The sequence below is a fragment of the Nocardiopsis sp. NPDC007018 genome (assembly GCF_040635075.1).
Taxonomy (GTDB): Bacteria; Actinomycetota; Actinomycetes; order Streptosporangiales; family Streptosporangiaceae; genus Nocardiopsis.
The window spans coordinates 1-57,671 of record NZ_JBEYHA010000025.1; the positions used below are offsets into that span (position 1 = coordinate 1).

Below are 57,671 nucleotides of genomic sequence, written 5' to 3' on the forward strand. Positions count from 1 at the left end.
GGTTCCGGGGGGGGGGGGGGGGGGGGGGGGGGGGGGGGGGGGGGGGGGTGGGGGGCCGGGGGGTGGGGTGGGGGGGGGGGGGGCCGCCCCCCCCCCCCCCCCACCCCAGTGACCGGGGAGAACGGTTCCGGGCCCTGCCTGGCCCGGAACCGCGCCCTTGACCAGTACCCCCGGTCAGGGCTTCGTGTCGACCGTGGTCAGCCCGCGGCGGGGGCCTCCAGGTCGAAGAGGTCGGCCAGCAGTTCGTAGGAGCGGAACCGGGCCTTCTTGTCGTGGATCATCGAGGAGACCATCAGCTCGTCCACACCGGTGTCGGCGACGAAGAGGTCGATCTTGGCGCGCACGGTCTCCGGGGAGCCCACGAAGGAGTAGCGGAGCATCGCGTCGGTCTGCTCCTTCTCTCCGGGCCGCCACATCGTGTCCATGGCGGAGCTCTCGACCGGTGGCTGGAGCAGGCCGCGCGCGTTGCGCATGATGCCCAGGAAGGCCTGCTGCTGGGAGGTGAACAGCCTCTTCGCCTCGGCGTCGGTGTCGGCGACCACCACGTTGATCCCGGCCATCGCGTACGGCCTGTCGGCCTGTTCGGAGGGCGCGAAGTCCGTCCGGTAGGCAGCGAGCGCGTCGTGGAGCGCGCTCGGGGCGAAGTGCGAGGCGAAGGCGTAGGGGAGACCCAGGTGGGCCGCGAGCTGGGCACCGAAGAGGCTGGAACCGAGAATCCACAGGGGTACCCGCAGGCCTTCGCCGGGGACGGCGCGGACCGGCTGGCCGGGGCTGGCGGGCTCGAAGAGCGACCGCAGCTCCTGGACGTCCTGCGGGAAGGTCGAGGAGGCCGAGGAGTCGCGGCGCATCGCCCGCATGGTCCGGGGGTCGGTGCCCGGCGCGCGGCCGAGACCGAGGTCGACGCGTCCGGGGTACAGGGACTCCAGGGTGCCGAACTGTTCCGCGATGACCAGCGGGGAGTGGTTCGGGAGCATGACGCCGCCGGACCCCACCCGGATGGTGGAGGTGCCCTCGGCGATGAAACCGAGCGCGACCGAGGTGGCCGCGCTGGCGATGGCCCTCATGTTGTGGTGCTCGGAGAGCCAGAAGCGGGTGTAACCCCAGCGCTCCAGGTTCTGGGCGAGTTCGCGCGCGTCGCGCAGGGCCTCGCCGGGGTGGGAACCCTCGACGATGCTGGCGTGGTCCAGGACGGACAGGGCGGGCCGGTTCGCCGGTCCTGTGGCCTCCGTGCCCCCGGTTGTTTGCGACATCTCAGTTACCCCCACTGGCCTGGTTCATTCGATGATCGACGAACATCGAACACTGACGGTACACTCGCCGCTGAACGCACGCCAAATCCTGGTCGTCGGCCGACCCGGCCTTCGGGCCGGTGTCGGAGGGCTGGTGGTCCCCCCGGGTGAACGCGTGGAACGGCCGTACGGCGGAGGAAGTGGAGGTGGGGTCTTGGTTCCCAGGGGGACGTCCCGCGGGCGCGAGCATCCGCCCCTGTCGGAGGTGGATCTGATCACGGTCCTGTCGGCGCTCGCCGAACCCACTCGGATGCGGATCGTGCGCATGCTCGCGGAGTTCGACGGCGAACGCGCCTGGAAGGACATCGAGCTGCCGATCGCGCAGTCGACCCTGAGCCATCATCTGAAGATCCTGCGCAACGCCGGGGTGGTCCAGAACCGTACCGAGGGCACGCGTTGCTTTGTCTCGTTGCGGGACCAGGACCTCGACGGGCGTTTCCCTGGCCTGCTCGAGACCGTACTGGGTTGCAGCGACCCCCAGTGAGGGGGGTCCGGGGCGCGGCGGGGGGCCGCTCCGGTGCCGTGCGCGCGGTAGGGGCCGGGGGGTGCGCCCCGGCGCGGCCCGGTGGCGCGGACACGTCATGTCTTCACTCACGCAGACGCAACGAAGCCCGGTCACGCTGAGTTCCCGACCCTGCGGGATTCTTGCTGTGGTGTGGGGCGGGCGCGTTGCGACCCGGGGCGGGGGCTATCGGCGGCCGTATGCGCGATGAGGGTGGAGGCTCGACAACCGCTTCCGTCCGTGCGATGGGGACGACGGCGACCCCGGCCGGGTCGGCTCCGTGTGAGCCGACGCGGACCGGGGCCGACGTCGAGGTTGGCCTCCGCTCCCGTTCCCCCCGTGGTGGAAGCGGAGTGGGCCCCCCTTTTCTTCTCTTCGTGACCGGGTTCCGCGCCCTCTGTTCCCCTTTGCCCTCCGACGGCGGTGTTGTCCGGAGGGCAGCAGAGGTACGGCGGTCCCCTTGATGGCGAATGGAACATTCACGTGCTCGGCGAACGTGAATTCCCCCGAATCCAACGCCACCCCGGCGGGTGGGAGCGTCCTGGGTGGAAGTTCCCCCTAGATTCAGAACTTCCACGTGCCGTTCCCCGTCGAACCCGCGTCTCTCTCGTGTGACGAACGTGAGAAAGCGAGATCCCGCAGGTGCACCCTATCGCCTCGCCGCACCATGACGTCCCCGTTCGAAAACCACGCACCGCGGTGAACGTGAACCGACGGACGAGTCCCGAAAACGGACGAATGCGCGAAAGGCAGAGCGCACCACACGGACGCCCGGGCAGGCGCTGACTCCGGCTTCGAAGCTCGCGCCGCCTGGCGGCCGACGTTCCGAGTATGCCCCAGCCGGGTGGTGCTCCGCAGCCGTTCCGAGGCAATTCCCCAATCTGATTCCCGGGGTGCCTGGAGTGGTGCACTCGGGGTGGTCATTGGCGGCCTCCGGATTGGTGGGCGCGACGCGCTGACGCCGTCTTTTGTAGGTGGTTTGGTGTCTTAAGTCATCGCTTGGCGGAAACCGGACACCCTTGGGGCGGCTGATCCGGTGGCGCGGGGGCCCGTACAGGGCCCTCGCGAGGCCCTCGTGGGGCGGGAGGCCGCGGGGCGCCACACCGGTGCGGCGGTGGCGGGTGTGGTCGCCACGGGCGTCTCCGGGGGCTCGTGGGGCCCTCCACGCGCTCACGGGGCGGACTTCTGCGACCAGGCGCGTGGCATCGGGCGGTGTTCCCTGTGGTGGGCCGACTGTCCGGTTTCCCCGCTCGCGGTGCGCGGGCGGTGAGCGCGGCGGCGCGGGCGCGGTACCCGTCAGGAGCGCGCGGTCGCGTCGCCCGCCGGGAGTCGCGTTCGGAGCGGTTCCGGCGCCCTGTGTCGCGGTGAGCGCGGCGGGGTGGCGAAATGGTGAAGGCGCGTATTACCCGGGGGGTTTTCGGGGTGAATACGAATGGTCGTTACCGGAGAACGCCGTGTTGTTCCCCGGATGAAACGCGGGGCCGTGCCAGCTCGGCGGTGGCCCGAGCCGCTCGTGGGTCCTGGGTCGTGGGCCGGAACCCGACCGGTCACGCGGGAGTCGGCGGGCCGCGTCACGGGATCTATGCGAGTCCCGCATGGAGTGGTCCGTTCCGGGCGCGGACGGCGGTTCGTGCCGGGAACGGTCGGTCCGACCTCGGACCACCCCTCCCGGGCCATCCGCCTCCGCTCTGCGCCGCCGTTCCCCGGGGCGGGGGCACCCGTTCAGCCCCGGCCCCGGGTCAGAAGGAGGAATCCGCCGCCCTGCCCGACGACCAGGCCGAGGTTGGCGAGCGCGTAGGCCCACCACAGCCAGGCCAGCCCGCCGGACGAGGCGACCGGGAAGGCGGCCAGCGCCAGCAGTCCGAAGCACACGGCGAAGGCGTACAGGGTGGGGGTGGTGCGTTTGAGCGCGAGGAGCCCCATCCCGGGCACGGCCTGCACACCGTCGGCCAGGACCACCACGAAGAGGACCGGGATCAGCGCCGCCACCAGTGACGCGACCGCGGGGTCGGGGGTGAAGACGCCGACGATCGGCCCCGACACCGCCCAGACCAGCAGCATGCTCGACGCGACGACCGGCAGGGCGAGGGCCAGGCCCGCGCCCATCGCCCGGCGGACCTCGCCGAAACCGTGCCGCGGGGTGCCCTCGGAGACCTCGGCCCCGGGGGCGGCGCGCGCCATGAAGGGAACCGCGGCCTGCCCCGTGGCGGTCGCCGGGAGGAAGACGAAGGTCGCCAACGTGATCATCACCTGGTGGGCGGCGGCCTCGACGGGACCGATCCGGGCCGCGGCCATCGCGAGCAGGCCCAGGACGCCGAACTTGATGAGCATGGTCGAGCCCATGGGCAGCCCGACCCGGGCGATGTGCCAGATCCCGGGCCAGTTCGGCGCGATGGGGCCCGTGGGGCGCGGGGTCGGTCCGGTTCCGCGTCGCAGCAGCACGTGGGCCGTGGCCGCCGTGGTGAGGGCGGTGAGGAACATCGCGATCCCGGCGCCGGTGATGTCCAGGCCGGCGACGAGGACCAGGGTGGGGGTCAGGGCCACGGACGACACGGTGCCGAGCAGTCCCACGGTCATCGCCTGCTTCGACCGTCCCAGGCCGATGAGCAGGACGGTGGCGCAGGACTGGAAGGCGTTGGCTAGGAGGGCGAGCGCCATCAGGAGGGGGAACGGCCCGAAGGCGGCCGTCGTCTCGGCGGGGACACCCACCAGCCGGGCGACCAGTGGTACCGCCGCGACCACGGTGCCGCCGAGCAGCCCCATGCACAGAGCGAGCCAGAGGGAGTCGCGCAGGGTGGGTGCGAGGGCTTCGGGGCGGTCCCTGTGCTGGGCGACGAAGGGCATCGATCCGCGCAGTGCTCCCTGGACCACCATCGCGGCCGGGTTGTACAGGGAGACGGTCACAGCGTAGGCGGCCAGGACGGCGGTTCCGGTGTGCCCCAGGACCCCGGCGGTCACCATGGTCCCGATGACGGTGGCGACCATGGAGAGGTAGAGGGGGAGTGCCTTGCCCGCGACCATTCCGACCAGTCGGGGGAAGGGCGGCGGCGCGTCCCCCTCCGGCGCGTCCCGCGCGGGAGCCCTCGTCGGCGGAGTGGTCGCAGGAGCGGCGCCGCCGGGCGCGGGGGAGGTACCGGCGTCGGGCTCGGCGGCCTGGGGAGGGGTGTCGTCAGCCATGGTCTTCTCGTGTCGTGAAGCGGGCTTCGAAAAACGCTATCAGCGGTGGGGCCGGTGGTTCGCGTCGTGCTCGGCCCGGTGCCCGCTCCGTGGCGGGGTCGAGCTTCGTCCCCGCCTCCCCGGTGGTACGCGGAGGCGCCGTGGGCGCGGGCTGCCGCGCTGGTGGGATCGGGCGCGAGCGTGTTCCCGGAACGGCTCCCCGCCGGTGGTCGCCAGCCGGTCCCACGGCGCCCCAGTGGCCGGATGTGGCCCGAGTGGTCGGCGCCCCGACCTCCCGGAGGGCGGCCCGGGCTGGGGGCGAGCGGCGGGCCGCCCTCGGGGCCCCGGGAACGGGCGCTCCGGTCACCCGCCGGTCGGGTCCGGTTTCACGGAGCAGTGCACCGATTTCCTCTCCTTCCCATAACGTCCTCACCCACCGTGTCCGTGGGCGGAGTCCGCGGTGAGACGGTTCGGCAACGGTGGCGACGAACGGGACGCATCCCGTGAACCCCGGTGATCAGGGGTGACCCCGGTTCGGGGCCGCGCGGGAGGGTGCGCTCCCCGGAGTTCGCGCGCCGGTCCGGAAGGGAAGCGGCGCGTGCGCGAAAGAGGAGGAGTGCCGTATCGGATGCCTCACGAATTAGGTAGGTTCGCAGGGAAAAGGGATCGAATGTGCTATCCCGGCACAGCCCACCACAACCGTTCCTGATGTGTGGAAAGCTGCCCCCCCAATGGACTTCTCCCTCCCCGCTCTGCCGCCGAACGTCGCCCCCCTGACCGACGGCGACCCGCTCCAGGTGGGCCGCTATCGCCTGATCGGGCGGTTGGGCGCCGACGGTGTGAGCACCCTCTTCGCCGCCGTCTCGCCAGAGGACGAACCGGTGTCGCTTCGCCTCGCCGGTGCCGAATGGGCCCCCGCGGACGACTCCGGGGGCCGGGTGGCGACGGGTCGGGCCCAGGGAGTGTGCGCGGCGGAAGCCCGGGACGCCGGGACGCACGAGGGCCGACCGTGGGCCGCGATCGACCACCTGCCGGGACCAGACCTGGCCGAGCACGTGCGGACGCACGGTCGATTCGCCGGAGACCCGCTTCTCGTGCTGGCCGCCGGACTGGCCGAGGCGCTCGCCGCGACCCACGTCACGGGTTCCGTGCACGGAGACGTCCGGCCCGACAACCTGGTGGTGACGGAGGGCGGTCCTCGGCTCCTGGACTTCGGCGTGACCCGTCGCGTCGACGACGCCGCGTCGGTGCAGAGCGGGACCAGCCTGGGCTGGCTGGCCCCCGAGCGCTACGAGGGCTCGCCCGCCACTCACCGCTCCGATGTGCACGGTTGGGCCTGTCTCGTGGTGTTCGCCGCCACCGGTGAACCGCCCTTCGGCGCCTCTCCGGCCGGTCACACCCCGGGGCGGGTCCCTGGGCAGATCCTGTGGGAGATGGCGCGTCGCGCCCGTGAGTCGCGGGTCGACCTGAGAGCGCTCCCGGAGGACCTGCGCCCGCTCCTCCTGCGCGCCTTCTCCCCGGACCAGGAACGCAGACCCACCGCCGAGGACGCTTACCTGGAGTGCCTGCTGCTGTTGGGCATCGACGAACGGTCGACCGCCGACACCTGGCCCGGGCAGCTGCGCGGGCTCGTCGCCCGGCACTGGCCCCGGCCGGACGTGAGCTGGTACGACCGGGACCACTGGGCCCGGTTCGCCCGGGCTGAGGAGCGGGGCGGGCGGGGCACTCCCGGTGTCCCCGGCTCCGCCGACGCCTCCAGTGGCCCCGGAGCCCTCGCCGCCGCGCCCGCTCCGGGCGCGTCCGACGCCCCGGCCGGAACCTCCGCCGACGCGCACTCCGGAGGGACCGGTCCGGCCCCCGGTCCCGGCGCGGACCCCGACCCGCCGGATGAGGACGCCTGGGGGCCCGAGGCCGCGGCCGAGGCGTACGGTCACACCCCGCGACCGGCGACGGGGTTCGGGGGCGGGCCCGCCCCCGGAACGCGTAGCGCGGGGACGGCGGGAAGGGGCGGGGCAGACTACCTGTTCGGACCGGCGACGGGCGGCGGGCGCGGTCCCTCCGAGGCCGAGTCAGCCGGGAGCCTCGACACGGACGAGGACACCGACTCCCGGAGCGGGGTCGGTCTGTGGCTCGCCGTGGGCGCGGTCGGGATGGTCGCGGTACTGGGCGGCGGCTACCTCCTGTTCGACACCCTCGCCGCGTCACCCGCCGACACCGTGGTGGCCGAGGAGACCACCGAGGAACCGGCCGGTCCCGAGCACGAGGAGATCCTGGAGGACGTCGTCACCTCGCTGGCCTGCGACGACGAGGAACGGTTGAGTGCGCAGCAGGACCACGCCCCGTGGCGGCCCTTCGGTTCGGGAGCCGTGTCCCCCGACACCTACGCGGCTCTGCTCGTGCCCGGCCCCGAGGGCGAGCCGAACTCCGATCCCGAGGTGTGGCCGTTCGTCTCCCCGCTCGACCACGACACGGTCGACTTCGGTCTGGTCACCTCCCTCGTGGAGGCGTTTCCGGTGATGAGCGTGTGCTTGACCGGCGTACGCGACACGGGCGAGGGCGTCGAGTTCACGGCCGAGCTCGCCTACTTCCCCGACGTCGGCAGCCACCGGGTGTACGAAGAGGACTTCCTGACCCTGACCCCGCTCGACCCCGACCGGAACGGGGGCGTCGACAAGGAGGTCGTCAGGGGAGGAAGCGGCAGTGAGCTCGGCGTTCCCATGACCGTCCTCGCCGAACTGAGCCCGCAGAACCCGACCGCCGAGGTCTCCGTCCTCGTCCCGGGGGCGCCGGAGCGCGCCGGAATCGCCTACCGGCCCTCCGCGTACTCGGGCGCCCTGCTCCATGACCCCAGCGGCCACTGCTACGACGTGGACGGTACCGAGGAGTGGCGGGACACCGACCGGCTCGGTTCGGGCCACTTCGCCCTTCCGGGAACCCTTCCCGGTGAGAACGACATGACGCTCTGCCCGGCGGACGGTCCTCGGGGGCGGGGCGGCGACTGAGCCCGGGCGTCCGACCCCCGGAGCGCCGCGACGGCCCCGGTGTCAGTGCGATCTCCGGTCGCCGGACGGCAGGTGGACGCGCGCGTAGGTCAGCCTCCGCAGCAGCACCTCGGCCGGTCCGCGCAGCCCCAGCCGCCGGGAGGCCTCGGCGAGGACCACGGTCAGACCCCAGGTGAGGACCGCGACCCCGGCGGCCACCGTCGCGCTCGCTCCGGCACCCCATCCCAGACCGTAGGGGGCGAACACCGCGGTGAACACGACCGCCTGCGTCAGGTAGCAGCTCAGCGAACGCTCTCCCACGGCGGCGACGGCCGTGGCGACCGGGCCGGGGGAGGCGTCGGCGCGCCCCGCACGGGCCCGTGCCCGCTCGGTCAGCCCGGACGCGACCAGGGTGATCAGGGCCGCCCATCCGGGCCCGCCCGCCCAGCCAGCGAGGTCGTGCACGATCCACAGTGACGTCAGGGCGACCCGTCCTGGCTCGGGCAGGAGACCCGAGGTCACCAGTGCGTCCGGCAGGCCCGCGGCCGCGGCGACCGCCAGGCCGACGACGGCGGTGCGCACCAGCAGGTCGCGGTGCTCCTCAGGGCGTTCCAGGATGCCCCGGCGACCGGCCCACATCCCGACGAGCAACGGCGGCAGCACCACGAACAACAGGGTCACCGGGGTGTACAGGGTCCACTCGGCGAAGCGTTCGGCGCAGGCCGCGAGGAAGTCGGACTCCACGAGAGAGGGAACCGCCGGCGCCGTGGCGGCGTTCTCGGGTGCGGACCCGAGCGCCCCTCCCAGACCGAGGAGCGTGTTCAGAGCGGCGGAGGCGACCGCGACCGCCCCCGCCGACCACAGCAGGACGGCGTCCCGTGCGCGCAGGAACCCCACGAACAGCAGGAGGCCGAGCCCGTAGGCCCCGACGATGTCCACCGGCAGGAGCAGTACCCCGTGCGCCAGGCCGATCGCCAGCATCCACCAGCCGCGGCGGCGCAGCACCACGCGGGCGTGCACCCACCCGCCGCCGGAGTCGATCACCCTCCGCATGATCCACACCGTGCCGTAGCCGAAGAGCAGGGAGAACAACGGGATCGCCCGCCCGTTCACCAGGGTGCTCTGGACGAGCACCAGCACCTGGTCGGCGACGGAACGAACGGTCTCGGAGTGGGTGAGGAAGAACTGGGCGTTGACCAGCGCGATGAACAGCAGCATGAAGCCGCGCGCGAGGTCCGGTGCGAGGGAGCGTCCGGGGGAGGGGGGCGGTGGGGTTCCGTTGGAGGGCGGGCGGGGGGAGCTGCTCATGGTGACTCTCTCGTCGACGCGGCTGCGGGGCAGGTCCGGGTTCGGGACCCGACGACGAAGCTACGGAGACCTCGGCCCCCGGCCGATGGGGCCCGCACGAGACTTCGGGTGGGTTTGTCCCCACCGGAACGGGCGCCTAAGGTGGTGGTGCGTCGCGTGTTCCCGGCCAAAGAGCAGTGGGCCGGCCGGAAGCATGGAGGCGCCATGATCTTTCGGGGAGCCCATCGTGAGCACACACACCACGTTCCGCGTCTGAGCGGGCCGAGCCGTTCGCGGCTCCGGTGCGACACGTCCTTCGGGACCGTGAGCCTCCGGCCCCGGTGACTCCGGGCCCCGCGGGTCCGCCCCGCCGTCGCACCCGGGCCGCGCCTCGGCCGCCCCACCGCCCTTCGGTGCCCACCGCACCCTTCCGGGCGGACTCCTCCGACCCCTCCCGACCCGACGGCTGCCCGGTGACCTGCCCCGCTCCCGAACCGTACGGGCCTTTCGGAGTTCGAGCGCGCCATCGCGCCCTCGGCGGCGTCCGCCTCCACACCAGTGAGAGGACCGTCCCTTGACGGACAAGCACGACCAGAACACCCACGACAGCACCGACCACGACTCCGCGTCGACCCCCGCCGACCAACCGCCGGTCGGCCCGCACCAGCGTCCGGCACCCAGGGTGAGCCCCTGGAACGAGGCGGTGGTGACCGAGTTCCGGGCCAACGGAGGCCGCGTGGGCGGCCGGTTCGCCGGCGGCGACCTGCTGCTGCTCACCACCAAGGGAGAGCGCTCGGGGCACGAGTACACCAACCCGCTCGGTTTCGTCCGGATCGACGACCGGGTGTTCGTGGTGGGCTCCGCCGGGGGCGCCCCGGAGCACCCCGCCTGGTACCGTCACCTGCTCGCCCACCCGATGGTGACCGTGGAGCTTCCGGGAGAGGACCCCCGCGAGTCCGTCGCCGTCCCGCTGGAGGGCGGGGAACGCGACCATGTCTTCCAGGAGATCGTCCGCCGCCTGCCGGGGTACGGCGAGTACCAGGAACAGACGGAGCGGCTGCTTCCGGTGGTCGAGTTGCAGCACCCGCCCGCGTTCGGCCCCGACGAGGCGGACAACCTCGCGGACAAGCTCGTCCAGGTCCACACCTGGTTGCGCGGCCAGCTCGCCAACGTGCGGGTGGAGGCCGAGCGCTACCTCGCCGGGCGGGACGCCTCGGCGACCGACTCCGGCGTGGGGCTCAACCTCCAGATCCGCCAGCACTGCCTGGCCTTCTGCGAGTCCCTGCACTTCCACCACACCGGCGAGGACACCATGTTCCCCGGGCTCGCCGAGGGGTTCCCGCACCTGCGGGAACCGATCGAGCGCCTGGTGGAGGAGCACCGCGTGGTCGATCGCGTCCGGGGTGAACTGGAGGCCCTGCTCGCCGACGTCGCCACCGCCGACCGCGCGCGCTTCATGGCCGAACTCGACCGGCTGACCGAAGAACTCCAGGCCCACCTGGACTTCGAGGAGGACACCCTGATCCCCACCCTGTCCTCGATCCCCTTCCCGCCCAGGTGACCCGTCTCCCGCCCCGGTGACTCGGGGGGCCCGGGGGCCGACCTGCTCCCGGGCCCGGCTCCGCGGGGGTTCGCCACGATCCGGTCACGGAGCGAACCCCCGTGAGGGCCCGCACATCCCACCTTCCGTCACACATCGGTCACACGAGAGGACGGATCTTGGTAGGGGTTGACGTCACCGTCGGCGGCCACAGGCTCCTCCGTCTGCTGGGGCACGGCGGATTCGGCTCGGTCTACCTGGGCCGACACCCCGAGGGCGGACTCGGCGCGGTCAAGATCATGCACCCCCGGCACGCGGGTGACCCCGGCGTACGGGAGCGGTTCGCACGGGAGGTGGAGCTGGCCCGCACAGTGGCCTCTTTCTGCACCGCACGGGTGATCGACGCGGACCCGAACGCCACCACCCCCTGGGTCGTCACCGAGTACGTGGAGGGACGCACCCTCCACGAGACCGTGCGCCTGGAGGGACCGTGCTCCGGCGCGGACCTGCACCGCCTGGCCGTCGCCACCACCACCGCCCTGGCGGCCATCCACGGTGCGGGGATCGTCCACCGCGACTTCACCCCCGCCAACATCATGCTGGCTCCGGACGGGCCGAGGGTGATCGACTTCGGTGTGGCGCGGGCGCTGGAGGGGGCGGGCACGCTGTCGAGCGCGCTCATCGGTACCCCGAGGTACATGGCACCCGAACAGATCGAGGGTCGGCCGTCGACCTCGGCGATCGACCTCTTCGCCTGGGGATCGGTGACCGTCTTCGCGGCCACGGGCCGGGCTCCCTTCGACGGCCCGAACCCGGCGGCGATCCTGCACCGGCTGGTCTCCGCGGAACCCGACCTCAGCGGACTCCCCGACGCCCTGGGACCCCTGGTGGCCCGGTGCCTGGACAAGGACCCGCGACACCGTCCCACCGCTGCCGAACTCCTCGCCCTCCTCATCGGCGCCCCCATGGAAGCGGACCGCGCGACCGTTCCCTCGCCCCGCGCCCCCGCGCGGCCCCCGCGGTCCGGGGAACCGCCGTCCGGACCGCCGCCGTCAGGGGCCGGGAGACCACTCGCCCACGCCCGCCCGGGGGAGGCGTTCGCGTTCGCCAACGGGCTCCACCTGCACCCGGGCGACCTGGCCGAGGCCATGCGCCCGAACTGGGACCGTGCCGTCGCGCTCCTGGCCTCCCCGACCCGGCGGCGCTCGCTCACCGACTGGCTGCCGCCGGGATCACCGGCACGCCGTTGGATCGAGGACGACCACGGCGCGAGCCACGACCTGGAGGTCGCCCGGCTGGTCGCGCTGCTGCGTCCGGACCTGCCGCCCGTCTATCGGGGGGTCCGGATGACCCTCTCCGACCTCGCCCGCGCCGCTGACGACCCCGAGGCACCGCACGACCCCACGGTGAGCGCGGCGATCGAGAGCGGGGCCCTACCGGTCCTGGCGCGACACCACTGCGCACAGCCCGGCCACCCGTGTGAGGTCGGCCGCCCCTGTTCCGTGTACGAGGAGGTCGCCCGCCTCGTCCCGACCACCGTGCGCCTGGCCGGGGACTACGAACGATGGTCCTCGCCCCTGCGCGGCCGCTTCACCGGGCCCCTGATGCGCGTCGACGTCCGGCCGCTGACCCTCACCGCCCACCTGGTCGTCGAGCTGTCCAGCGGCCGCACCGAGGAGGAGTCGCTGGAGCGGGCCCTGGTCCAAGTCCCCCAAGGGCCGTGGCGCACGGCCCTTGCCCAGGGCGCTCTCCGGACCCCTCCCGGAGACCGGCGGGCGGCGGCCGTCGCCGTCCGAGCGGTGGCCGGTGTCGCGCGGAGCGCCGGAAACGCGCAGCTGCGGCTGCGCGGCCTGCGGAACATGGAGGAGAGCCGCAGCGCGCTGGCCGGGGAGGCCGCCTTCACCGGTGTGGTCGCCTTCGTCGGGGCCGCGCTGTTCACCGTGGCCTGTCTGCTGACAGCCAACGCCATGGACGACGCGGGAGCCGTGGGAATCGCCGTGTCGCTGTCCGCCGCCGCCTTCGTCTGGGCCGCGCACTACGGTTCCCGCAAGCGCCGCGACCTGAGGGACGCCCCCTCCCAGAGCGAGGTCGACGCGGTCGAGCGGCTGCTCGTGGTGCCCGACCGCGACGACGCCCTCCGTGCCCTGGAGCTCGCCCTCGGCCAACTGCCGGGCGTCGGCGGCCGTCGCCGCTGAACCGAGCGGCCCCCGGGCGTCCTTCCCTAGCCCCCGAGCAGCAGGGCGAGGTCGATGTCGGTGCCCAGGAACATCGAGCCGACGATGAGGATCAACAGGCCCGGGAGCAGGGTCGCGGCGGTCACCATCGTCACCCTCGGGTTGAGGCGCTGGGCCTTGCGCCGCATGTACTGGGCGTCGGCCAGGCGCATGTCCCGGCTGATGTCCACCAGGGTGTCGCTCAACGGCGCGCCCAGTTCCTCGGCCTGCTGGATGGCGGTCACGAACTTGCTCAGCGACTCGTTGCGGTTGCGGCGGCGCAGGGACTCGAAGGCCTCCCGGCGGGAGGTGCCCAGCTCCATCTGGCGCAGCGCGATGGTGAACTCGTCCGCCAGCACCCCCGGCATCGACACCGCGACCCGCGCCACGGCGGCGCGGAACGACATCCCGGCGCTCACCGTGACGGCCAGGACGTCCAGGAAGTCCGGCAACTGCGTCTGGACCTCGTCGGCGCGCTCCTGCGTCTGCACGTACAGGTTCAGGTCGGTCAGCCCGGTGAAGGCCAGCGCCAGCAGCGCGAGCATCGGACTGGAGTCCGCCGCCAGCACCAGGACCGCCAGAGAGCCGTAGATGGCCACCTCGCCGACCTTGCGCCGCACGTACCGTTCCGTGGTCAGCCCGTCCGGACGCCCCGCCGCCTCGATGCGGGCGGAGACCGACGCCCGCTGACGCTCACTCATCGACGCCAGCAGCCTCCTGGAGAAGGGGCGACCGATCCGTTCGGTGATCCGGTGCAGGAAGAAGGTCTCGTCGCTCTTGACGATGACCGGGGCGTCGAGCGGGTCCTCCACCTGGACCCGCGTGTGCGACCGGGTCAGGTACAGGCCGTAGAAGGCGAGCAGGACGACCAGGGACGAGGCGAGCGCGGCCGCCAGCGGGGCCAGGAGCGGGAGGTTCACGGGGGTGTCCTTAGGTGCGGGGGCTGTCGGAGGAGACCGCGGAGGTGCCGCCGACAGCTACATCTTGAACCGTGTGATGCGGGCGACCAGCGCGAAACCGGTCGTGAACAGGGCGGCCACCACCAGAAGCACCGCGATGCCGGGACCGGTGCTCGTCATCGTGCGCATGATCCCGGGCTCGATGCCGTTGATCATGAACAGGGCACCCACCGACATGAACCCGAGCGCCCACACCGTGGAGGTCGTCTCGCTGAGGATGGTGTTCACCTCGCGTCGGGTCTCCTTGCGGCTCTCCAGCGTGGTGGAGATGTTGCGCAGGGCCGTCACCAGGGAACCTCCGGACCGGGACGCCACCACCAGCGTGGACAGCAGCACCCCCAGCTCCCGTGACGGCATCCTCTGGCGCAGGTCGGCGATGGCCTCCTCGAAGCTCGCGCCCAGCTTCATCGACTCCGCCATTCGGCCGAGCTCCTCCCCGGCCGGACCGTCCAGCTCGTCCGCCGCGATGGCCACCGCCGTCGGCAGGGCCAGCCCCGCCGAGGTCGCGTTGCCGAGTACCCGTGCCAGGTCCGGCAGCTGGTTGGTGAACTCCTCCCGGCGCTTGGCCTCGGCCCTGCGCAGGTAGGAGAAGAACAGGAACACCACGCCGGCCGCCGCCAACAGCCCGAAGAACGGCGCGAGCACCTGCCACACCACCACGACCGCCAACAGGGCCCCGCCCACCAGCGCCAGGACGAACGTCGCCGGACGCACGTCCGTGCCCGACCGCGCCATCCGACGGGCCAGCCGGGAGCCCCACTGCGTGCGCCGCAGCCGGGCGTCCCACCGGGCCAGCGGCGTGGACGCCTCGTACTCCGCCTGTTCCAGGGCGCTTCGCGCGGCGATCAGCCGCCGCTGCTCGGCGCTGGCCACGAACTCCCACAGCGCCCACAACATCACGGCCAGGACCAGGGCGAGACCGCCGAGGATCACCATGACCTGCCAGTTCACCCTGACTCCCTTCGAACCGGAGCCGTCCCTCGACCCGCGAGCACGCGACCTGGACACCGCGTCGGCGACGCGGTGCGGCCCCTCACCGGTCTCCCCGGGAGCGGTCGTCGGACACGACACCGAACACGGAGGGGATGCTCTCTCCCACGTGGTAGATCCGGCTCGCCACGTGGCGGGGAAGCGGATGGTGCCGGAACCGCCCCTCCACGGAGCGGTCGGGGTTCACCGGCAGCGCCGCGAACTCCATGAGGCGGTCGAGCCGGAACTCCTCGCGCCGCCGCGACGACACCACGGAGATCTCGTTGACCCGCCGCGACCCGTCCGGCCAGCGGCCCAGGTGGACGACGGCGTCGACGGCGTTGTTGATCTGGTCCCGGATCGCCTCGTAGGGCACGTTTCCCTCGCCCAGGGTCGCCAGGGTCTGCAACCGGTGGACGGCGTCGTCGGCGGAGTTGGCGTGCACCGTCACCAGGGAGCCGTCGTGCCCGGTGTTCATCGCCTGGAGCATGTCGATGGTCTCCGTGCCGCGGACCTCGCCGACGATGATGCGGTCCGGGCGCATCCGCAGCGCGTTGCGCACGAGGTCGCGGATGGCGATCTCGCCCCGGCCCTCGATGTTGGCGGGCCGGGACTCCAGCCGCACCACGTGTTCCTGCATCAACTGGAGTTCCGCGGAGTCCTCGATCGTGACGATGCGCTCATGGCTGGGCACGAAGGCCGACAACGCGTTCAGGAAGGTCGTCTTGCCGGTGCCGGTACCGCCGGACACCACGATGTTGAAGCGGGCCCGCACCATCGCCGACAGCAGCACCCCGGTCGGCTGGTCCAGACTGCCCATCCGCACCAGTTCCTCGATGGGGTAGGGCTTGGGGAACCGGCGGATGGTCAGGACCGGACCGGACAGCGACAGAGGGGGGATGATCACGTTGACCCGCTCACCGCTGGGCAGCCGCGCGTCCACCATCGGCGAGGCCTCGTCCACACGCCGGTTGACCAGCGACACGATCCGGTCGATGGTCTGGTACAGCTGTTCCTCGCCGTTGAACGTGGCGTCGATGCGCTCCATGCGGCCGCCACGTTCCACGAACACGTTGTCGGGCCCGTTCACCATGATCTCGGTGATGCTCTCGTCTGCCAGCAGCGGCTCCAGCACCCCCAGACCGAGGGCCTCGTCCACCACCCGTCGGATCAGCACCGACCGCTCGCGGTCCGACAGCACCGGACCCTCGCGGGACAGGAGGTGTCCGACCACCCTCTCCAGACGGACGCGGCGCTGGGCGAGCGTCAGCTGGGTCAGGTCCTCCAGGTTGATCTCCTCCAGGAGGCGCCGCCGCCAGTGCGTGACACTGCCGCGGTCCGCGCGTTCGTCGACGCCGCGGTCCTCCTCCAGACGGTCCTTCAGGCCCATGTCCCTCGTCTCCTCCTTGCGTGTGCCGCCGTGGCGCCACGAAACCCGTGACTCACACGTTCGGCATGTCCACCCGTCGGGTCAGCGTGAGGTTCAGGTCCACCGACGAGAACACGATCGGCAGCGGGTGCGAGACCTCCACGAAGTACCCGTCACTGTCGTTGGCCCCGCTGGTGACGGTGGCGCCGTCCAACCAACCGGGTAGGGCGGCGCGGGCGGCGGCCTCGGCCCCGGACAACTGCTGGGTTCCGGCGACCCGCGCCCCGGCCCTGGCGGCGGACTCGATGCGTTCGATCGCCGTGAACGCCAGGAAGACCTCCATCGCCACCACCGCCGTGAACAGCAGCACCGGCAGGATCGCCGCGAACTCCAGGAGGGGGCCGCCCCGGTCCGACCGCGGGTGGTCGCCGAACAGAAGGCGGCGCGGGCCCGACGCGTGACCGGAAGCTGGTGTGCGGTTCAGAGCTCTTCCTCCGGCTCCGTCTCGACGGTGTGCCTGGGACGGACCTCGGTGACCACCTTCGCCTCACCGGTGAGGGTCCACGGAACCGTCACCCCGGGCATGAACACCGGCATCTCCAGGCTCACCCGCGCGAACCGCGTGCCGTCGCGGTCGACGACCTCCGTGGACATCACGTCCGCGCCGTTCCACGGTGCCCGGACGCGTTTGCGGGCCTCCTCGTCGACTCGGTCCGGGTCGTCGGGGGTGACGGAGGCCTGGCGCGCCGCCTCGGAGGCCCCGTGGGACGCGTACATGGAGGTGACGCCGATCAGCAGCACCTGCCACACCAGGGCCAGGGCCAGCATCATGAACGGGACCGTCGCCGCGAACTCGACGAGAACGGCGCCCCGGTCCCCCCGGTGGCTCCGGCACGACCCGTGGGCCCCGTGGGCGTCAGCCACCGGTACCGCCGCCCCCCGGGAGTCGGGGACCCGGCCCCCAGGAAGGCGGGCTGGTCGGCCAGGTCGGGTGTCCGGCCGACTCCGCCCCCAGGGAGTTGAGGAACCCGGACACGTCGCGGGTGGTGGGGCCGGTCTGCGTCGGGGGCCGGGAGGCCAGCCCCGCCAACCCCTGTGGAAGCCCGCCCGAGGGTGTGGTGTGGCGGCCCGGGCCGATACCGCTCGTGGTCGCGGCGGGCGGCACGAGCAGGTCGAGCTCTGAGGCCAACCGGGCGAAGGCCCTGCGCAGCCCCTCGTCCGTCACCTTCGTGGGATCGCCGCTGTTCTCCCCGGGCTCCAACGCCCGGTAGGCGGCCGGAACCGGGGTGCGCAGCACCTTCGTGCCCAACAGCTGCTGGAGGAAGTCCGGCTGGATCTCGTTCTTGCGGCTGTGCCGGGTGACCAGCGAGTACACGTCCTCGTGGGAGCGGATCTGGAGGCGCTCCCACATGGCCATCAACCGCTGGGCGCCGCGCAGTGCGGGCACGTCCGGGGTCACCGTCACCACGGACCTGTCGGCCACCTCCACCGCCATGGCGGTGGCCTCGTTCATCGTGGAACCGCAGTCCACGATCACCAGTTCGTACCGGGAGCGCAGGGCGCTCAGGATACGGCGGGTGGCCCTGGCAGTGACGTCCTCACCGCGCTCACCGTGCTGCGGGGCCAGGAGCACGTGCGGGCCGCGCGGGTCGACGTACAGGGTCTCGGCGAGCATGCCCGGGCTGATGTCGTCGGCCGCGTCCACCAGGTCCGCGATCGACCTGCGGTGCTGGAGGTTGAGGAAGGCGGGCAGGTCCCCGGCCTGGAGGTCCAGGTCCACCAGGCACACCAGCCGGTCCCGCCGGGCCGCCGCGAGCGACAGGTGCACCGCGCAGGTGGTGGTGCCCACCCCGCCCTTGGCGCCGCTGAGCGTGACGATCCTGCCGCGCACCCCGGAGACGGGAAGGTCCAGCGACGCCGACTCGAGGTGTCGCCGCAACGTCCGCGACCACTCGGCCGCCCGGGCCACCCGGGTCTCCAACTCGGTCGCCCCCGAGTCGGCCGGGAGCACGCCCCGGGCACCCGCCTCCATGGCGGCGGTGAAGGTGTCGGGGTCCATCGACGGAGAGACCAGCAGGATGGCCAGTTGCGGGTGGCGGTGCGACAGGTCCCGGATCGTGTCGAAGACCGGGGAGGGGCCCAACTCCTGGTGCACCAGGACGACGTCGAGGTCGGGGTACTCGCCCGCCCCGTTGATCAGGTCCGTGCTGGTGAGGCGGCACGAGACGAGGTCGGCGGCGGCCAGCTCCTCGAAGCGCGCCGCGATCACCATCTCCGTCTCGGAGGTGGGCATCCCCGCCAGGACTCGGAAGTTCACCGCTCACTCACCCTTCCCGCGGCGTGCGCCGCTCGTCGTTCTGCGGACTCTGGCCGGTTCCGCCGAGTCCGTCGCCGAAGACCGCGTCGAAGTCACCGCTGCACACCTGGGTGTCCCCGGGGTCGCCGCCTCCCGCCGCGCTGACCAGGGCCATCCGCAGCTTCGTCGCGAACTCCTCGGCGTAGGCGAGCTGGAGCGCGGTCTCCGGGGAGAGACGGAAGGTGACCGGGACGACGCCCGCCACGCCACCGGACTCCGACTCCTGGCTGCGCAGTTCGCCGATGTCCAGGACCTCCACCGCGGTGACGATCCGGGTCGCGCAGGCCTCTCCGTGGTCACGCGGCTGGAAGGTGCCGTAGATGTCCACCACGGACCCCCGACCCACCTTGCCCGCGAGCCCGTTCTCGGCGTTCACCATGATGGCGATCTCGCGTTCTCCGGCGGCCAGGGTCGGCTGGGGCTTGACCATGCCGAGCTGGAGTATCGACCCCTTGGCCAGGTGGCTGGCGGCGACCAGCTCCTGCCCCTCGGGGACCTCGATCTCCTCCAGGTCCGAGATGAAGACCTCGGGATCGAAGTACGACGCGGGCACCTCGACGGCGGTGTAGGAGTCCCGGCCGAGGGGTTGGTTGGCGTCCACGTCCTCGACCAGCTCCAGGACGGTGGCGAGTCTGCCCCCCTGGTCCTGCTGCCCGTTGACGTAGGTGAAGACGGAGGCGAACACGGCGACGGCGCCGATAGCGGCCACGACCATGAGCAGGACGCCGCGTCGCTGACGGGGGTTCATAGGGGGTGGTATCCGTTTCCGTGTCGTCGTGGGTCGTCCGTCCGGGCGGCGGAGCGTCGGGCCCTAGCGGGAGTAGGTTCTGGGGGATTCCGGGCGCGGTAGACCGTCGGGGTCCGCCGGAACCTCGGGCGGGCGCACCGGTTCGGGTGCCCGGTGGTCCGCAGGAGCGGCGAAGGGCTGTCGTCGCCCCCGTGCGGGACCGGTGTGTCGCCCGGTCGCGGGCGCGGCGGTCGAGGCGTCCGGCCCGGGTGCGGCCGACCGGCCGTCGTTCCGGGGCGGCGCGTCCCGAGCGGAGGCGGACCAGGGAGAGGGCGTCCAGGGGGTGGCGGCCCCGGTGCCCGGAGGGGCGGCCCCGGGGAGTCGGGCGCCGAAGGCCGTTTCTGGGGAGGGGAGGGGGCCCGGCGTCAGGCCCTGCCCGTTCGGGGCGACGGCGGCCGGGGCGGTGCGCTCACCCACGGACCGTGGACCGGTCGCGTTCCGCGCGGTGGGCGCCGAGGCGGGATGGTCGGCCCGGACGGGAGGGCCGCTGGCGTCGCCGCCGCAGAAGGGGCAGGGGGTGGCGGCGACGGACTCGCCGCACCAGGTGCACTCCGACGCGCTCAGTGCTCCGGCGGCGTAGGCGAGGGCCTGGGGGTGCGCGCTCAGCGCCACGAACTCCACGTACTTGGTGGTGCCCCAGTAGGCGCTGCCCAGGGGTTGGACGGGCAGGCTGCGGGTGGCCACGGGCTGGATCGCCTGGGGCAGGTTCTCGTCGAACACCCGGGTGATGCTCGGGTCCGGGGTGGAGCAGAGCAGCTGCACCGGCTGCACCGGACGGAAGGGAAGTTCGGTGATCATGTCGGAGGCGCGCAACCGACTCACCTGGGCGGAGGGCGCGCAGTAGGCCAGGAAGGAGACCGTGGGCGCGTACGACCCCATGTGCTGCCCCAGGCTGGTGGGGAGCGTGGACAACCCGGACACGGTTCTCAGCCAGGCCCCCGCCAGGAGGTGTTTGGGCAGTTCCGCGCTGAGCGCGGCCACCATGCCCGGCGGCACGTAGGGGGCGAGGAAGGCGAGCTGGTCGGCGATCAGGGAGAGGGCCAGCGGGGACAGGTCGACGCTGATCCCCGCGATGTGGTCGGTGCGCAGGGAACCACGGGCGAAGTCGACCGCCTTGCGGGCGTCGGTGGCCCGCCAGGCGGGGTAGAGCGCCACGATCTTGCGGCCCGCGCGCGCCTCCTCCCTGGCGAAGGCGACGAAGGCCGCGCTGCGGGCGCCCACGTCGTCGCCGGTCATGGCGAACCGCCGCGCTCCGGTCTCGCCCACGTGGCCCGTGCTGGGGATGTCCGCCAACAGGGCTACGGTCGTCGCCGACCGCGGTAGGGCATTGGACACTGGGAAGGCTCCATCGGTTCTGCGCACTCGGGCGGTGTCGGTTGCTTCGGGGGCGCCCCGCGTCTCAGGTGCCACTCGGACGCATCGTAACGAATGGGTGCGGCCCAGCGGGAGGCCTGGTATTCACCACCTTGGGGCACGGGTGGAGCCATGTGGTGGGTTTTCGCCAATGAGGCCAAGGTGACCGGGTTGGCGGAGCGTGACACGTGTGCGCTCCGAGGCGGTGGGGTCCGGGTGAGGATTCCGAGCGGCCCCCGTTCCGTGGTACCGCGCCGGGCACGCGGGGGTGTGTGTTCTCCCGCGCCTCGCGAGCGGTGCGTTCTTTGGTCGTCGGCTCGTCACGGTGCCTTCTCGCTCGAGGGAACGGCCCGAGAGGGGACGCGTTGGTCGGTGGGTGCGGTGGGTGCGGTGGGTGCGGTGGGTGCGGTGGGTGCGGTGGGTGCGGTGGGTGCGGTGGGTGTCGGAGCGTCCGGAGCGGCAGGGGCGCGGGTCCGCCCGTGTGGGAGGGGTGGACGGTGCGGTGTGGTGCCGTCACCTCAAGCATGCCCTTCCGGTTCGGGCCCCGCCAGGGCCTGCGGTCCCTCTGTGGACAACTCCGGGACCGGCAGGGAGCCCGTCCGCGGTCGTCCACCGGACCACCGGTTCGGCGACCGGGGGCGCGCCACCGGCCCGCTTCGCCGGATGCGTGCGGGGTCGGCGGTGTCGTGTCGGTCTCGTTCGGGGTTGCCACGCGGGTCAGGGGGAACGAACAGGGATGACTTCGCGTCATATCTTGAGAAGTCATTTGCCCCCTGAGGAGACGAACACGATGCGCAAGGCAAACCGGGCCGCTGCCGGTGCGGCCGCATGGCAGGTCATCCAGAACACGGACAGCAAGGTCTCGCTGTGGGACCGCGTGCGTGCGATCCCACGCATGCTCGGGGCGAAGCTGCGTGGCCGCTACCCGGGGCTCGGCGGCGGCAAGCTGTTCATGATGGTGGTCCTGGTGGGCTACATCCTGTCCCCGATCGACTTCGTGCCCGAGCTGATCTTCTCGGTGTTCGGTCTGGTGGACGACGTCGCCGTCGCCGTCTGGCTGACCACCATGGCCCTGGGCGAGAGCGAGCGCTTCGTGGTCTGGGAACGGGACGTACGGGCTCAGCAGGCCTTCGACCAGGCCAACCAGGCCGGTCCGGGGCGGTACTCCGGTCACCCCAACCAGGGGCAGCACCCGGGCCAGGGGCAGCACCCCGGGGCGGGAGAGTACCAGGGGCAGCACCCCGGCCAGGGGCAGTACCAGGCGCCGGGTCAGGGGCCGGGCCCCGAACCGGCCGCCCACCGGCGTCCCCGAGGCTGACGGCGGATGTGCGTTCCTCTCTAAGATGAAGGGGATCAACATCCACATGTCAGTCCTCGAAGGGACAACATGGACACATCCCCCACCGCGTCCGAACCTCCCCGTGACCCCGGGGAGGCGCGGGGACCATCACCGTTCGAGGACCACGAGGTGGACCTGGACCTGAGGGGCGCCGGTCACCCTCCTCTCCCGGTCCACCACCGGCCGGGCCGTGCCAGGACCCCGCTGATCGTCGGTGCGGCCGTGCTCGCGACCGGTCTGGTGGCCGGTGCCCTCTACTGGGTGTTGCCGGACCCGGCCGCGGGGCCCGGTGCCGAACCCGTGGCCGAGCAGGCCCCCGCCGTTCCCTACGCGGGCGACCTCCTGCTCGGCGAACCCTCCTGGCGCTACGACAACTCCCGTCTGGCCCAGGAGATCAGCGCGGCGTGGACCGACGGCATCGACGAGGTCACCTTCACCGAGCAGGTGGCGCATGACATCTTCGACCCCGGGGTGGAGTTCCTGGCCCTGGAACGGGAGGTCAGGGCGCCCAGAGACGGGAATCCCTACCGCAACGACGCCGTCCTCACGGAGAACCGCTGGTACGTCGAGCTCCAGGACGGCACCCTCGACGTGCTGGAAGGCGACCCCGTGGCCGAGCCCGAGGACGTCATGGTCCTGGGCAACGTCCGGCCCCGGGCGCTCCAGTACCTGGTCAGGGCCGACTCGGACCTGCGCTCCGTGAGCGACCTGGAGGGGACGCGAGCCATCTTCTCCTGGGATGACGAGGAGACCATGGCGGTGAGCGACCTGGTCATGCTCGCGGCGGGTACCGACCCGTTCGCCATGGAGATCGTCTCGGAGGGCGAGGTCGACGCCTTCACCCCGCAGCAGGCCCTCATCGACGGTGACGTCGACGTCTACGTGATCTGGGACGAGGTCCCCAACGCCGAGGTCGACCACCTCGAACGGCAGGGAACGGAGGTCCGGGTCCTCGCGTACCCGGAGGAGGTGGTGGAGAAGGTCGCCGTCGTCTACCCGGAGCACACCGACCTCACCGTCGAGGCGGGCACCCTGCCCCGGCAGGACGAGGAGCTCAACCTCATGGCGACCTGGGAGACCCTGTACGTCCACGCCGACCTCGACGAAGACCTGGCGTACGCGATGGCGCGCACCGTGTACGAGGAGCTCGGTGAACGCACGCGCGGCGCGCCGACCGCCACCGTCGAGCAGGCGTTGCGTGGTGTGGACCCGGAACGGGTCCATCCGGGTGCGGCCCGCTACTTCGCCGAACACGGGGTGCTCTGACCCCGGCCGGGGATCGGGGACGACACGTACCCGCGTGTGAGCGAGCTCAGGGCATCCCCGGCAGCGAGTGTGCCCGGCCCGCCCCGCGCGGGCCGGGCCTCACCCGCGCAGCGCGGCCTGGGCGGCGACCAGCCTCGCCTCCTCCGAGGCCGTTCCCGGCTGTGTCCCCTCTCCCGTGCCCGTTCCAGGTTCCGATCCCGTTCCCGCCCCCGCTGCCGGTTCCCCTCCGATCCCGGCCTCTGGCCGATCCGACCCCGCGCCCCGCGCGCCCGCCGTCGTGTCCGCCCACGCGAGGAGCCGCCCGAGACGGAAGCCGGACACGGCGGAGGTGACGCGGGCACGGCCCAGGAACAGTTCGCCTCCGCTCCCGTCCACGGTCACGAGCGTGCCCTCCGGAACGTCGCGGTCGCCCACCCGGAGCCCGTTCGGGCCCACGGCCAGACCGTTCACTCCCACCACCGCCGGTGTTCCCAGGGATCGGGCGACGACGGCGGCGTGACTGGCCGGGCCGCCCCGGGCGGTGACGATCCCGGCCGATGCGGCCAGCCCCCGCATGTCCATCGGCGAGGTCTCCGGGCGGAACAGCACCACCGGTCCCCGCTCGGAGTCGCGGACCGCGCGGTCGGCATCGGTCACGACTCTCCCGATCGCCACCCCCGGGCAGGCGCCCACTCCTCGGGTGAGCGGCGGGCCGCCGTCGGAGGAGACGGCACGCGGAACCCGGGCACGCCGCAGGTCCTGGACCGAGACCCGTAGTAGCGCCTCCTCGCGGGAGATCACACCGGCCTCGGCGAGGTCGACCGCCACGCGGACGGCCGCGGCTCCGGTCGGTCGGGCCGGGCGGAGCTGGAGCAGCCACAGGAATCCCGACTCGTAGGTGAACTCCACGTAGCAGGCGTCGCGGTGATGCCGTTCCACCCGCGCCAACGCGTCCGTCAGGTCGGCCCACACGCCGGGTTCCCGGGCTGCCAGGGCTCCGAGGGGGGAGGTTCGCTCGGAACCCGAGACGACGGCGTCGCCCCGACGGCCGAAGAGCACCTCTCCGAAGGGGTGGTGCTCCCCGGTGTTGGGGTCGTGGGTGAAGGCGACCCCGCTGCCGCTGTGGGCGTCCCGGTCGCCGAACACCATCGCCTGCACGGTGACGGCGGTGCCGAGGTCGTCGGCCACGCCGTGCAGCGCGCGGTAGGTCCGGGCGCGGGGGGCGTCCCAGGACGCGACGACCTCCGTGATCGCCCGGAGGAGCGGGTCCAGCCGTTCCGTTCCGCGCCCGGGGCCGTCGGGTGGGACGGCGAGGTTGAGGACCGTGGTCATCATGCCGGGCATGGAGACGCTCGCGCCGGAGCGTACGGACATGGTCAGGGGTCCGCGGTCGTCGCCGAACCGGCGTGCGGTCTCGGCCTCCAGAGCGGTGAGGGCGGAGGCCACCTCGCGGCGCGGCCCGTCGGGCAACCGCCCCGTGCGCCGGAGGAGGCGGCAGGCCTCGGTGGTGACGACGAACCCCGGCGGTACGGGGAGGCCGAGGCGGTGCAGGGTCAGGAGCCCGTACGCCTTGCCGCCCAGCAGGTCCGGACCCCGCTCGACCTTGGCCGAGAGCGGATGGGTCCACGTCATGGCGTCCTCGTTTCGGGGCGGGGCGTCAGTACCGGGGAACGCCGAGGGTGGCCAGCAGGTCCTCGTGGAGCTGGGCCCACACCGAGTGGTAGGAGTCGGTGCCGTCCGCGACCTGGTCCAGGGCGCCCGCGCGGGCTCGGGAGAGGGCTCCGGCCAGTCGGACCCGGTAGCGGGCGAAGCGGTTCAGGTGCGCGGAGAGTTCCGCGCACACCGAGGCGAGGCGCCCGTCGAGGTCGGAGAACAGGTCCAGTACCCGGGTGTCGTACTCGGTGTCGGTGTGGTCGTTGGCGGCCGGGACGCCGTCGACATCGCGCAGCTGCCAGGCCGTGCAGAGGTCGAGCAGCTCCGGGTTGAGCACGGCGAAGCCCTCGTGGGCGTGTTCGACCAGCGGTCGGGCGCCGGTGGCGTCCAGTTCGGCGTGGATGCGGGTGGCGCACGTCGTGCGCCCCGACCCGCTGAGCCCCCATCCACCGAAGGCCCCGGGGGTGCGGGTGACGAGACCGTCGACGGCGAGGTCGATCAGCGCGGACTCGGTCTCGTCCTCGCGCAGTCCGGTGACCTCGGACAACCGCCCAGTGCCCGAGAACCCGGCACAGCGCAGGGCGTGCAGGACCAGGAGGTCCCGTTCGGTGGTGTGCGGTGTGGTCGCGTGCTCCATGGGCCCCCTCTGCTCCTGACCATCAAAATACTTCAATCATCTGAGTGACAAGAACATGTGGATTGTGGGCGAAGGGGACGTGGGGTCCCGACGGCGCCCCGACGTGGGGCACCGCCGGAGGGCGGGTCAGAACTCCTTGGCGAGCGGGCCCAGGACCGGCACCCATTCGCGCACCGACACGTCGGAGACCAGGCCTTCGACACGGAACGGGTCCGGCTCGGTGTGGTCCAGGGCCTCGCGGGCGGACTCCGTCCGGAACAGCAGCAGGGCGCCGGGGGCGTTGTCGGGGCCGAGGGGGCCGGAGCAGAGGTTGACGCCCTGTTGGGAGAGGCCGTCCAGGTACGCGCGGTGCGCGGGCCGGTGCAGATCGCGGGCCTCGGTGCTGTTCTCGGCGTAGGTGTAGGTGACGGCGTAGACGGCCATGGTGGGTGCCTCCTGTCGGGCTGCCCGGGGGCAGGGGTGGACGATCCGCAGTCAGGATGCCAGGTGCGGCGGGTGGGCGGACGCCGTGCCCGGTGGAAGGGGGCGCGTTGGCTCACGTCCGCCGCCCTGGGCGCTGGTGCGCGCCGTAGGGATGGTGCGGCGCCCGCGCCGGTTGGGCGTCGGCCGGTCGATCCGGGGCGATCCGGGGCGCGTCGTCCGACCCGCTCGTGCGCGCCGTCGTGACCGGTGGCAGACTGATCGCAGCAGTGTTCGCCATGCGACCGAGCGCGCGATGGGCGAACGGACCGTTCGGGTGCAAAGGTGCGCGGCGATGGCCAGGTCGACCTCGGGGGAGTCCGTTCTCACCCGTGCCATGAGGGTCCTGCGCGCCTTCGGAGCCGGTACCCCGGCGCTCACGGTCTCCGAGATCGCCCGGCACGCCGACCTCCCGGTGACCACCGCGCACCGCATGGTGCGCGAACTCGTCGCGCTCGGAGCACTGGAACCCGCGCCCGGCAAGCGCGTCCGCGTCGGGTACCAGCTGTGGGAGATCGCCTCACTCTCCTCACCCGTCCGTGACCTCAGCCGTACGGCTCTGCCCTACATGGAGGACCTCCACGCGGTGGTGCGCGAGCACACCCAGCTCGGGGTGCTGGAGGGCACCGACGTCCTCTACCTCGAACGCCTCTCCGCCCGCGACGCCGGGCACAACGCCGCCGAGATCGCGGGACGGCTGCCGGTCCACGCCACCTCCACCGGCCTGGTACTGCTCGCGCACGGTCCCGCCGCCCTCCAGGAGAGGGTCCTCGGAGGGCGGCCGCGCCAACACACGCCGCACACCGTCACCGACCCCACCGACCTGCGGCGCCTGCTCGCCGCCGTGCGCAGGGACGGATACGCCATCGCCTCCCGGATGATCGACCCGGGAGCCGTGGGGCTCGCGGCGCCCGTCCGCGACCGGGACGACCGGGTGGTGGCGGCCCTGTCCGTCGTCGTCCCCTTCCGCGATGACGCCCCGGCGCGTACGTACGTCCCCGTCCTGCTCGCGGCCGCCCGGGGCATCTCCCGCGCCATGGGCGCTCCGCTCCCCGGCGGGGACGCGATCAGGACCAGGGGCCACCGCGCGCCGCCCGGCTGAGACCGGCGACGGTGCGCCCCCCGGCGGCCCGCGCACCCCACCTTCGAGTCTTCGCCGTGTGCCCGGCGGAGCGTGAGCCCGCAAGTCACCCCGTTCTCGGCGGTCCCCGGAGGAAACCTTGCCATTCAACGGAAGCGGGGCTGGTGCCGGACGTCCGGTGGACCGCATCCTGTGCTCATGCGCACCAACCCTCACCAGGAACGGACCCGGGTGGCCGTCGTCGGCGCCGGGCCCGCGGGCCTCCTGCTCTCCCACCTGCTCTCCCTGTCCGGCATCGACTCCGTCGTCATCGACGTGCGCACCCGCGCCGACATCGAGGCGACGATGCGCGCCGGCATCCTCGAACAGGGGACGATCGACCTCATGACCGGTACCGGGGTGGGCGCCCGGCTCCTCAGCGAGGGTCGGCGACACGAGGGCGTCGCGATCCGCAGCAGGGGAGAGTCCCGCCGCATCGACTTCCCCTCCCTCACCGGGCGCGCCGTCCACCTGTACCCCCAGCACGAGGTGCTCAAGGACCTCGTCGCCGCCCGCCTCGACGACGGCGCGGACCTGCGGTTCGGGGTGGGGGACGTCAGCGTGCACGGTGTCACCACCGACACCCCGGTGGTCCGCTTCACCGAAGCGGACGGCACGCGTGTGGAGCTCGCGTGCGCCGTCGTGGCCGGGTGCGACGGATCACAGGGCGTCTGCCGCACCGCCGTCCCCCGACAGGCGCGCACCGACTACTTCCACGCCTACCCGCACGGCTGGTTCGGCATCCTCACCGAGGCGCCGCCCAGCTCCGACGAGCTGGTCTACGCCCACTCCGACCGGGGGTTCGCGCTGATCAGCTCGCGTACGCCCACCGTCCAACGGATGTACTTCCAGTGCGACCCCGCCGAGGACGCGGCGGCCTGGAGCGACGAACGGATCTGGGCCGAGCTGCGCGCCCGCGTCAACGGGAACGGGTTCGAGCTCCAGGAGGGGCCGGTGATCCAGCGGGGCGTCATCCCCATGCGCAGCTACGTGGTCGACCCCATGAGCCACGGGCGCCTCTACCTGGCCGGAGACGCCGCGCACACCGTCCCGCCCACCGGGGCCAAGGGGCTCAACCTGGCCGTCGCCGACGTCGCCGTGCTCTGCCAGGCGCTCGAACGCTTCTTCCACCAGGGCTCCTCCGAGCTGCTCGACTCCTACGGACGCACCGCCTCCGACCGGGTGTGGCGGGCACAGCACTTCTCCTGGTGGATGACGTCCATGCTGCACACCGCCCCCGACGCGGACGCCTTCGGACGACGCCGCCAGTTGGGCGAGATCGACCAGCTCACCGGCTCCCGGGCCGGGAGCGCCTACCTCGCCGAGGCCTACACCGGTTGGCCGTTCGCGCTCACCAACCCGGACTCGGTCATCAGCGACACCGTGCGCCGGTCCGCGGAACGCGCCCCCTGACCCCCGTTGCCCTTCAGCCGACGCCCAGGGCCTCGTCCATCCGCGAGCCCAGGACGTCGGCGAGCAGCAGCGCGTACGTGCCGGTGAGGTGGTGCGAGTCCCGGTAGACCACCACGTTGCCGATCACCGCCGGGCAGGTGTCGCCGGTGCAGATCCGGTCGTTGAGGTCGACCAGCGCGGCACCCTCCACCTCCCGGACCGCCAGCTCCTGGGGGTCGTCCCGGCTCAGCGCGGCCGACGCCGGACGGTCGCACGAGGAGGGGGCCTCAGAGTGCCTGGCCAGGCAGTCGAGCACGTCCGACGAGGTGCGGGGGGTGTCCCGGATCACCACGAGCGGGACACCGGGTGCGACGACCTCCTCCCACAGTTCCACCATCCCCGCCGCCATGGCGTCACGCGCGTCGGAGCCGGACTGGTAGCCGTGGGGAAGCCCGGCGGCCGAGGAACTGGTGACCACCATGTCGGGCTCCAGCCGGTCGATCTCGTCGACCACCGCCCGGTTCCACTCCGAGCACTCCTCGTAGACCGCCCCCTCGCGCCCCACCTCGGCGGCGGTGAACGCGCACGCCGACTTGTTGAACACCACCAGCCGCCAGCCCCGCTCCTTCGCCAGTTCGTTCAGGGCGGGGAACCACTGGGTGCTGTGGGAGTCACCCGTGAGCGCCACCGTGGTGTCCGCGTCGTCGGGACCGTACACGCACGGGTCCGAGGGGTCGCTCTTGTCGAAACCCGCGTGGCAGCCGTCGTCGTAGGCCTCGGGGGTGTCGTCCTCCGCCCCGATCGGTGAGGGGAACATCAACGCCCGCTCGGGGGAGGGCAGGCCGATCGCCCGGGGGCCCAGGTGCACCTCGGGGTCGAACTCGCTCGTCTGGAAGCGCTCGAGCCGTGTCAGGGCCGCGGCGCTGACCGCGGCCACGGACAGGACGCCCACCAGGGCCACGGCGAGGGCGGCGCGGCCGGTACGCACCAGCCCGTACCGGGCCACCGGGTCCTCCACCCACAGCTTGGTCGCCCACGCCAACAGGACCGACAGGACGGCCACCGCGACGGCCCCGAGGGGTCCCAGGGTGTCCCGTTCGAGGAGTACCAGGGCGAACACGATCAGCGGCCAGTGCCACAGGTACAGCGCGTAGGAGACGTCACCGACGAACCGGGCCGGTCCGGTGCTCAGCACACGGGAGGCGGAGGGGCCCTCGGAGCGTTCGGCGGCGATCACGGCCGCGGTACCGAGGACGGGCAGCAGCGCCGCGTACCCGGGGAAGGGCGTACCCGAGTCGTAGAGCACGGCGGAGGCCACCACGGCGCCCAGACCCGCCCAGCCCAGGGGGAGCCGGAGCCGCCGGGGCAGACCGCGGTCGGCCAGGAACACCGCCAGCAACCCGCCCGTGGCCAGCTCCCACGCCCGCGTCGTGGGCAGGAAGTACGCGGCCGGGGTGCCGCTCGCGGTCAGCAGCACCGAGCAGAGCAGCGAGGCGGCGAACACCGAGGCCAGCACCACCGTGAGCAGCCGCAGCCCGGAGCCGGGAGCCCGCGTCCGCCGCCGGAGCATGAGCGCCCACAGGACGAACAGCAGCGGCCAGACCACGTAGAACTGCTCTTCCACCGACAACGACCAGAAGTGCTGGACGGGGCTGGGGGCGGTCTCGGCCGCCAGGTAGTCCAGTGCCTGGTCGGCGAGGTACAGGTTCTCCACGTACGCGGCGGAGGCCAGCGTCTGCCAGGCGGTGTCGGCCAGCCGGGTGACCGGCAGCAGGGCCAGCGCCGCGGCCCCGGTGGTCAGGAGCACCACCGTGGCGGCCGGGAGGAGGCGGCGCACCCGGCGTACGTAGAACCCGGCCAGCGACACCCGGCCGTGTTCGCGCACCTCCCGCAGGAGCAGCGAGGTGATGAGGAAGCCGGAGATCACGAAGAACACGTCGACGCCCACGTAGCCGCCCGGCAGGAGCCGCGGATTCAGGTGGTAGGCGAGCACGAGCAGCACGGCCACGGCGCGCAGCCCCTGAACCTCGGGTCGGAACCGGCTTCCCCGTCCCCGGGCACCGGTTCTTTCTGGGGCGGCCTCGACCTGTGGCGAGGTGGAGTCGGGTGATCGCATGCCGTCATCCTGCGCCCGGAGGCACCCCTCGCGCACCGAACGCGGACGAGCTTTCGCCAGTGTTTCCTGAGTCTTCGCCCTCTGGAGGGACACCCCCGGCCTCGACCGCGACGACGGTCACGTCCGCCGGTACCGGAGGGGCGGCGTGCGTCCTCCTGGGGGTGCTTGCCCGTTTCCCCTGGGCGGGGCGGCGGGAAACAAGCCCATGGGCCTTTCTGGATCAGCTTCTGGGGCACATTATCGGAGCGCTGGGAAAAGGCGGGAGCCGTCGATATGGCTTCGTCGTCGAATGCCCTGCCCGAAACCCGGCGAAGTCCGATCGGAAGATGTCCCGGAAGGTGGAGATTTCCGCATGACCAGCTGCTTCATGAACTACCGGACCGGTGACGGAGAGCACGTCGCCACGCACGTCGGAGACGAACTCTCCCGCCGTTTCGGCAAGGGCGAGGTGTTTCGGGCCAGTGACTCCATACCGGCCGGAGCCGACTTCGAACAGCGGCTCAGAAAGGCCGTCCGGGGGTCCGAAGTACTGCTGGCCGTGATCGGTCCGCGCTGGTTGGAGAAGAGGGAGGCCGACGGGCTGAGGGCGATCGACGATCCCGCCGACTGGACGCGCTGGGAGATCGCCGCGGCCTTCGAGGCGGGTGTGACGGTGATTCCCGTCCTGATCGAGTCCACGCCCCGGCTGCGTGCCGCCGACCTCCCCGACGACCTCGCCCCACTGGCGCGTTGCCAGTACCGGCGGCTGCGGCACCGCAACGTCGGACCGGACCTCGACGAGATCGCCGAGGCGGTGCTCATCGCCGCCCCCGACCTTGAGGAGCGGGTCCGCGCCCGGGAGGAGGCCGGTACGGGCGTCGGGGAGACCGGCGCCGGTACGGGCAACTCCATGGGCGACGTTCGGGGCAACGCGGTCCAGGCAGGGGAGTACCGGGTCGACGGCGTCGTCGTCAACGGCGACCACGCGACCACCCACACCGGTTCGGGCGACCTCAACCAGAACTCGACCGTCAACCACATCGCCGGCGACCACAACTCGACGGTCAACAACGTCAGCGGCGACCAACGCATGAGGGACCAGAGCACGGGTCGCGTCGACCGACGGGGGCGTGCGTGACCGCTCAGGAGACCGAACGGCCGCACCGCGCGGGCGCGTCCGTGACCGGTGACCACGCCTCCGCCCACACCGGTTCGGGCGACCTCAACCGGAACTCGACCATCAACCGGGCCGCGGGTGACTTCCACCAGAGCCATCACCACTACTACGCGGCCTACGGGGACCGCCTGGAGGCGGACGCCCAGGGGCGGGTCAAGTACGTCAAGGAGCGCAGGATCGTCGCGGGCGACCGCCTGTCCACCCTGCGCGGACGGTTCGTCGCGCCGGTCGGTTTCGACGAGCACCGGTGCCGGGCCGATATCGCGACGCACGGCGCGGTGGTGCTCAGCGCCGTCCCCGGTTCCGGGGCCAGGACGGCGGCTCTGATGGTGCTGGCTCCCAAGGGCACCGAGGCGGACCAGGACGTCGAGGAGGATCTGGTCCGGGTCGGTCCGAACGGACGTCCGGAACTCGTCGGAGGGGAGGAGCTCGGGGGTGGTGAGCGACTCCTGGTCAACCTCATGAGGGAGTCCGGGTTCTCTCCCGCCTCACTGCGTGATGCTCTGGAGGACCTGCGGCAGCGTTCCCAGCGGGCACGGGCCCGCCTGGTGGTGTTGGTGGAACGCGGCGACGAGGGGAAGCTGCCCGAGTCCCTACGGGACCTGGTCGTGCCGCTCGGTCGCCCGGACCCGCTCGCCGTCCTCGGCAGGCACCTCGAATCCCGTGAGGTACCGGGCCACGCAGCCGTCGACGGGTTGGCGGAAGCGGGGGCCTGGGCCGAGAGCGCCTCCATGAGCGCGATCGAGGAGACGGCCCGGCGCACCTCGGTCGTGTGCAGGGAGTCCGAGTACCGGGGGAACATCGGAGATTGGTTGGGAGCGGCGCTCGACTCCGGAGAGTCCGTTCCGACGGAGGACCTGGAGGAGGTGAAGGGAAGAGCCAGGGCGATCCTCCTCGCCGCTTCGCTCATGGAGGGCGCACCGGTCGAGCACCTGGCCGTCGGTGTGGACGCCCTGTTGTCCCAGGTCTCCTTTCCCGAGGACGAGACGCCCCTGTTGGACCGTCCCGGGTTCCAGGAGGAACTGCGGGAGCGCGGGATCGAGACGCGTCACGATCGCAGGGTGTACTTCACACGGGCGGGCCGGGGACGGGCGCTCCGCGCGGCGTTCTGGGACGCGCACCCACGGCTCCACGCCTCGTTCGGCGCGTGGGTGGACACCCTCATGGCGGATGCCGTCCTGGGCCCCGCCGACCGTGACCGTGTCGCGCAACGGTGGGCCGAACAGGCCTTGAGGGTCGCCGACCCCACGGCGGTGTTCGGCCGGGCCAGGAGCTGGTCGGAACAGAGGAGGCGGACCGCCCCGCAGGCGGCCCTGTTGATCACCAGCGTGCTGATGCACGAACGGTACGGGAGCCACGGCCGCCGCTTCCTGTACGAGGAGACGGGCAGCACCGCGCTCTCCCCAGGGTGGGGCCAGGTACTCGTCGCGGTGTGCGCGCAGGAAGTGGCCGCGACCCATCCGGAACAGGCGATGGTCCGACTGCACCGGCTCGCCCTGAACAGGGAGGACGCGGTTGCGGACGCGGCCCGGGCCGAACTGAACACCCTGGCTCTGAAGAGCGCCCTCCACGCCAAGCTCCTGCGGCGTGTGTGCGAACGCCTGCGCCGCCACGAGCACAGGTCCGCCAGGGAGCTCGACGCCGAACGGGACCTGCTTTGGGACCTCACCGACCCCCGACAACTCGCCGGTGTCCTGGGAAGCCACCATGACGGCACCGACGCGCGCCGCTGGATCGTCGAGGGGTTGGCGACGGTGTTCCATCGCGAACGGGACCGTACCCGGGAGTACGCGATCCGGTGGATCGGACACGGAGATCAGCTGATGGACGTCCTGGTGCGGGCCGCGTCCGCGGCGGGGGCCCTCCCCCAGCTCTACACCTCGGCCCTGCGGTGGTCCGCCGCGACCGCGGCACCGGCCAGCCGTGAACGGTGCCGAGCCGATGGCGCACTGCTCATCCGGAGCGTGGACGCCGAACAGGGACTGGGCGAGGGGCTCAGCCCGCACGCCGCATACGCGACAGAGGGGTCGGACGGGGCGAGGGCCCCTTGGGAGGAGAACACATGAGTTCGGTGTCTCGGCGCGTCGTGGTGGGGGCGGGGGTCACGGCCCTCCTGGGACTGGTCCTGTACGTGACCCTCCAGTGGTGGGCGCTGGTGCTGGTGCCGCCCCTGGTGCTCATCGGAGTGCTGGCACTCATGCTCAGCAGCACCAAGGCCGCGTTACCGGGTGAGACGGCTCCGCCACCGGACCCGTTCGTGGAGGTCGGACCGAAGACCACCCGCATCAGGCCGTCGCTCGTTGCCAGCCAGGACGGCGAGTACCCGTTCGTCTTCTCGGCCGTGGTCTGGTGGAGGTGGACGGGAGAACCGGACCACCGGCTGCGCAACCCGGAGGGGCTGGCCGGGCAGCTGGTGATGGACCGGGTCCGTCAGGTGTGCCGGAACCACCGCCCCGAGGACCACGACGTCGCGCTGCACGAGGTCGCGGCCGATCTGGGTGTCTCCTGCCACGGGTTCGGCGGTGCTGTGGAGGTGTGGGCGGAGGAGGTCTCGCTCTCGCTCTCCGAAGAGGACGAGACCCGCCTGAGCCGCATCGCCAAGGCCCGGAAGGAAGGTGTTCTGTGGGAGGTGGAGCGATCGGTGGAGGCCGCCAAACGCCGCTACTACGCGGACGACGTGCTCGCCACGCCCGGCAGCGCCATCGTCTGGGACCTGGTGCGGGGTGATGCCGACATCAACCGGACCCACGGTCTGATCGACGTCCTCACCCGGGTCTCCGAGGCGTCGAAGGGATCGGACTCGGCCGAACTCCTGGAGCGGCTGCGCGCGGCGTCCCCGGAGGCCTTCTCCTTTCTGCACGGGAGCGTGCGGGAGCACATGTCGGAGGTCGGCGAACCGGAGGGGGCCGCGAACCGTGAGCGGCCCGGGGATTTCGCTCCGGGCCCGGCCCGGTTCGCGACGAACGGTGAGGCGGCGCCGGTCGGCGTCCGTGGTGCGGTCGGGGTGCTCATGGACGCGGTCGAGGCCATCGCCGACGAGGATCTGCGGCTCCAGCTGGTGGACCGGCTGGTCAAGGCCTTCGACATGGCGTCGCTGACGGAGATCGCCGAGCTGATTCGCCGCCGCCTTCCACCTGAGGACGACCACCCCGGCGGGGGTGACGGCGACGGGGGCGACGGTGACGACTCACCCCTGTCCGGCTTGACCTACCTCGCACCCGACTCGGAGAGCGCCCCGCGCCGCAACGGCGTCCCGCTCGGTTCCGGGTTCTAGCGGCACCGTGCCGGGGCCGTGTCCGGACCATCATCCGAACACGGCCCCCGTGGACTCGGCCGCGTGCCAGCTCGGGTCGGTCAGACCGCGCTCAGCGCGGAGACCAGCGTCGGGGAGAGCTCCCGCACGGAACCGTGCGCGTGGTACCGCGCCAGGGTCTGGTGCAGGCGCCGCAGGTCGATGCGGACTGTGGCCGAGTCGACTCCCGGCGTGCCCGCCAGGAGATCCCCGGCGATCGCGCAGGAGTGCTCGACCTCTCCGGACAGAGCGTGGGCGAGCGCGCGACGAACACCGAAGCGGGTTCGTGCCCGGACCGCGTTCTCCGGCAGACGCGCGCACTCCCGGTCGAGGATCTCGGCCGCCTCCTCCACGCGGCCCAGGTCGACCAGGCACCACCCGTGCGTGACCCCGACCGGGTCGCTGACGTGGCGTGATCCGAGGACCTCCGGGTCACCATGGTGGTCGGACGCCCGTTCGGCCCGATCCGTGGCGAGGTGCTCCCGGGCCCGTTCCAACGCTCGTTCGCAGGAGACCAGGTCTCCGACGAGTGCGTGCCCCTGTGCCTCGCGTTTGGCCGCCAGCCCGAGGACGCGCGGCGACGTCGCCCGGCCGCGTTGCGCGCGCCGGGCCAGGTCGATGGTCCTCGGCCCGTCGTGTGCGTACAGGGTGACCAGGGCCTGGCGCACCAGTGCGTAGTCTTCCATCTCCGTGTCCCCGCCGGCCGAGGCGAGGGAAACGGCGGTGGTGGTCCAGGACAGCGCCTGCTGTTCAGAACCGGTCTCCTGGGCCATCCACCCGGTGTACTCGGCGAACCGAGCCGCCAGACGCAGGGTCTCCTGCCGCTGGCCGGTGGGCGCCGAGGCGGCCAGCTGACGCAGGGCGTTGGTCTGGGCGATGGCGATGGGGAACACCATCGACGGGGCGGCGTGCTGGCCCAGGTTCCTCAGCTCTCCCAGCTGGGCCCGGAAGCTGGTGAGTGCGGACGAGGCGTCGCCGGTGGTCCTCCGCGGTGCTTCCCGCGTTCCGGGCCCGGTGCCCCATCCGGGCCCCAACACGCTCAGCGCGCCTAGCGAGAGTGCGGTCCGACGGTCCATACCGGCAAAGCCCGTCGTACCGTCCGGGGTCATGCTCATGAGCCATACCTCCTGATCGACAGTGGGAGGCTCCGCCGGGGCGGTCCGACCGTCCGAGGTGACGCGTTCGCTGGTGATTCCGGGAGCCAGCGCGGCCAGCTCCCCGCCCGCCTCCAGCGCGGCGTCACAGGCCCGCACCAGGTCTTGGGAGGGGCTCTTCGCCCCGGTCTCCACCTTGCTCAGGTGACTCTTACTGAAATGGATTCTCCGGTTCAGGTCCTCAAGGGTCATCCCGGCTTCCTGCCGGCGTCGGCGGAGCTCGGCACCGAACATTCTCGTGACCTCACAGGGGGTGTGCGGGGGTGTCCCGGTGCCTGTCGTCACGGACGGAGGGAAACGGGCCGGGACGGACTGGCGAGGGCACTGGGCGGACACAGGGGTCATATCCGGACGGTCACGGACGGAAACGGAGTGTGGGCGAGCGGGTCGGGGCGCCCTATGGAGATCCGGAGGGACCGTGCGCGCAGAACGGGGGGAACCGGTGCGGAGCGGACGCCGAGGGGCCGCCGAGTCGACGTTGGTGGCGCGTCCGCGCTGGTTCTCGGGCACACTGGCTTGAGGACCCTTTCTTCCCCACCCCCAGCCCCCGTGCGAGGAGACACCCCGTGGCCACCTTCGCCCGTATCCGTCTGGCGGCGGTCATCGTGGTGCTGATCGTTCCCGCGGTGCTGTTTCCACTGGTCGGCGGCTGGGCGCTGCTCTGGCTGCCCTGTGCGATGGCACTGCTGGGCGCGGCCCTGGCACGCCCGGAGCTGTTGGCTGCCGCGCTCGGGCCGCTGACGGCCCGGCTCGGGGTCGAGGAGGGCGAACCGCGGAAGGAGACCGACGTGCGAGACTCCGCTGGCGAGCTCCGCGAACGCCCGGACCAAGGCGACGAGCCCGCGCCGGTCGAGGCGCCGCGCGGCCGGACCGGGACGCGGGGGGTGCGCACACGCCGGATCGACCTGCCGAGCGCCGTCGACGACTACGCCTTCGGGTTCTCCGCGCTCGTCCACTGGCGCTGGGCCCACCGGGTCGACCTGAGCCTGCGCAACCCGGCGGGGCCGGCGGTCCGCTCGGTGGTGCTGCGCGCCCGCGAGGTCCTGCGGGACGTGCACCCGAGCGATTGGGCCGTCGCCGAGAGCGAGCTGGAGTCGGCGTTCGCGGTGGAGGAGCCGGTCTGCGGCGGGACGATCCAGGTGTGGGCGGAGAGCGTCCGCCTGGACCTGGACGACGAGGACGAGGTTCGCCTGGACCGCATGGCCCACCTGCGCAAGGACCGGGCGCTGTGGGCGGCCGAGCACGAGGCCGCCCGTGTGCGCGCGTCGATGTCCGACGAGATCGGGGACGTGATCGGTCCCGGAGGCGGGACCCGCCCCGGCCGCGAGCCGGAGCCGCGCTACACGGCCGCGGCCCACGACCTGCCCGGGGCGCCGGACCTGGTGGACCTGTCGGACGTGGCCGTGGTGCACGGGCCCCACGGGACGACCGATCTCCGGGAGGACCTCGACCAGGGGCCGCCCACCCCCGGGAGCGGGGTGGACGAGGAGGGCTACGAGAGCTACTGGTGGCCCGCCGAGCAGGAGCCGGACGAGGGCGGCATGGAGCAGGACGTCCAGGTCGCCATCCTGCGCGGTCTCATCGACTCGGTGGAGGGGGAGGCCGAGCGCGCGGCGTTCGTCCGTGAGCAGGTGGAGATCCTGGAGCGGAGCGGGTTCCCCGACGTCGCCGAGCGTATCCAGTCCGTCTACCCGGAGCGCTGACCCCGGGCGTTCGGCTGCGCGGGCCCCGAGCCCGCCCCGGTCGCGCGGTGCGGGTGAGGGCGCGCGCACGAGTTCACACGCTGGCGACCTCGGGCGCGTACGCCGCGTGCAGCACCAGCGCGGCCGCGCCGATGGCCCCGACGTCCTCGCCGATGCTCGACGGTTCCACCCGGACCCGCCGCACAGAGCGGGCGATCGATCGCTCGGACACCGCATCGTGCAGCGTGGAGCCGTACAGCCCGCCGACGTGCGACATCCCCCAGCCGCCGAGCACCACCAGGGGTACGTCGACCAGGTTGAGCAGCGTGGTCGCGGCCTGGCCGAGGCGCCGCCCGGCGGCGTTCACCACCTCCAACGCGACGGGGTCCCCGGCGTGGGCCTCGCGGCACACCCTCCGGTAGGCGGCGACCGTGCGGGCCTGACCGCGTTCGAAGTCCGACGCCTCGCCCCGGCGGCGGGCCGCCTCCGTGGCCACCGCGTGCGGCGCGACGTAGGTCTCCAAGCATCCCCGGCTCCCGCACGGGCACAGTGGTCCGAGCGGGTCCACCGTGACGTGACCGATCTCGGCGGCGTTCAGGGTGGTGCCCCGGTAGACGCGCCCGTCCAGTACCAGGCCGCCGCCGACTCCGGTGCCCACGTAGACGAAGGCCATGTCGGAGGAGCGCTCCTCGCCGCCCGACCAGCGCTCGCCGATGGTCGCGGCGGTGGCGTCGTTGTCGATGACCACCTTCAGCCCGGTGCCCTCCGCCAACGCCTCGCGTAGTGGTACCGACCGCCATCCGGGCAGGTGGGGAGGGGTGACGACGCCTCCTGCGGTATCGAGGGGGCCGGGGGTGGCCACCCCGAGGCCCAGGATGCGGCCCGGGACGTCCGCCTGCTCCACGACGGACCGCACCGAGCGGCTGAGGGCGTCGATCACCCGTCGGGGCCCCTGCGACGCGGGGGTGCGGCGGCGGCTGCGCGCGACGACCCTCCCGGCCAGGTCGGTGACGACCAGCGTCGTGGAGGCGGGGTCGATGTGCATGCCGACCGCGTAGTAGGCGCCCGCGTTGAGGCGGAGCACCGTGGCGGGCTTGCCCCCGCGCGAGGTGGCGCGGCCGTCCTCCAGAACCAGCCCGCCCTCCAGGAGCCTGCGCACGATGTTGGAGACCGTCTGCGCGGTGAGCCCGGTCCGCTCGGCCAGTTCCACCCGGCTGATTCCGTCGGAGCGGCGCACGGCGTCCAGCACCCTGCTCTGGTTGAGCCCGCCCAGCCACAGCAGGTTGGTGCTTGTACGCATACGCCGATTCCTCTTCCGCCCGACCGGGCCGCCGACTGACCACATGAGGGTAACCGCCCCGGAAGGGTCCACTTCACCCATTGTCTTTATCCAAGGTTTTTAGTAAGCAAGTGATGTGAGTCACGTGTCGGGGGCTACGGGTGCCCGGCACCCACTTCGTCGCGAGGGGCCCCGATGAGGAGAATCCGACGGAACACCATTCGTGCGGCGGTCGCCGTCCCGCTCCTGGCACTGGTCGCCTCGGGCTGCTCGGCTGGAGCGGAACGGGACGCGGACACCGTCCGCGTCGTCTACCAGAAGTTCGGCACCTTCATCGCGATGGACTCCCTGATGCGCCAGGTCAAGGAGGAGTTCGAGGACGCCAACCCCGGCGTCACCGTCGAACTCCACGCCGTCGAGGCGCAGGCCGAGGACTACCAGACCCAGGTCAACCTCATGAACGGTTCCCCCAGCGAGGCACCGGACCTCATCTACCAGGACACGTTCACCATCAACCAGGACGCCGACGCCGGGTACCTCATGCCGCTCGACGACCGGTTCGACGCCTGGGACGAGCGGGACCAGTACAGCGAGCAGGAGGCCTCGGCGGTCACCTCGCTGGACGGCCAGCGCTACGGAGTGATGCTCGGCACGGACGTGCGCGGACTCTGGTACAACACCGAACTGCTGGAGCGGGCCGGGATCGCGACCCCCTGGACCCCGTCCACCTGGGACGAGGTCCTCGACGCCGCCCGCACCGTGCGTTCCGAGCTCGGTGACGGCGTGGTGCCGCTGAACGTCTACTCCGGAACCCCCGCCGGGGAGGCCGCCTCCCTCCAGGGCTTCCAGATGCTGCTCAGCGGCACCGGGGGAACCCTGTTCGACGACGAGACGCAGCGCTGGGTGACCGGCGGCACCGGGTTCACCGACTCCCTCGGGTTCCTGCGGACCCTCTACGAGGAGGACCTCACCCTCGACCCCCAGGACGCCCTCGACGCCAACGTCGGCACGGTCAACAACGAGGAGCGCTTCCCCTCAGGGCGGATGGCGATCAGCCTGGAGGGCTCCTGGGCCACCCAGTCCTGGATCGCGGAGGCCAACCAGCCGTGGCCCGAGTGGGAGGAGGTCATGGAGTTCACCCCGATGCCCACCCAGGAGGGGCAGGGCACCGGAGCCACCAGCATGTCCGGCGGTTGGGCGCTCTCCATGGGGGCCAACGCCACCGACCCCGACCTGGCCTGGGAGGTCATGACCCACGCACTCAACCGTGAGAACGCCGTCAAGTTCGCCGTCGAGGGCGGACAGATCCCGGTCCGCGCGGACGTCGCCGAGGACCCCGTCTTCCTGGAGGCCTCTCCGATGGCCGGGGAGTTCGCCGCACTGGTCGACATCACCGGGTTCCGGCCCGCCTACAGCGAGTACCCGAGGATCTCCCTGGCCGTCCAGGAGGCGATGGAGGGCGTGATGCTCGAACAGGCCACCCCGGAGGAGGCGGCGCGGGCCTACGACGAGGAGGTCGAGGGCATCGTGGGGCCGGACCGTGTCACGACGGGCTCCTGAGCGGTGTCCGCGGTCGGGTCGCGCCAGCCCCTGGCCCGGGCGGCGCGGTGGGTGGTCCCGATGGCCCCGGCCCTGTTCCTGCTGTTGGCCTTCTTCGCCGGGCCGATCCTGTGGACGGTGTGGGCCTCCCTCACCAACGCCGCACTGACCGGGGCGCAGGCCGCGCACACCGAGTTCGTGGGGTTCGACAACTTCTCCCAGCTGCTCGCCGACCCCCGGTTCCGGACCGCCACGCTCCTCACGGCGGTCTTCCTGGTGGGGTGTGTGGCCGGGCAGACGGTCCTGGGGCTGGCCCTGGCGCTGCTGCTCCAGAACCGCCACGGCGCGGTCCGGGCCCTGGTGGGCGCGGTCGTGGTCGGCGCCTGGGTGGTGCCGGAGGTCGTGGCAGGGTTCGTCTGGTACGCCTTCCTCGAACGGGAGGGCACCCTCAACTCGGTGCTGGCCCGGGTCGGAGCCGATCCCCAGAACTGGCTGTTCACCGCCCCGCTCCTGGCCGTGGTCCTGGCCAACGTGTGGAAGGGCACGGCCTTCTCGATGATGACCTACTCGGCGGGGCTGTCCGAGGTCCCCGGTGAGCTCAGGGAGGCGGCGCGGGTGGACGGGGCCTCCGGGTTCCAGGTGCTGTGGCACGTGGTCATCCCGCTCCTGCGCCGTACCCTGGCCACCACGCTGCTGCTGGTCACGCTCCAGACCGTGCAGGTGTTCACTCTCATCTTCGTGATGACCTCGGGCGGGCCGGGAGCCCGCAGCACCACGCTCCCACTGCTCATGTACCAGGAGGCGCTGCGGATGGGCGACCTCGGGTACGGCACCGCCATCGCGCTGGCGCTGCTCGTGGTGGCCGGGCTGTTCTCGACCGTCTACGTGTGGATGCTGAGCAAGGAGGAGCGGTGAACGACGAACCGAACGAAGGCGGGGGCGGCGACCGGCGGCGGCACGGCGCCGCGGGTCGGGCCCGTGCGGTGGTCAGTTCCCCGAGCCGGGTCGCGGGTACCCTCCTCACCCACCTCGTGCTGGGCGTCCTCGCGGTGTTGTTCCTGGTGCCGATGCTCTGGATGCTCGTGGCGGCCGTCGACCCCGAACCGTCGTTGCGGGCCAGCGCGCCCTCAGGGTTCACGCTCGACCACTTCAGGGCGATCCTGACCCCCGAGACCGTCTACCTGCCGATCTGGAACAGCATCCTGACCTGCGGGGGAGCGGCGCTCATCACGGCGGTGTGCTCGATGCTGGCCGCCTACCCGCTTTCCCGGTACAACCTCCGGTTCCGCAGGCCGTTCCTGTACACGGTGCTGTTCGCCACCGGGCTTCCGGTCACGGCGATCATGGTGCCGGTGTACGGGATGTTCGTGCAGGCCAACCTGTTGAACTCGCTGGTCGCGACCACCCTGTTCCTGTCCGCCAGCACTCTGCCGTTCGGGATCTGGCTCACCAAGAACTTCATCGACGGCATCCCGATCGCCCTGGAGGAGGCGGCCTGGGTGGACGGGGCCTCGGCCTGGCAGTCGATCCGCCACCTCGTGGCACCTCTGCTCGCGCCCGGGCTGGCGGTGGTCGCGATCTTCACCCTCGTCACCACCTGGGGCAACTTCTTCGTCCCGTTCATCCTGCTGACGAGTCCGGACAAGATGCCCGCGGCGGTACGCGTGTTCACGTTCTTCGGCCAGTACGGTTCGGTGCGCTACGGCGAGCTGGCCGCGTACTCACTGATCTACACCGTGCCGGTCGTCGTGCTGTACATGGCGGTCTCACGGGCCCTGGGCGGCCGTTTCGCCCTGGGTGGCGCCGTGAAGGGGTAGATCCCGTCTCGACCAGCACACCTGGCGACCACGCTCTCCCGGGCCGGGACGGGAAGGGCAGAGGCGCGGTGACCGGGGCCCGGGCCCGGGACGGCGGGCCCGGGCCCCGGAGTCGGTCAGCGCTCCAGGCGCAGGGTCAGGATCTGGAACGGCCGCAGTGAGAAGGACACCCGACGGGGTCCGGGCTCCGACGAGGGAACCGGCTCGACGAGCAGCTCCGGGGCCTCCTCGTCGTCCTCCTCCAACAGGTTCACCGCACGCACCCCCGTGACCGGGAACCCGGTGCTCACCGTGGCGCGGGCGCGGCCGCCGCGCGCCTCGTACATCCGCACCACCACGTCGCCCGAGCGGTCGTCGGCGAGCTTGACCGCCTCCACCACCACGCCGGGGTCGTCCACGGCCACCAGCGGTTCCACCTCGGCGTCACCGGGCACCTCGCGCACCGGCAGGTTGAGACGGTAGCCCTCGCGCACGGCGTCCCCGACCTCCGCCCCCGGCGCCAGCGCGTACCGGAACCGGTGCTCGCCCTGGTCGGTGTCGGGATCGGGGAAGCGCGGGGCGCGCAGCAGCGACAGACGCACCGTGGTCGTGGTGCCACCGTCGTCCCGGACGTCGCGGGTCACGTCGTGGCCGTAGGTGGAGTCGTTGAGCACCGCCACCCCGTACCCGGGCTCGGCCACGTGCACCCAACGGTGGGCACAGATCTCGAACCTGGCCGTGTCCCACGACGTGTTGGTGTGCGTGGGGCGCCTGACGTGGCCGAACTGGATCTCCGACGACGACTCGTGCGCGCGCACGTCCAGCGGGAAGGCGGCCTTGAGGAACTTCTCCCGTTCGCGCCAGTCCACGACCGTCTCCACGTCCAGTCGCCGGGTACGAGGGGACAGGGAGATCACCTGGACCACGGTGGAGTCGCCGAAGGAACGGGTGACGCGCAGCGCGACGGACGCGGAGCCGGGGGGCTCGGGCTCCACGCTCTCGACGTCGGTGAGGTCCACCGTGGTGTTGCGGTAGAACTCGTCCACGTCCCAGGCGTCCCACTGGTTGGGCAGGTCCTGGTGCACCTGGAGCAGGTTGCCGGGGCGTCCGGGCGCGAGCACCTCCCGGCCCCCCGCGCCCGCGGACAGGTCCAGGACCGAGGTGACCAGCCCCCGCCCGTCCACCCGTACCCTCAACAGCTCGTTCTCCATGACGAAGCCGCCCGGAGTGAGCGGGTCCGGGCCGAGGAGGGCGGACCCGGGGACCCCGTCGCCCATCCGGTGCCGGGGCAGGGCGCCCAGGGCGGGGACGCCGTCCAGTTCGTGCGGCGTCGGGTTGAACACCACACCCGACGATCCGGGCTCCTGTCCGCCTGCTCCGTCACCGGCCAGCCGGTCCTGCGCCAGCGCGATGATCCCCTCGAGCTCCCGTGCCACCCGGGCGTAGGTCTCGGCTGCCTCCCGGTGCACCCAGGCGATCGAGCTGCCGGGCAGGATGTCGTGGAACTGGTGGAGCAGCACCGTCCGCCACAGCTCCTCCAACCGTTCGTACGGGTAGGGGGCGTCCGTGCGCACGGCGGCCGTGGCCGACCACAGCTCGGCCTCGCGCAGCAGGTGCTCCGATCGCCGGTTGCCCTGCTTGGTCGCGGCCTGGCTCGTGTAGGTGCCGCGGTGGAACTCCAGGTACAGCTCGCCCCACCACACCGGGGCGTCGGCGTACTCCTCGTGCGCCTTGGCGAAGAAGCGTTCCGGGTGCTCGATCTCCACAGTCGGCGAGCCCTCGAGGTCACGCAGGCGCGCGGCCCGGGCGAGCATCTCGCGGGTGGGTCCGCCGCCGCCGTCGCCGTGCCCGAACGGCACGAGGGAGCGCGAGGCGCCCCCCTTGTCACGGAAGTTGCGTGACGCGTGGGCCAGCTCGGCGCCGGTGAGCTCGGCGTTGTAGGTGTCGACCGGAGGGAAGTGGGTGAAGACGCGGGTGCCGTCCAATCCCTCCCACCAGAAGGTGTGGTGAGGGAAGCGGTTGGTCTGACTCCACGAGATCTTCTGGGTGAGGAACCAGCGCGAACCCGACAGCCGGACCAGCTGGGGAAGCGCCGCCGAGTACCCGAAGGAGTCCGGTAGCCACACCTCCCGCGTGTCCACTCCCAGTTCGTCGCGGAAGAAGCGCTTGCCGAGGACGAACTGGCGGGCCAGCGCCTCCGACCCGGGCATGTTCGTGTCGGACTCCACCCACATGCCCCCGACCGGGACGAACCGCCCTGCCTCGGCGGCCCGCACGACCCGGGAGAACACCTCCGGACTGTGGTCCTTGAGCCAGGCCCACTGCTGGGCCTGGGACATCGCGAACACGAGCTCCGGGTGGTCGTCCAACAGCGCCACCACGTTGGCACTGGTCCGCGCCACCTTGCGGACGGTCTCGCGCAGGGGCCAGAGCCAGGCGGAGTCGATGTGGGCGTGTCCCACGGCCGACACCCGGTGGGCGCTGGCCGACGCGGGGGAGCGCAGCGCCGGGGCCACCGCCTCCCGGGCCCGCTCCGCCGTACCGGGAACGTCCTGGAGGTCCAGGGCGTCCAGGGCACGACCCAGGGTGCGCAGCAGCTCCCAGCGGCGGGGGTCGCCGGTGTCCAACTCGCGCATGAGCCCGCCCGCGACCTCCAGGTCCAGGGCCAGCTCCCACACCTGGCCTTCGAAGACGGCCAGGTCGGCGCGGGCCAGCCGGTACAGCGGCCGGTCCTCGGGGCCGAGCCCCGAGCCGAGGTCCGTGGGCCGGAACGGTGGATCGCCCAGGATCACCGGGTTGGCGGCGGCCTCCACGTGGAATTCGACGGTCTCGCCGCCGTCCACGGGCGAGCCGACCGGAATCCAGGCGTTGCGGGGGTTGAGCCCCTTCACCACGGTGCCGTCGGCGAGGTGGACCAGACCCTCACACTGGAAGCCGGGCATCGCGTCGTCGAAACCCAGGTTGACCACGGCCTCCACCGTGCGACCGGCCCACTCGGCGGGCACCCGGCCGCGCAACCGGAACCAGGTGGTGCCCCAGGCCGGGCCCCAGGCGTCACCCACCCGGGCGGGCGCGTGGGGCGCGCCGATTCCCTCCTCCGCCGGGACCGGTTCCCCGGGCGCGTCCCAGCGGCCCACCTCCAGGGGGATCGAGGTCGTGTACACCGCGGGCCACACGCGTTCCCTCAGAACGCGGTCCAGTCGTGCCTCGGTCAGCCGCCGGTCGTCGTGCACGGTGGGTCTCCGTTCGGTCGTCCCCTGGCAGATGCCGCGTACACTGCCAGCGCTTCGACACTTCGTCAATGCTTTGGACGAAGTCCGTTCGGGGGGTGTCGCCGCCGCACCGGGCGAGCGGGACAGGAGGGCGGGGTCCGCGGGCGCCGCCATAGCGCATCCATCCGAGTTCCACCCCTGTCGATCGACAGGGGGCCACCCCGCCGGTCGTCAGTGTCGGCCCCGGTGCCCCGATTCCTAGCGTGGTTCCAGATAGCGGGACACGTGAGGGAAGGGACCCGATGACGACCACACCGTCGCGACAGCGCGACACGGTACTCCAGGCGAGCGAGCTCGTCCGGAGCTACGGAGAGGGAGAAACCGCGGTCACCGCCGTGGCGGGCGTGAGCCTCGCCTTCCACACCGGGGAGTTCACCGCGATCATGGGCCCTTCCGGCTCCGGAAAGTCCACGCTCATGAACCTCCTGGCGGGCCTGGACACCCCCACCTCGGGGCGGGTGCTGGTCGAGGGAAGAGACCTCTCTCGGCTCACTGACCGGGAACTCGCCCGGCTACGGCGCGAACGTGTCGGCTTCGTCTTCCAGTCCTTCAACCTGTTGCCCGCGCTCACCGCCGAACAGAACATCCTGCTTCCGCTGCGGCTCTCCGGCCAACGCCCCGACCGGGCGCACCTGGACGAGGTCGTGGCGTCGCTGCGGATCGGTGACCGGCTCGCCCACAGACCCCCGGAACTCTCCGGAGGACAGCAACAGAGGGTCGCCGTCGCCCGCGCCCTGCTCACCCGCCCCGCCGTGCTCTTCGCCGACGAACCCACCGGGGCCCTGGACGTCACCAGCGGCCGGGAACTGCTCGAACACCTGCGTTCGGCCAGCACCGAACTCGGCCGGACCATCGTCATGGTCACGCACGACCCCGTCGCCGCCACCTACGCCGACCGGGTGCTGACGATGTCCGACGGGCTCCTGCGTGACTCCCTCGAACGGCCCACCACCAACGAGATCCTCACCGCGATGGCCCGAACGGAGACCCGATGCTGAACCTCGCGTGGGCCCAGCTCCGCGCCCACCCCGCCCGGCTGTTCGCCGTCCTGCTGGCGGTCGTGCTCGGCACGCTCTTCCTCGCGGCCACGGCGGTGTTCTCCTCGACCTCCAGCGCGGGCCTGCGCGCGGTGGCCGCCGCGCCGCTGACCGTCGCCGACGTGGTCGTGGACCTCGACCCGCAGGGCGCCGACCCCGGGCCGGACTGGGCCGACCGGGTCGCCGCACACCCCGACGTCACGGCGGTCGCGCCGGTCCACGCGCGCACCGTCGAGGTGGTCACCGACGCCCTGCGGGGAACCGCCAACGTCTACGGGCTCGCGGACGACCCCGGGCTGCGCTGGTTCGACCTGGTCGAGGGCGACTGGCCGACCGGCCCCGACGAGGTGGTGGCCGACACCGCCACGCTGGAGTCGCTGGGGCTCGCGGTGGGGGACACGGTCCGGCTCGTCGGGGGTCACGACCCCGCGCGCGAGGGTAGGGCCGGGGAACGGGTCCATGAGGACGGCGCGGGGGACAGCGCGCGGGAGGGTGCGGCGGCGGGCGGTGCGGTCGGGGACGCCGCGCCGGAGGGCGCTGACGTCGCCCCGGCGGTGGACGCCCCGCAGGGGGCGGGCGCGGCGGACAGCACGCACGAGGTCACGGTGGTGGGCAGCACCGACCCGGGGTTTCGACCTCTGACCGGCGTGCGGCACACCTTCCACGCCCCCGCGGCGTACTTCGCCGGAGACACCCCCCTCACCGTGCTGGCCAGCACGGTCGACGGGGTCGCCCCCCAGGACGCGGTAGACGGCCTCACCGGCGCCCTGCCGGGTGACCTGCACGTGATGACCGCCGAGGAACAGTCCCGGATGGCCGCCGACCGGTTCGCGGGCGGTTCCCAGCAGCTCGGCCTCCTCCTGCTCGTGTGCGCGCTCATGGCCCTGCTCGCGGCGGCGATGGTCATCTCCAACACCTTCACGATCCTGCTCTCCCAACGCCGTCGCGACACCGCGCTGCTGCGCCTGGTCGGCGCCGATCGCCGTCAGTTGCGCGAGCTGGTCGTCACGGAGGCCCTCCTCATCGGGCTGACCGGCTCCCTGATCGGGGCCGGAGCGGGCATCGCCGCCGGATACGCGGGGGCCTCCCTGGCCGGGATGGCCGGAGACGGTCTGCGTCTGGCCCCGCTCCCGTTGCTCGGCTGCGTCGCGGCGGGGGTCGGCACCACCGTGGCCGCCGCCTGGTTCCCGGCGCGCTCGGCCTCCACCACCGCTCCGGTCGAGGCGCTGAGGTCGGCGCCGTTGGACGACGGAGTACACCTGCGCCGCAGACACGTGCTCGGGGCGCTACTCGCGCTCACGGGGCTGGCGACCATGGCCCTCGGCACCTGGACGGGGTCGCTGCCACTCGCGATCGCTGGAGGCTTCGCCGGGGCGATCGGTCTGCTCCTGGCGCTGCGCCACCTGATCGCCCGACTCCTGCGCTGGGCACATGGTCCGCTGCGCCGGATGGGCGGGGTCGCGGACCTGGCCGGAGCCAACCTCCGCCGGGACACCGGCAGAGCCGCCACCGCCACACTCGCCCTCGTCCTGGGGCTCGGCCTGATCAGCGCCCTCACCACCGCGGCCGCTACCGGCAGGGCCACCATCGACGGTGACCTGGACTCCCGCTACCCGGTGGAGGTGAGCGCCCGCGCGGACACGGGCTCCGTCGACACCGACACAGTGGAGCGGATACGGGCGATCGAGGGGCTGGAGTTCGTGGAGGCACCCCGGACGGCTCCGGTGACGGTCCAGGGGTGGGACGGGGTGACCCTGATCGGCGTCTCGCCGCGACTCGCCGAGGTCGTCGGTGCCGACGAGCTCCTCGGCACCGGAACCGGCACGGGCGTCGGCGGAGGTTCCGACCGGGGAGCCACCGGGGGGACGGAGCCCGTCATGCTGGTCTCCGGCGATCAGTTGAAGGCGCTGGGCGCCGTACCCGGGCAGAGCACCGAACTGGTCCTGGACGGCACCGCCCGTACGTTCACCCTGTACCCGTCCGCCCTGGCCACCGCCTCCGGAACGGCCGCGCCGGTGGTCCTCGAGGACGTTCTTGACGGTGTCACCCGGGGCTGGGATCAGGGCGTGGTGTGGGGGGTGGCGGCCCCTGGAGCGGACCGGGAGCACCTCGCCGACCAGATGGACCTGGCGGCCGGGGCTGATCCAGGTGTCGCGGTCAGCGGAGCACTCAGCGAGAGGAGGGACCTCACCGAAATCCTTGACCTCTTGGTCGCGCTGGCCCTGGTGATGCTGCTCGTCACCGTGGTCATCTCCAGCCTCGGGGTGGCCAACACGCTGAGCCTGTCGGTCCTGGAGAGAACCAGGGAGACGGCCCTCCTGAGAGCTTTGGGCCTGAGCCGGGGCGGTCTTCGTGGAACCCTCGCCGTCGAAGCCGTGGTCATCTCCCTGCTCGGAGTGGTCCTGGGAGTGCTGGTCGGCCTGCCGTACGGCGTGCTCGGGGTGGGCGCGATCGTGGGGCGCACCGCGCCCCTGGTGGTGTCGGTTCCCTGGGCGCAGCTGGGACTGCTCCCGGTCGCCGCATTGGCGATCGGTGTACTCGCCACCCTCGCACCCGCCGTTCGTGCCACCCGTATCGCGCCGGCCGAAGGTCTCACCCGGGCGTGAACGCTCATCCGAGCCACCCTCGTCCGGCGGCTCGCGCGGGATCGTCCGCGATTCGGGTGGGGGCCGTCGAGACCCCGTTCGGAGCTCGATCCGGGGCCGGAGCCCAGCCGGGGCGACGGCGCGCCGCTGGTGTCGGCCCTGGGAGCGACGCCGCTGGGGTCCACGCCGTGCCGGGAGCCACTGCGCCGTCAATACCCCGATCGGCGACGCCCCCGGTTCCGTCGGCGCGACCGGGGGCGTCGCGGTTGGACGGCTGGTGGCAGTGCGGTCCCGGTGCCCGTGACAGGGCCGACGACGGCCGTGTCACGGCCGATGCCGCTGGACCCCCGACTGGAAACGGGGGCCGGAGACGGTTCCGGCGCCGGACCGGTCCCCTCTCGGGGGGCACCGGCCCGGGTCCGTCAGACCGGCCTCGTGCGCGATCGCCGCCGCCTCCACCCGGTTACGGACCCCCAGCCGACGCAGAATGGTACTCACGTGCCCCTTCACCGTTCCCTCCACCATGAAGAGCCGACGCCCGATGTCTCCGTTGGACAGCCCGATGGCCAGCAGGTGCAGTACCTCGTGCTCCCGGGCGGTCAGCCCGGCGAGGCGCTCCCGGGCGCGCAAGCGGGCGGTGGAGCGTTCGTGGGCCATGCCGTCGAGGACCCGGCGGGCCACCTTGGGGGAGAGGAAGGCTCCGCCCTCCGCGACCGCGCGCACCCCCAGCAGCAGTTCCCTCGGGTCTCCGGTTTTGAGCAGGAACCCGTCCACACCGCTGTCGAGGGCCCGCACCACGTACTCCTCCTCGCCGAAGGTGGTCAGGATGACCACGCCGACGCCCGGTACGGCCCTGCGGATCTCGACAGCCGCCTCCAGCCCGTTCATGCCCGGCATACGGATGTCGACCAGGGCCACGTCCGGCCGGTGCGACCAGGCCATCTCCACCCCCTGGCGTCCACCGGAGGCCTCGGCCACCACCTCGATCTCCGGATCGTTGCCGAGCACTGCCCGCACGCCCGCGCGGACCATCGCGTCGTCGTCAACCAAGAGCACCCTGACCACGCTCACACCCCTTCCCCCGTCCTCACGGCAGTACCTCCGCCGAGACCAGTCTCAGCGAGTCGAAACAGAGCCGGTAGCTGTCGAACTCACCGGAGAGCACGTCCGCGCTGGACCGGTAGTGGCGGCAGTCCAGCCCCTCGGGTTCCTCGGGCCAGGACGCGGCGGTCACGGCGCCGGGGTTCAGCTCGCGAGCGGGGAGGAGGGCTTCCACCTCGGCTCGGTCCTGACCGACGCGCAGGTCATCGTAGACGCCCGGATCGAGGGTGGAACTGGCCGCCTCGTGCGTGGACATCCCCAACAACAGCCCGTACCCGACCATCGCGGCGAGGATCGGAACGGTCACGATGGTGCTGATCGCCCACAGGGTACGACGACGCACGCGTCGTTGCGGATGCTCCTCGATCTCCCCCGGGATCTCGTCCACCCCTGGAACCTCGTCGTCCGCCCCGCGGTCAACGGCGGTCCGGGCGCGGAGCCCGCAGCTGTCGGCGTCGCGCGGTTTCCGGTTCCCGCCCGGATCGTGACCACCGCGTCGACTCCCCTCGCGCGACCGTCGCCGCCCGTCAGCCCCCTGGTACGGGCCCCCGTCCCCGCTCCCAGATCCGGACCCGCTGATGGTTCTGTGGCCGGACCCAGGGCCGGGACCGGGTCCGAACACCCCTGCGGACGTTCCCGCCGGGTGGCCGACCGTGGCGGAGGCGCCCTGAACGGCCCGGTCCCCTTCAGCGCCGCCGGTCGCTTGGGCGTCCTGAGCCGGGCCCGGCTCCCGCGTCGGGAGCTGGGCCACCACCACCCAGTACCCGTTGTCCGGTCCGGCGGTCAATGCGCCCCCGGCCAGGTGGACCCGTTCCCGAAGCCCGACCAGGCCGCTACCGGCCCCGGGGGCGGGGCGCCGGTCGCCCCATTCCCGGGGCAGGGGGTTGCACACCCGCACCCCGACCGAGCCCGAGCCACCGTGCAGTTCCACCCGCGACTCCGTGTCCGGTGCGTGTTTGGCGACGTTGGTCAGGGCCTCCTGGACCACCCGGTACAGGGCCCGGTCGACCATCAGGGGAAGGTCGACCAGCGGGCCGCGTTCTTCGAGGGTCACGCGCAGACCCGCCTCGCGCGCGTCGTCGACCAGCCGGGTGAGACCGTCCCCGGTCGGGGCGAGCGGAGCGGGATCGGCGTCGGTGCGCAGGACGCCCACCGCGACCATCAGCTGTTCGGCCGCGCGGCCGGCCGCCTCCCGGAGCTGCCCGGCCTGGGCCCGGCGCTCCTCGGGCAGGTCGGGTGCCGTCTCCATCGCACCGGCACCCAGCGCCAGCAGGCTCAACTGGTGGCCCATGGCGTCGTGCAGGTCCCGGGCGATACGCGAGCGCTCCCGCATGCGTGTGCGCTCGGTCCTCAACCGCAACTCCCGCTCCAGGGTTCGGGCCCGCTCCCAGCCCGCCCGTTCCAGGGCGGAGGTGCTGCGCAGGTACAGGCCGAGCAACCACGGCAGCACCACCGCGAACACGGCGAGCACGCCTCCGGTCACCCACAGGCCCACGGGGTGGCCGCCGACCACCAGCGCCCCCACTCCGACCAGGCCCGCCACGGCGTGGGCGCATCCCGCCGCGCGCGGGTCCCGGGACAGTCGTCCGGTGAGCATGGCGGGCACCGGGACGGCCATCAGCAGGAACGGCCACCGCGGGGCCAGGACCAGCAGTAGGAGCGTGGCGGCCAAGGCCAGATCGCCTGCTGACACACGGCACGGTCGGTGGTGGGTGGGAGAGGAACGCATGGTGGGAACCTAGCCCGCCGGATGGGGCCGCGTCCCCTGTCGAAAGTCAGGGTGGGGACGTTGGGCCAGTGAAGATGGCACCGGTGGCGGGGCCGCCGTCCCAGGAGGACCCCGGAGAGCGGGGGCGGCCCATGAGTACGGTCCCGTCCACGCGTCCACGGGTTCGCGTGCCCGGAGCCGCTTGGCTTCCCACGGGCCTCGGAATCCCGGGAGCGCGCCGCCCGGCGCGCGGAGCCCGCACGGCCGTGCGGTGACCGTCCGTGTCGTACTTCCCACTCCTTCGAACCCTTCCCGGGGCGAACTTTCGCGTGTTCGGAGCCCGGGCGCGTGGCATCCTGGGAGCGACACACCCCGGGGAGGAACCCAGCACATGAGCATCGACGCCTCACGGGACCGGTCTCGGTCGGTCCTCGGTTCGCTCACGGAGAGTGCCAGCCTGCGCGCCCGGGTGACGGAGGTGCTGCGTGAGGCCATGATCGCCGGGGAACTCGAACCGGGCCTCGTCTACTCGGCCCCCGCTCTCGCCGAACGCCTCGGCGTCTCCGCGACCCCGGTGCGCGAGGCCATGATGGAACTGACCCAGGAGGGGCTCGTGGAGACCCTCCGGCACCGGGGCTACCGCGTGGTGGAGTTCAGCGACGTCGCCCTGGACGAGCTCATCGAGCTCCGTGCGCTCATCGAGGTCCCCACGGTCGGCCGGGTCGCCGCGACCGCCACGCCCGAGCAGATCGCGGCGCTGCGTCCGCTCGCCGACCGGCTGACCGAGACCGCCGAGACCGGGCGGTTGCGCGAGTTCATCGCCAACGACATGGCCTTCCACCTCCAGCTGCTGTCGATCGCGGGTAACCGGAGGCTGGTCGAGGAGGTGCGTCGGCTCCGTGGGATGTCACGGCTGTCGGCGCTGCGCGGCCTCTATGAGCAGGGGCGCCTGGTCGACACCGCGCAGGAGCACCACGCGCTGCTGGATCGCCTCGAAGCGGGTGACGTGGCCGGTTCCGAGGCGCTCATGCGACACCATCTCGGGCACGTGCGGGGGGTCTGGGCCGGTCGGGCGGAGGTCTGAGGCCGGAGGGGAGACGCACGCATCAGGTAGCTGAGCTGCTTCGATTCGGTCACGGGTCTTGATTCGGGGAGGGTGCAATTGTACGTTGCACAGGTTCCCATCTTGAGGCCCCGCTTCGTCGGGCCCTGATCCGAGGAGTTGTGAGTGGCCTCGCAGCACTCGGTGGTCGGTAAACCGGCCACCAACCGCCGTGTACTCTTTGGCAGCCTGAGCGGCAGCGCGATCGAGTGGTTCGATTTCTTCCTGTACGCCACCGCCGCGGCGCTCATCTTCGACAAGCAGTTCTTCCCCAACGACGATCCCGTGATCTCGTTGATGCTGTCGTACCTGACCCTGTCGCTCACCTTCTTCATCCGGCCGTTCGGTGGGATCGTCTTCTCCCACATCGGCGACCGGATCGGGCGGAAGAAGACCCTTGTCATCACCCTGTCGCTCATGGGCGGCGCGACGGTGGCGATCGGTCTCCTGCCCACCTACGACCAGGTCGGTCTCCTGGCGCCGGTCCTGCTGATCCTCTGCCGGATCATCCAGGGCCTCGCGATCGGCGGAGAGTGGGGCGGCGCCCTGCTGCTGGCCTACGAGTACGCCCCTGAGAACCGCCGCGGCTTCTTCGGCTCCGTGCCCCAGACCGGCATCACCATCGGCATGCTCATGTCCACGGTCGCCTTCGGGCTGGTCAGCCTGCTCCCGGACGGTGCCTTCGAGGCCTGGGGCTGGCGTATCCCCTTCATCGCCAGCATCGTCCTCGTCTTCGTCGGCCTGTGGATTCGCAAGGGCCTGGCCGAGACGCCCGCGTTCCGCGAGGCCAAGGAGAGCGGCAACGTCGCCAAGCTCCCCATCCAGGACACCCTGCGCGACCACTGGCGGTCCGTGCTCGTGGCGGTCGGCGCCAAGGTCGTCGAGACCGCGCCGTTCTACATTTTCGCGACCTTCGTGGTCAGCTATGCGACCGGCACGCTCGACATCCAGCAGTCCGTGGTCCTCAACGCCGTCAGCGCGGGCGCGCTGGTCAGCACGTTCGCCATCCTGCTCATGGGCGCGCTCTCGGACCGTTTCGGCCGCCAGAAGGTCTACCTCGGCGGGACCCTGCTCATCGCCCTGTTCGCGGCGCCCTTCTTCATGCTGCTCGACCTCCACATGAACTGGGCGGTGTACGCGGCCGTCGTGATCGCCCTCGGTGTGGCCTGGCCGCCGGTCACCGCCACCCTCGGCACCCTGACCTCCGAGATCTTCACGACCCGCGTGCGCTACACCGGTGTGACGCTCGGCTACCAGATCGGCGCCGCGCTCGCGGGTGGAACCGCCCCGCTGCTGGCGACCTGGCTGCTCGCCCGCTTCGACGGCGCCTGGTGGCCGATCGCCACCTACCTGGTGGTCCTCGCCGTCATCTCCTTCACCGCCGTCGCGGTCTCCGGCAGCGTGGTGCGCAAGGAGACCGCCCTCATCGAGGCCCGTGAAGGGGCCTCCCGTGACGAACAGCCCGAGGTGTCCGCATGACCCCGACCCAGACCGGCCTGCCCCTCGTGAGCGCCGGGGAACTACGGGAGCGGATCGGCCCCCGCCGGGCGTTCGAGCTGATCGAGCGCGCCCTGCTGGACGGCTTCGACCCCTCCGAGGACCCCGCCCGGGTCCACGCCGGGGCGGGGGACGGGCACCTGTTGCTCATGCCCTCGACCCTCGGCGACTGGGTCGGCGTCAAGGTCGCGTCGGTGTCTCCGGACAACCCCGCTCGTGACCTGCCCCGCATCCAGGCCGTGTACATGCTGATGGACGCCAGGACCCTCACGCCCAGGCTGCTCGTCGACGGTGTCGCGCTCACCTCGCTGCGCACCCCGGCCACCTCCGCCGTGGCGGTGGACCGGCTGGCCGCGGCCGACGCCTCCCGGCTCGTGGTGTTCGGCAGCGGCCCCCAGGCGGTCGAACACGTCGTCGCGGTGGCGCAGGTCCGTACGCTCACGAGCGTTCGGATGGTCGGCCGTACCGCGCACCGTGTGGACGCCGCCCTCCGGGAGCTCGCTGAGCGCGGCATCGTCGCCGAGGCGGGGGCCGGGTCCGACGTGCCCCAGGCCGACATCGTCGTGTGCGCGACCTCGGCCAAGGACCCGCTGTTCGACGGTTCCCTGGTCAGGGACGGGGCATGCGTGGTCGCCATGGGTTCGCACGAGGCCGACCGCCGCGAACTGGACGCCGCCCTGATGGGGCGGTCGTTCGTGGTGGTCGAGGAGAGCGGCGCCGCCCTGCGCGAGTGCGGCGACGTGGTGCTCGCCATCGAGGAGGGCACCCTCACCGAGGCCGACCTCGTCGGCCTCGCCCCGCTCGTCCGGGGTGAGGTGGCCCGGCGTACCGACCGGCCCAACGTTTTCAAGGGTTCCGGTATGTCCTGGGAGGACCTCGCTGTCGCCGTGGGTGTCGCACCCACCCTCTGACCGGTCCGAGGGCGGACCAGTCGCCCGGGCCGAACCGTCCTGTCGGCCCGTGTGACACCGGGCTCCGCACCGCGAGACGCATCGCGGTGCGGAGCCCTTTCCGTCGGGTCCGGGACGGGCGCGCCGCCCCGGCGCCGGCCTCCAGGCAGGCCCACCGGGTTCGTTTCCACGCGGTACCCGTCTCCAACACGCGTGACGCGCCCGACCGCGAGGCAGGGGTTGACTTCGAACGCGCTCGAAGTCCTGGTGTTCACGTCGTGAACCACGACACCACCGTGCCCGTACGAGGTCACGGCCCGTATCCGCTGCACCGATCCCGCGCGGGTTCCGGAGGCCCGCGCCGCGCTGGGCGACCTGGCCAGGCGGACCCGGGACGAGCCGGGCTGTCTCGGGTTCTCCGTCCCTGCGGTGGCTCGCCGCGGACCGTCGCACCGGCCGCAGCAGGCCGATCGCTCGTAGTACCGCAGTGTGTGGGGGGAGAGCCCGGAGCGCTCGGACATCAGCGCGACCGTGAGTCCCTCGGCGCCGGTTTGGTCGTGCACACCCGGCAAGGTACCGGGTTCCGGTCGGACCGGGAGGACGGGGCGACGGGATGACGGGGCGCGGCCGGGTGCCCGGCGGAGGCCGCCGCGCGGCTGACTTGTTTCGGTTTGTTGTGAAATGACGTTTTATGGTTTCCGGATATTGCCCGGCGGAAATTCCGGGGTGATTCCGTGTGTGCGGGGGGCTCCGTGAGGGCTCTGTTTGCCTTGTGGGGTAATGGTGGTTTTGGTCCGGGTGAATACCCCCGTTGTTTGTCGATTGCGGTGTGAATTTGGTAAATTCCTCGTAGTTGAAGGCGCGGCTCCACGTCTCGCCGGAATCGTTTTTCGGTCACAGTTGGAAGGTGTAGGCACACACCGTCATGCGTCGTACCCTGACCCGCGCGACGGCGGCCTGTGCGAGCCATGCCCTGGTTCTGGTACTGGGGGTGGCCGTGGGGGTGGCCGCACCCGCCGCAGCTGACGAAGGCGTCACCGCCCACGGGCGGGCTCCCGCGACCTTCTCGGAGTCCGTCGACCCCGTCTCCGGAACCGTGCCTCCCGAGCGCGGTACACGGAATCCCCCGGATTCCGCCGACGCCGTTTCCGGGGAAAGCGCTTTCGGATCGTCTCGCGCAAACCCGATGTCCGCCGAGGTCGCGAGTTCCCGGTCGGCGTTCGTGGATCGCGCCTTTCCGGACCTGCCCTCCCGCGTGTCCGAAACCGGAAGTGTGGGCACGGGGCGCCTCGCGTGGGAGGACCGCGTCTACACCCGAAGGGCCCTCTTCCGATTCCCGGTGGCACACGATTCCGGTACCGCGGTGGAATCCGCCGTTCTCCGTGTGGAGGTGGCCTGGTCCTACGACTGCGCGAACGACTCCCTCGTGGAACTGCGCCGGGTCGGACCCTTCGACGAGAACGCCACCTGGAACGACCAGCCCACGGCCCACGAACTGCTGGACACCCGGAACGTGCGCGGCGGTCACCCGTCCTGCCCGGTCGAGGGCGGTGTCGAGTTCGACGTGACCGAGGCCTACCAGCGGGCCCTCGACGCGGGGGAGGACCACCTCCACCTCAGGATGGGCGAGCGCGACGAGTCCGGAACCACCGCGTGGCGCCGTTTCGACGTCGCCGACGCCCCGCCGGTGCTGGTGGTCGACCACGCTCCTGCGCGGGACGCGAACCCCTCAGCCGAGGACACCCGTGCCACGACGGCGACAGCGGGCCCCGGTCCCCGCCTCGATCCAGCCCCCGGCACGTATCGGCACGACTCCACCGCCGACCCCCTACCTCCCGTGGAGCTCCCCGCGGTCCCAC

Annotated in this window: 41 protein-coding genes (1 of these 41 running past the window's edge); 21 read left to right on the forward strand and 20 right to left on the reverse strand. The window is 72.2% G+C overall.

Translation table 11 applies throughout. The features are described 5' to 3' along the window. Positions 1–197 precede the first annotated feature (197 nt). Positions 198–1,250 (reverse strand): LLM class flavin-dependent oxidoreductase, encoded by a 1,053-nt coding sequence (locus ABZ635_RS15720; protein WP_357764925.1) that lies wholly within the window; start codon positions 1,248–1,250, stop codon positions 198–200. A gap of 244 nt (positions 1,251–1,494) precedes the next feature. Here ABZ635_RS15720 and ABZ635_RS15725 point away from each other — a divergent pair, with 244 nt between their 5' ends. Next, positions 1,495–1,773 carry a metalloregulator ArsR/SmtB family transcription factor gene (locus tag ABZ635_RS15725; RefSeq protein WP_357764928.1) on the forward strand — a complete coding sequence of 93 codons (279 nt, stop codon included), beginning with the start codon at positions 1,495–1,497 and terminating at the stop codon, positions 1,771–1,773. A 1,740-nt stretch (positions 1,774–3,513) separates the two neighbouring features. On the opposite strand, the gene ABZ635_RS15730 is transcribed toward ABZ635_RS15725, so the two are convergent. Continuing rightward, positions 3,514–4,968 carry an MATE family efflux transporter gene (locus ABZ635_RS15730; RefSeq protein ID WP_357764931.1) on the reverse strand — a complete coding sequence of 485 codons (1,455 nt, stop codon included), beginning with the start codon at positions 4,966–4,968 and terminating at the stop codon, positions 3,514–3,516. A 710-nt stretch (positions 4,969–5,678) separates the two neighbouring features. Between ABZ635_RS15730 and ABZ635_RS15735 the strand changes: the two genes are divergently transcribed. Next, complete coding sequence (locus ABZ635_RS15735; RefSeq protein WP_357764934.1) at positions 5,679–7,949, forward strand: protein kinase; 2,271 nt, start codon at positions 5,679–5,681, stop codon at positions 7,947–7,949. A 42-nt stretch (positions 7,950–7,991) separates the two neighbouring features. Here the strand turns inward: ABZ635_RS15735 and ABZ635_RS15740 are convergent, their stop codons facing one another. Beyond that, positions 7,992–9,236: a DUF418 domain-containing protein gene (locus ABZ635_RS15740; protein ID WP_357764936.1), complete on the reverse strand. Its 1,245-nt coding sequence runs from the start codon at positions 9,234–9,236 to the stop codon at positions 7,992–7,994. 661 nt (positions 9,237–9,897) lie between these two features. Between ABZ635_RS15740 and ABZ635_RS15745 the strand changes: the two genes are divergently transcribed. Together ABZ635_RS15745 and ABZ635_RS15750 are read left to right on the forward strand one after the other, a co-directional pair. Beyond that, complete coding sequence (locus ABZ635_RS15745) at positions 9,898–10,776, forward strand: nitroreductase/quinone reductase family protein (protein ID WP_357765069.1); 879 nt, start codon at positions 9,898–9,900, stop codon at positions 10,774–10,776. A 158-nt stretch (positions 10,777–10,934) separates the two neighbouring features. Further along, positions 10,935–12,950 carry a serine/threonine-protein kinase gene (locus ABZ635_RS15750; protein ID WP_357764939.1) on the forward strand — a complete coding sequence of 672 codons (2,016 nt, stop codon included), beginning with the start codon at positions 10,935–10,937 and terminating at the stop codon, positions 12,948–12,950. A 26-nt stretch (positions 12,951–12,976) separates the two neighbouring features. Here the strand turns inward: ABZ635_RS15750 and ABZ635_RS15755 are convergent, their stop codons facing one another. The 8 genes from ABZ635_RS15755 to ABZ635_RS15790 all read right to left on the reverse strand — a co-directional run bounded on the left by ABZ635_RS15755 (position 12,977) and on the right by ABZ635_RS15790 (position 20,701). Further along, the gene (locus ABZ635_RS15755; protein WP_357764942.1) at positions 12,977–13,888 is read right to left on the reverse strand and encodes a type II secretion system F family protein; all 912 of its coding nucleotides are present in this window, start codon (positions 13,886–13,888) and stop codon (positions 12,977–12,979) included. A 57-nt stretch (positions 13,889–13,945) separates the two neighbouring features. Next, positions 13,946–14,878 carry a type II secretion system F family protein gene (locus ABZ635_RS15760; RefSeq protein WP_357764945.1) on the reverse strand — a complete coding sequence of 311 codons (933 nt, stop codon included), beginning with the start codon at positions 14,876–14,878 and terminating at the stop codon, positions 13,946–13,948. A gap of 82 nt (positions 14,879–14,960) precedes the next feature. Next, positions 14,961–16,286, reverse strand: coding sequence for a CpaF family protein (locus tag ABZ635_RS15765; protein ID WP_357764948.1), 1,326 nt, complete (start codon positions 16,284–16,286; stop codon positions 14,961–14,963). A 52-nt stretch (positions 16,287–16,338) separates the two neighbouring features. Beyond that, a complete protein-coding gene (locus ABZ635_RS15770) occupies positions 16,339–16,701 on the reverse strand; it encodes a TadE/TadG family type IV pilus assembly protein (protein ID WP_357765071.1) in 363 nt (120 codons plus the stop codon). Positions 16,702–16,745: 44 nt separating this feature from the next. Further along, positions 16,746–17,096: a pilus assembly protein gene (locus ABZ635_RS15775; protein ID WP_357765075.1), complete on the reverse strand. Its 351-nt coding sequence runs from the start codon at positions 17,094–17,096 to the stop codon at positions 16,746–16,748. Between the two features lie 85 nt (positions 17,097–17,181). After that, positions 17,182–18,582: an AAA family ATPase gene (locus ABZ635_RS15780; protein ID WP_357764951.1), complete on the reverse strand. Its 1,401-nt coding sequence runs from the start codon at positions 18,580–18,582 to the stop codon at positions 17,182–17,184. A gap of 7 nt (positions 18,583–18,589) precedes the next feature. Beyond that, positions 18,590–19,369: a Flp pilus assembly protein CpaB gene (gene cpaB / locus ABZ635_RS15785; RefSeq protein ID WP_357764954.1), complete on the reverse strand. Its 780-nt coding sequence runs from the start codon at positions 19,367–19,369 to the stop codon at positions 18,590–18,592. Between the two features lie 63 nt (positions 19,370–19,432). Beyond that, on the reverse strand, positions 19,433–20,701 hold the full coding sequence (locus ABZ635_RS15790) for a hypothetical protein (RefSeq protein ID WP_357764957.1): 1,269 nt from the start codon (positions 20,699–20,701) through the stop codon (positions 19,433–19,435). Between the two features lie 850 nt (positions 20,702–21,551). On the opposite strand from ABZ635_RS15790, the gene ABZ635_RS15795 reads away from it, so the two are divergent. Both ABZ635_RS15795 and ABZ635_RS15800 read left to right on the forward strand, forming a co-directional pair. Next, on the forward strand, positions 21,552–22,079 hold the full coding sequence (locus tag ABZ635_RS15795) for a DUF1232 domain-containing protein (RefSeq protein ID WP_357764959.1): 528 nt from the start codon (positions 21,552–21,554) through the stop codon (positions 22,077–22,079). A gap of 69 nt (positions 22,080–22,148) precedes the next feature. Then, a complete protein-coding gene (locus ABZ635_RS15800) occupies positions 22,149–23,366 on the forward strand; it encodes a TAXI family TRAP transporter solute-binding subunit (RefSeq protein WP_357764962.1) in 1,218 nt (405 codons plus the stop codon). A 99-nt stretch (positions 23,367–23,465) separates the two neighbouring features. Here the strand turns inward: ABZ635_RS15800 and ABZ635_RS15805 are convergent, their stop codons facing one another. The 3 genes from ABZ635_RS15805 to ABZ635_RS15815 all read right to left on the reverse strand — a co-directional run bounded on the left by ABZ635_RS15805 (position 23,466) and on the right by ABZ635_RS15815 (position 26,058). Further along, positions 23,466–24,977: a PEP/pyruvate-binding domain-containing protein gene (locus ABZ635_RS15805; protein WP_357764965.1), complete on the reverse strand. Its 1,512-nt coding sequence runs from the start codon at positions 24,975–24,977 to the stop codon at positions 23,466–23,468. Positions 24,978–25,002: 25 nt separating this feature from the next. Next, on the reverse strand, positions 25,003–25,635 hold the full coding sequence (locus tag ABZ635_RS15810; RefSeq protein ID WP_357764968.1) for a transcriptional regulator: 633 nt from the start codon (positions 25,633–25,635) through the stop codon (positions 25,003–25,005). 126 nt (positions 25,636–25,761) lie between these two features. After that, complete coding sequence (locus ABZ635_RS15815) at positions 25,762–26,058, reverse strand: YciI family protein (protein WP_357764971.1); 297 nt, start codon at positions 26,056–26,058, stop codon at positions 25,762–25,764. 331 nt (positions 26,059–26,389) lie between these two features. Here ABZ635_RS15815 and ABZ635_RS15820 point away from each other — a divergent pair, with 331 nt between their 5' ends. Both ABZ635_RS15820 and ABZ635_RS15825 read left to right on the forward strand, forming a co-directional pair. Then, on the forward strand, positions 26,390–27,196 hold the full coding sequence (locus tag ABZ635_RS15820; RefSeq protein WP_357764974.1) for an IclR family transcriptional regulator: 807 nt from the start codon (positions 26,390–26,392) through the stop codon (positions 27,194–27,196). 177 nt (positions 27,197–27,373) lie between these two features. Beyond that, positions 27,374–28,627, forward strand: a complete 1,254-nt coding sequence (locus ABZ635_RS15825) for a 4-hydroxybenzoate 3-monooxygenase (RefSeq protein WP_357764977.1) — start codon at positions 27,374–27,376, stop codon at positions 28,625–28,627. 13 nt (positions 28,628–28,640) lie between these two features. Here the strand turns inward: ABZ635_RS15825 and ABZ635_RS15830 are convergent, their stop codons facing one another. Continuing rightward, complete coding sequence (locus ABZ635_RS15830; protein ID WP_357764980.1) at positions 28,641–30,722, reverse strand: acyltransferase family protein; 2,082 nt, start codon at positions 30,720–30,722, stop codon at positions 28,641–28,643. A gap of 352 nt (positions 30,723–31,074) precedes the next feature. Here ABZ635_RS15830 and ABZ635_RS15835 point away from each other — a divergent pair, with 352 nt between their 5' ends. From ABZ635_RS15835 to ABZ635_RS15845, 3 genes are read left to right on the forward strand one after another with little or no spacing between them, the layout of a single operon-like run. Beyond that, positions 31,075–31,839: a toll/interleukin-1 receptor domain-containing protein gene (locus ABZ635_RS15835; protein ID WP_357764983.1), complete on the forward strand. Its 765-nt coding sequence runs from the start codon at positions 31,075–31,077 to the stop codon at positions 31,837–31,839. Next, positions 31,836–33,944: a hypothetical protein gene (locus ABZ635_RS15840; protein ID WP_357764986.1), complete on the forward strand. Its 2,109-nt coding sequence runs from the start codon at positions 31,836–31,838 to the stop codon at positions 33,942–33,944. The genes ABZ635_RS15835 and ABZ635_RS15840 overlap by 4 nt, the downstream gene beginning before the upstream one ends. Beyond that, complete coding sequence (locus ABZ635_RS15845; RefSeq protein ID WP_357764989.1) at positions 33,941–35,152, forward strand: hypothetical protein; 1,212 nt, start codon at positions 33,941–33,943, stop codon at positions 35,150–35,152. Before ABZ635_RS15840 ends, ABZ635_RS15845 begins: the two co-directional genes overlap by 4 nt. Before the next feature lie 80 nt (positions 35,153–35,232). On the opposite strand, the gene ABZ635_RS15850 is transcribed toward ABZ635_RS15845, so the two are convergent. Further along, positions 35,233–36,558, reverse strand: coding sequence for a helix-turn-helix transcriptional regulator (locus ABZ635_RS15850; RefSeq protein ID WP_357764992.1), 1,326 nt, complete (start codon positions 36,556–36,558; stop codon positions 35,233–35,235). 332 nt (positions 36,559–36,890) lie between these two features. On the opposite strand from ABZ635_RS15850, the gene ABZ635_RS15855 reads away from it, so the two are divergent. Further along, positions 36,891–38,027 (forward strand): hypothetical protein, encoded by a 1,137-nt coding sequence (locus ABZ635_RS15855; protein WP_357764994.1) that lies wholly within the window; start codon positions 36,891–36,893, stop codon positions 38,025–38,027. Positions 38,028–38,100: 73 nt separating this feature from the next. On the opposite strand, the gene ABZ635_RS15860 is transcribed toward ABZ635_RS15855, so the two are convergent. Then, positions 38,101–39,306, reverse strand: a complete 1,206-nt coding sequence (locus tag ABZ635_RS15860) for an ROK family transcriptional regulator (RefSeq protein WP_357764996.1) — start codon at positions 39,304–39,306, stop codon at positions 38,101–38,103. A 174-nt stretch (positions 39,307–39,480) separates the two neighbouring features. Here ABZ635_RS15860 and ABZ635_RS15865 point away from each other — a divergent pair, with 174 nt between their 5' ends. From ABZ635_RS15865 to ABZ635_RS15875, 3 genes are all read left to right on the forward strand, one after another. Beyond that, a complete protein-coding gene (locus tag ABZ635_RS15865; RefSeq protein WP_357764998.1) occupies positions 39,481–40,845 on the forward strand; it encodes an extracellular solute-binding protein in 1,365 nt (454 codons plus the stop codon). 60 nt (positions 40,846–40,905) lie between these two features. Then, entirely contained in the window at positions 40,906–41,739 is an 834-nt protein-coding gene (locus ABZ635_RS15870; RefSeq protein WP_357765001.1) for a sugar ABC transporter permease, read from the forward strand. Positions 41,740–41,807: 68 nt separating this feature from the next. Continuing rightward, positions 41,808–42,641, forward strand: a complete 834-nt coding sequence (locus ABZ635_RS15875) for a carbohydrate ABC transporter permease (RefSeq protein ID WP_357765078.1) — start codon at positions 41,808–41,810, stop codon at positions 42,639–42,641. A 116-nt stretch (positions 42,642–42,757) separates the two neighbouring features. Here the strand turns inward: ABZ635_RS15875 and ABZ635_RS15880 are convergent, their stop codons facing one another. Beyond that, positions 42,758–45,853: a glycoside hydrolase family 38 C-terminal domain-containing protein gene (locus ABZ635_RS15880; RefSeq protein ID WP_357765003.1), complete on the reverse strand. Its 3,096-nt coding sequence runs from the start codon at positions 45,851–45,853 to the stop codon at positions 42,758–42,760. A 281-nt stretch (positions 45,854–46,134) separates the two neighbouring features. Between ABZ635_RS15880 and ABZ635_RS15885 the strand changes: the two genes are divergently transcribed. Beyond that, positions 46,135–46,890: an ABC transporter ATP-binding protein gene (locus tag ABZ635_RS15885; RefSeq protein WP_357765006.1), complete on the forward strand. Its 756-nt coding sequence runs from the start codon at positions 46,135–46,137 to the stop codon at positions 46,888–46,890. Continuing rightward, the gene (locus ABZ635_RS15890; RefSeq protein ID WP_357765009.1) at positions 46,884–49,535 is read left to right on the forward strand and encodes an FtsX-like permease family protein; all 2,652 of its coding nucleotides are present in this window, start codon (positions 46,884–46,886) and stop codon (positions 49,533–49,535) included. Before ABZ635_RS15885 ends, ABZ635_RS15890 begins: the two co-directional genes overlap by 7 nt. Before the next feature lie 303 nt (positions 49,536–49,838). Here the strand turns inward: ABZ635_RS15890 and ABZ635_RS15895 are convergent, their stop codons facing one another. Further along, entirely contained in the window at positions 49,839–50,579 is a 741-nt protein-coding gene (locus ABZ635_RS15895) for a response regulator transcription factor (protein WP_357765081.1), read from the reverse strand. A gap of 22 nt (positions 50,580–50,601) precedes the next feature. Beyond that, a complete protein-coding gene (locus ABZ635_RS15900; protein ID WP_357765012.1) occupies positions 50,602–52,308 on the reverse strand; it encodes a histidine kinase in 1,707 nt (568 codons plus the stop codon). 406 nt (positions 52,309–52,714) lie between these two features. On the opposite strand from ABZ635_RS15900, the gene ABZ635_RS15905 reads away from it, so the two are divergent. The 4 genes from ABZ635_RS15905 to ABZ635_RS15920 all read left to right on the forward strand — a co-directional run. Continuing rightward, positions 52,715–53,407: a GntR family transcriptional regulator gene (locus ABZ635_RS15905; protein WP_357765015.1), complete on the forward strand. Its 693-nt coding sequence runs from the start codon at positions 52,715–52,717 to the stop codon at positions 53,405–53,407. A gap of 144 nt (positions 53,408–53,551) precedes the next feature. After that, entirely contained in the window at positions 53,552–54,904 is a 1,353-nt protein-coding gene (locus ABZ635_RS15910) for an MFS transporter (RefSeq protein WP_357765018.1), read from the forward strand. Continuing rightward, complete coding sequence (locus ABZ635_RS15915; RefSeq protein ID WP_357765021.1) at positions 54,901–55,833, forward strand: ornithine cyclodeaminase family protein; 933 nt, start codon at positions 54,901–54,903, stop codon at positions 55,831–55,833. Before ABZ635_RS15910 ends, ABZ635_RS15915 begins: the two co-directional genes overlap by 4 nt. Positions 55,834–56,998: 1,165 nt before the next feature. Then, positions 56,999–57,671: the 5' portion of a DNRLRE domain-containing protein gene (locus ABZ635_RS15920; RefSeq protein WP_357765024.1), read on the forward strand. Its footprint extends 239 nt past the window's final position; 673 of the gene's 912 nt are visible here — the first part of the coding sequence; the start codon lies at positions 56,999–57,001; the stop codon falls past the right edge of the window.

Excerpts from the sequence above, each read along its gene's own strand:
- ABZ635_RS15805 (WP_357764965.1), bottom strand. The coding sequence starts at position 24,977 with ATGACGTGGACCCATCCGCTCTCGGCCAAGGTCGAGCGGGGTCCGGAC.
- ABZ635_RS15915 (WP_357765021.1), top strand. The coding sequence starts at position 54,901 with ATGACCCCGACCCAGACCGGCCTGCCCCTCGTGAGCGCCGGGGAACTA.
- ABZ635_RS15795 (WP_357764959.1), top strand. The coding sequence starts at position 21,552 with ATGCGCAAGGCAAACCGGGCCGCTGCCGGTGCGGCCGCATGGCAGGTC.
- ABZ635_RS15845 (WP_357764989.1), top strand. The coding sequence starts at position 33,941 with ATGAGTTCGGTGTCTCGGCGCGTCGTGGTGGGGGCGGGGGTCACGGCC.
- ABZ635_RS15765 (WP_357764948.1), bottom strand. The coding sequence starts at position 16,286 with ATGGGCCTGAAGGACCGTCTGGAGGAGGACCGCGGCGTCGACGAACGC.
- ABZ635_RS15800 (WP_357764962.1), top strand. The coding sequence starts at position 22,149 with ATGGACACATCCCCCACCGCGTCCGAACCTCCCCGTGACCCCGGGGAG.
- ABZ635_RS15775 (WP_357765075.1), bottom strand. The coding sequence starts at position 17,096 with ATGATGCTGGCCCTGGCCCTGGTGTGGCAGGTGCTGCTGATCGGCGTC.
- ABZ635_RS15865 (WP_357764998.1), top strand. The coding sequence starts at position 39,481 with ATGAGGAGAATCCGACGGAACACCATTCGTGCGGCGGTCGCCGTCCCG.
- ABZ635_RS15850 (WP_357764992.1), bottom strand. The coding sequence starts at position 36,558 with ATGTTCGGTGCCGAGCTCCGCCGACGCCGGCAGGAAGCCGGGATGACC.
- ABZ635_RS15860 (WP_357764996.1), bottom strand. The coding sequence starts at position 39,306 with ATGCGTACAAGCACCAACCTGCTGTGGCTGGGCGGGCTCAACCAGAGC.
- ABZ635_RS15870 (WP_357765001.1), top strand. The coding sequence starts at position 40,906 with ATGGCCCCGGCCCTGTTCCTGCTGTTGGCCTTCTTCGCCGGGCCGATC.
- ABZ635_RS15815 (WP_357764971.1), bottom strand. The coding sequence starts at position 26,058 with ATGGCCGTCTACGCCGTCACCTACACCTACGCCGAGAACAGCACCGAG.
- ABZ635_RS15830 (WP_357764980.1), bottom strand. The coding sequence starts at position 30,722 with ATGCGATCACCCGACTCCACCTCGCCACAGGTCGAGGCCGCCCCAGAA.
- ABZ635_RS15735 (WP_357764934.1), top strand. The coding sequence starts at position 5,679 with ATGGACTTCTCCCTCCCCGCTCTGCCGCCGAACGTCGCCCCCCTGACC.
- ABZ635_RS15810 (WP_357764968.1), bottom strand. The coding sequence starts at position 25,635 with ATGGAGCACGCGACCACACCGCACACCACCGAACGGGACCTCCTGGTC.
- ABZ635_RS15890 (WP_357765009.1), top strand. The coding sequence starts at position 46,884 with ATGCTGAACCTCGCGTGGGCCCAGCTCCGCGCCCACCCCGCCCGGCTG.
- ABZ635_RS15835 (WP_357764983.1), top strand. The coding sequence starts at position 31,075 with ATGACCAGCTGCTTCATGAACTACCGGACCGGTGACGGAGAGCACGTC.
- ABZ635_RS15740 (WP_357764936.1), bottom strand. The coding sequence starts at position 9,236 with ATGAGCAGCTCCCCCCGCCCGCCCTCCAACGGAACCCCACCGCCCCCC.
- ABZ635_RS15825 (WP_357764977.1), top strand. The coding sequence starts at position 27,374 with ATGCGCACCAACCCTCACCAGGAACGGACCCGGGTGGCCGTCGTCGGC.
- ABZ635_RS15885 (WP_357765006.1), top strand. The coding sequence starts at position 46,135 with ATGACGACCACACCGTCGCGACAGCGCGACACGGTACTCCAGGCGAGC.
- ABZ635_RS15820 (WP_357764974.1), top strand. The coding sequence starts at position 26,390 with ATGGCCAGGTCGACCTCGGGGGAGTCCGTTCTCACCCGTGCCATGAGG.
- ABZ635_RS15720 (WP_357764925.1), bottom strand. The coding sequence starts at position 1,250 with ATGTCGCAAACAACCGGGGGCACGGAGGCCACAGGACCGGCGAACCGG.
- cpaB (WP_357764954.1), bottom strand. The coding sequence starts at position 19,369 with ATGAACCCCCGTCAGCGACGCGGCGTCCTGCTCATGGTCGTGGCCGCT.
- ABZ635_RS15730 (WP_357764931.1), bottom strand. The coding sequence starts at position 4,968 with ATGGCTGACGACACCCCTCCCCAGGCCGCCGAGCCCGACGCCGGTACC.
- ABZ635_RS15905 (WP_357765015.1), top strand. The coding sequence starts at position 52,715 with ATGAGCATCGACGCCTCACGGGACCGGTCTCGGTCGGTCCTCGGTTCG.